The sequence below is a fragment of the Amycolatopsis sp. NPDC041971 genome (assembly GCF_055588925.1).
This window is the reverse complement of sequence record NZ_JBVJCE010000001.1, coordinates 898,790-953,665: the sequence shown is the minus strand read 5'-3', so window position 1 is coordinate 953,665 and position 54,876 is coordinate 898,790. Positions and strand designations below refer to the sequence as shown.

Annotated in this window: 56 protein-coding genes and 1 tRNA gene (1 of these 57 running past the window's edge); 28 read left to right on the top strand and 29 right to left on the bottom strand. The window is 68.9% G+C overall.

Translation table 11 applies throughout. The features are described from left to right. The 3 genes in view from ACZ6DT_RS04750 to ACZ6DT_RS04740 are tightly spaced (at most 47 nt apart) and all read right to left on the bottom strand, a layout consistent with a single transcriptional unit that may run on beyond the window. Positions 1-1,108, bottom strand: the 5' portion of a protein-coding gene (locus tag ACZ6DT_RS04750; RefSeq protein ID WP_465588594.1) for a PPE domain-containing protein. It extends 26 nt beyond the left edge of the window; the window shows 1,108 of its 1,134 coding nt (coding positions 1-1,108); the start codon lies at positions 1,106-1,108; its stop codon lies beyond the left edge, outside the window. Continuing rightward, positions 1,108-1,587, bottom strand: a complete 480-nt coding sequence (locus ACZ6DT_RS04745; RefSeq protein ID WP_465588592.1) for a hypothetical protein — start codon at positions 1,585-1,587, stop codon at positions 1,108-1,110. The genes ACZ6DT_RS04750 and ACZ6DT_RS04745 overlap by 1 nt, the downstream gene beginning before the upstream one ends. A gap of 47 nt (positions 1,588-1,634) precedes the next feature. Continuing rightward, positions 1,635-2,267 carry a dienelactone hydrolase family protein gene (locus ACZ6DT_RS04740; protein ID WP_465588589.1) on the bottom strand — a complete coding sequence of 211 codons (633 nt, stop codon included), beginning with the start codon at positions 2,265-2,267 and terminating at the stop codon, positions 1,635-1,637. 97 nt (positions 2,268-2,364) lie between these two features. On the opposite strand from ACZ6DT_RS04740, the gene hisC reads away from it, so the two are divergent. Further along, positions 2,365-3,420, top strand: coding sequence for a histidinol-phosphate transaminase (gene hisC, locus ACZ6DT_RS04735; RefSeq protein WP_465588587.1), 1,056 nt, complete (start codon positions 2,365-2,367; stop codon positions 3,418-3,420). 45 nt (positions 3,421-3,465) lie between these two features. Here hisC and ACZ6DT_RS04730 read toward each other — a convergent pair whose 3' ends face one another. Both ACZ6DT_RS04730 and ACZ6DT_RS04725 read right to left on the bottom strand, forming a co-directional pair. Further along, entirely contained in the window at positions 3,466-4,227 is a 762-nt protein-coding gene (locus tag ACZ6DT_RS04730; RefSeq protein ID WP_465588584.1) for a sulfite exporter TauE/SafE family protein, read from the bottom strand. A gap of 168 nt (positions 4,228-4,395) precedes the next feature. Then, complete coding sequence (locus ACZ6DT_RS04725) at positions 4,396-5,022, bottom strand: GNAT family N-acetyltransferase (protein ID WP_465588857.1); 627 nt, start codon at positions 5,020-5,022, stop codon at positions 4,396-4,398. Positions 5,023-5,096: 74 nt separating this feature from the next. On the opposite strand from ACZ6DT_RS04725, the gene ACZ6DT_RS04720 reads away from it, so the two are divergent. Continuing rightward, positions 5,097-5,789 (top strand): FadR/GntR family transcriptional regulator, encoded by a 693-nt coding sequence (locus ACZ6DT_RS04720; RefSeq protein WP_465588581.1) that lies wholly within the window; start codon positions 5,097-5,099, stop codon positions 5,787-5,789. A gap of 77 nt (positions 5,790-5,866) precedes the next feature. Continuing rightward, on the top strand, positions 5,867-6,682 hold the full coding sequence (locus tag ACZ6DT_RS04715) for a class I SAM-dependent methyltransferase (RefSeq protein WP_465588578.1): 816 nt from the start codon (positions 5,867-5,869) through the stop codon (positions 6,680-6,682). A gap of 142 nt (positions 6,683-6,824) precedes the next feature. On the opposite strand, the gene ACZ6DT_RS04710 is transcribed toward ACZ6DT_RS04715, so the two are convergent. After that, positions 6,825-7,325, bottom strand: a complete 501-nt coding sequence (locus tag ACZ6DT_RS04710) for an FBP domain-containing protein (RefSeq protein WP_465588575.1) — start codon at positions 7,323-7,325, stop codon at positions 6,825-6,827. Positions 7,326-7,409: 84 nt separating this feature from the next. Between ACZ6DT_RS04710 and ACZ6DT_RS04705 the strand changes: the two genes are divergently transcribed. Continuing rightward, positions 7,410-8,894 (top strand): adenylate/guanylate cyclase domain-containing protein, encoded by a 1,485-nt coding sequence (locus tag ACZ6DT_RS04705; protein WP_465588855.1) that lies wholly within the window; start codon positions 7,410-7,412, stop codon positions 8,892-8,894. Here ACZ6DT_RS04705 and ACZ6DT_RS04700 read toward each other — a convergent pair. Continuing rightward, positions 8,881-9,879: a beta-ketoacyl-ACP synthase III gene (locus tag ACZ6DT_RS04700; RefSeq protein WP_465588572.1), complete on the bottom strand. Its 999-nt coding sequence runs from the start codon at positions 9,877-9,879 to the stop codon at positions 8,881-8,883. The two genes, ACZ6DT_RS04705 and ACZ6DT_RS04700, sit on opposite strands and share 14 nt — an antisense overlap. 371 nt (positions 9,880-10,250) lie before the next feature. Here ACZ6DT_RS04700 and ACZ6DT_RS04695 point away from each other — a divergent pair, with 371 nt between their 5' ends. Both ACZ6DT_RS04695 and ACZ6DT_RS04690 read left to right on the top strand, forming a co-directional pair. Then, a complete protein-coding gene (locus ACZ6DT_RS04695; RefSeq protein WP_465588569.1) occupies positions 10,251-10,724 on the top strand; it encodes an Lrp/AsnC family transcriptional regulator in 474 nt (157 codons plus the stop codon). A gap of 211 nt (positions 10,725-10,935) precedes the next feature. Beyond that, positions 10,936-11,340, top strand: coding sequence for an SsgA family sporulation/cell division regulator (locus ACZ6DT_RS04690; protein ID WP_465588566.1), 405 nt, complete (start codon positions 10,936-10,938; stop codon positions 11,338-11,340). Between the two features lie 101 nt (positions 11,341-11,441). Here ACZ6DT_RS04690 and ACZ6DT_RS04685 read toward each other — a convergent pair whose 3' ends face one another. After that, positions 11,442-12,554, bottom strand: coding sequence for a S1 family peptidase (locus ACZ6DT_RS04685; protein WP_465588563.1), 1,113 nt, complete (start codon positions 12,552-12,554; stop codon positions 11,442-11,444). Between the two features lie 472 nt (positions 12,555-13,026). Between ACZ6DT_RS04685 and ACZ6DT_RS04680 the strand changes: the two genes are divergently transcribed. The 6 genes from ACZ6DT_RS04680 to ACZ6DT_RS04655 all read left to right on the top strand — a co-directional run bounded on the left by ACZ6DT_RS04680 (position 13,027) and on the right by ACZ6DT_RS04655 (position 20,517). Further along, positions 13,027-15,981: a helix-turn-helix transcriptional regulator gene (locus ACZ6DT_RS04680; protein ID WP_465588852.1), complete on the top strand. Its 2,955-nt coding sequence runs from the start codon at positions 13,027-13,029 to the stop codon at positions 15,979-15,981. Between the two features lie 290 nt (positions 15,982-16,271). After that, entirely contained in the window at positions 16,272-17,123 is an 852-nt protein-coding gene (locus tag ACZ6DT_RS04675; protein ID WP_465588560.1) for an ESX secretion-associated protein EspG, read from the top strand. A 30-nt stretch (positions 17,124-17,153) separates the two neighbouring features. Beyond that, a complete protein-coding gene (locus ACZ6DT_RS04670; protein ID WP_465588557.1) occupies positions 17,154-17,564 on the top strand; it encodes a hypothetical protein in 411 nt (136 codons plus the stop codon). 12 nt (positions 17,565-17,576) lie between these two features. Further along, positions 17,577-19,670 carry a hypothetical protein gene (locus ACZ6DT_RS04665; protein WP_465588554.1) on the top strand — a complete coding sequence of 698 codons (2,094 nt, stop codon included), beginning with the start codon at positions 17,577-17,579 and terminating at the stop codon, positions 19,668-19,670. Then, positions 19,667-19,996: a type VII secretion target gene (locus ACZ6DT_RS04660; protein ID WP_465588551.1), complete on the top strand. Its 330-nt coding sequence runs from the start codon at positions 19,667-19,669 to the stop codon at positions 19,994-19,996. Before ACZ6DT_RS04665 ends, ACZ6DT_RS04660 begins: the two co-directional genes overlap by 4 nt. Then, entirely contained in the window at positions 19,993-20,517 is a 525-nt protein-coding gene (locus ACZ6DT_RS04655) for a YbaB/EbfC family nucleoid-associated protein (RefSeq protein WP_465588548.1), read from the top strand. Before ACZ6DT_RS04660 ends, ACZ6DT_RS04655 begins: the two co-directional genes overlap by 4 nt. Positions 20,518-20,630: 113 nt before the next feature. On the opposite strand, the gene ACZ6DT_RS04650 is transcribed toward ACZ6DT_RS04655, so the two are convergent. The 4 genes from ACZ6DT_RS04650 to ACZ6DT_RS04635 form a co-directional block, all read right to left on the bottom strand. Continuing rightward, complete coding sequence (locus ACZ6DT_RS04650; RefSeq protein WP_465588546.1) at positions 20,631-21,806, bottom strand: GGDEF domain-containing protein; 1,176 nt, start codon at positions 21,804-21,806, stop codon at positions 20,631-20,633. A 255-nt stretch (positions 21,807-22,061) separates the two neighbouring features. Then, positions 22,062-23,324 (bottom strand): MFS transporter, encoded by a 1,263-nt coding sequence (locus ACZ6DT_RS04645; RefSeq protein WP_465588543.1) that lies wholly within the window; start codon positions 23,322-23,324, stop codon positions 22,062-22,064. Between the two features lie 161 nt (positions 23,325-23,485). Next, on the bottom strand, positions 23,486-24,124 hold the full coding sequence (locus ACZ6DT_RS04640) for a hypothetical protein (RefSeq protein ID WP_465588541.1): 639 nt from the start codon (positions 24,122-24,124) through the stop codon (positions 23,486-23,488). Between the two features lie 138 nt (positions 24,125-24,262). Beyond that, positions 24,263-25,087: an SDR family NAD(P)-dependent oxidoreductase gene (locus ACZ6DT_RS04635; RefSeq protein WP_465588538.1), complete on the bottom strand. Its 825-nt coding sequence runs from the start codon at positions 25,085-25,087 to the stop codon at positions 24,263-24,265. A 145-nt stretch (positions 25,088-25,232) separates the two neighbouring features. Here ACZ6DT_RS04635 and ACZ6DT_RS04630 point away from each other — a divergent pair, with 145 nt between their 5' ends. Both ACZ6DT_RS04630 and ACZ6DT_RS04625 read left to right on the top strand, forming a co-directional pair. After that, positions 25,233-25,985 carry a trypsin-like serine peptidase gene (locus ACZ6DT_RS04630; RefSeq protein WP_465588535.1) on the top strand — a complete coding sequence of 251 codons (753 nt, stop codon included), beginning with the start codon at positions 25,233-25,235 and terminating at the stop codon, positions 25,983-25,985. 7 nt (positions 25,986-25,992) lie between these two features. Then, a complete protein-coding gene (locus ACZ6DT_RS04625; protein ID WP_378343770.1) occupies positions 25,993-26,211 on the top strand; it encodes an RNA-binding S4 domain-containing protein in 219 nt (72 codons plus the stop codon). Here ACZ6DT_RS04625 and ACZ6DT_RS04620 read toward each other — a convergent pair. Continuing rightward, positions 26,208-27,152 (bottom strand): Ldh family oxidoreductase, encoded by a 945-nt coding sequence (locus tag ACZ6DT_RS04620; protein ID WP_465588532.1) that lies wholly within the window; start codon positions 27,150-27,152, stop codon positions 26,208-26,210. The two genes, ACZ6DT_RS04625 and ACZ6DT_RS04620, sit on opposite strands and share 4 nt — an antisense overlap. A 113-nt stretch (positions 27,153-27,265) precedes the next feature. Here ACZ6DT_RS04620 and ACZ6DT_RS04615 point away from each other — a divergent pair, with 113 nt between their 5' ends. The 3 genes from ACZ6DT_RS04615 (at position 27,266) to ACZ6DT_RS04605 (ending at position 28,134) form a co-directional block, all read left to right on the top strand. Further along, the gene (locus ACZ6DT_RS04615) at positions 27,266-27,553 is read left to right on the top strand and encodes a DUF2277 domain-containing protein (protein ID WP_465588529.1); all 288 of its coding nucleotides are present in this window, start codon (positions 27,266-27,268) and stop codon (positions 27,551-27,553) included. A gap of 23 nt (positions 27,554-27,576) precedes the next feature. Then, on the top strand, positions 27,577-27,939 hold the full coding sequence (locus tag ACZ6DT_RS04610) for a DUF4190 domain-containing protein (RefSeq protein WP_465588527.1): 363 nt from the start codon (positions 27,577-27,579) through the stop codon (positions 27,937-27,939). A gap of 106 nt (positions 27,940-28,045) precedes the next feature. Further along, positions 28,046-28,134, top strand: a tRNA-Ser gene (locus tag ACZ6DT_RS04605). 85 nt (positions 28,135-28,219) lie between these two features. Here ACZ6DT_RS04605 and ACZ6DT_RS04600 read toward each other — a convergent pair. Beyond that, positions 28,220-29,848, bottom strand: coding sequence for an RICIN domain-containing protein (locus ACZ6DT_RS04600; protein WP_465588524.1), 1,629 nt, complete (start codon positions 29,846-29,848; stop codon positions 28,220-28,222). Positions 29,849-30,265: 417 nt separating this feature from the next. Between ACZ6DT_RS04600 and ACZ6DT_RS04595 the strand changes: the two genes are divergently transcribed. Continuing rightward, positions 30,266-30,673: a YciI family protein gene (locus ACZ6DT_RS04595; RefSeq protein WP_465588521.1), complete on the top strand. Its 408-nt coding sequence runs from the start codon at positions 30,266-30,268 to the stop codon at positions 30,671-30,673. Positions 30,674-30,681: 8 nt separating this feature from the next. Further along, positions 30,682-31,824: an RNA polymerase sigma factor gene (locus ACZ6DT_RS04590; RefSeq protein ID WP_465588519.1), complete on the top strand. Its 1,143-nt coding sequence runs from the start codon at positions 30,682-30,684 to the stop codon at positions 31,822-31,824. Here the strand turns inward: ACZ6DT_RS04590 and ACZ6DT_RS04585 are convergent. Further along, a complete protein-coding gene (locus ACZ6DT_RS04585) occupies positions 31,814-32,317 on the bottom strand; it encodes a MarR family winged helix-turn-helix transcriptional regulator (protein ID WP_465588516.1) in 504 nt (167 codons plus the stop codon). The genes ACZ6DT_RS04590 and ACZ6DT_RS04585 overlap by 11 nt on opposite strands. Before the next feature lie 537 nt (positions 32,318-32,854). Here ACZ6DT_RS04585 and ypfJ point away from each other — a divergent pair. After that, positions 32,855-33,772, top strand: a complete 918-nt coding sequence (ypfJ, locus tag ACZ6DT_RS04580; RefSeq protein WP_465588513.1) for a KPN_02809 family neutral zinc metallopeptidase — start codon at positions 32,855-32,857, stop codon at positions 33,770-33,772. A gap of 204 nt (positions 33,773-33,976) precedes the next feature. Here ypfJ and ACZ6DT_RS04575 read toward each other — a convergent pair whose 3' ends face one another. Continuing rightward, positions 33,977-35,518 carry a M28 family metallopeptidase gene (locus ACZ6DT_RS04575; protein WP_465588511.1) on the bottom strand — a complete coding sequence of 514 codons (1,542 nt, stop codon included), beginning with the start codon at positions 35,516-35,518 and terminating at the stop codon, positions 33,977-33,979. A gap of 80 nt (positions 35,519-35,598) precedes the next feature. On the opposite strand from ACZ6DT_RS04575, the gene ACZ6DT_RS04570 reads away from it, so the two are divergent. Continuing rightward, entirely contained in the window at positions 35,599-36,576 is a 978-nt protein-coding gene (locus tag ACZ6DT_RS04570; RefSeq protein ID WP_465588508.1) for an NAD(P)H-quinone oxidoreductase, read from the top strand. A 52-nt stretch (positions 36,577-36,628) separates the two neighbouring features. Here the strand turns inward: ACZ6DT_RS04570 and ACZ6DT_RS04565 are convergent, their stop codons facing one another. Next, on the bottom strand, positions 36,629-37,828 hold the full coding sequence (locus ACZ6DT_RS04565; protein WP_465588505.1) for a cysteine desulfurase-like protein: 1,200 nt from the start codon (positions 37,826-37,828) through the stop codon (positions 36,629-36,631). Between the two features lie 134 nt (positions 37,829-37,962). On the opposite strand from ACZ6DT_RS04565, the gene ACZ6DT_RS04560 reads away from it, so the two are divergent. Continuing rightward, positions 37,963-38,559 (top strand): bacterial proteasome activator family protein, encoded by a 597-nt coding sequence (locus tag ACZ6DT_RS04560; protein ID WP_465588503.1) that lies wholly within the window; start codon positions 37,963-37,965, stop codon positions 38,557-38,559. Between the two features lie 68 nt (positions 38,560-38,627). Here the strand turns inward: ACZ6DT_RS04560 and ACZ6DT_RS04555 are convergent, their stop codons facing one another. The 4 genes from ACZ6DT_RS04555 to ACZ6DT_RS04540 are packed head-to-tail and all read right to left on the bottom strand — an operon-like array spanning position 38,628 to position 43,110. After that, on the bottom strand, positions 38,628-39,782 hold the full coding sequence (locus ACZ6DT_RS04555; protein WP_465588500.1) for an epoxide hydrolase family protein: 1,155 nt from the start codon (positions 39,780-39,782) through the stop codon (positions 38,628-38,630). Between the two features lie 39 nt (positions 39,783-39,821). Beyond that, on the bottom strand, positions 39,822-41,399 hold the full coding sequence (locus ACZ6DT_RS04550) for a hypothetical protein (protein WP_465588498.1): 1,578 nt from the start codon (positions 41,397-41,399) through the stop codon (positions 39,822-39,824). Further along, positions 41,396-42,367: a spore coat protein gene (locus tag ACZ6DT_RS04545; RefSeq protein ID WP_465588495.1), complete on the bottom strand. Its 972-nt coding sequence runs from the start codon at positions 42,365-42,367 to the stop codon at positions 41,396-41,398. Before ACZ6DT_RS04545 ends, ACZ6DT_RS04550 begins: the two co-directional genes overlap by 4 nt. Continuing rightward, a complete protein-coding gene (locus tag ACZ6DT_RS04540) occupies positions 42,364-43,110 on the bottom strand; it encodes a cytidylyltransferase domain-containing protein (protein WP_465588849.1) in 747 nt (248 codons plus the stop codon). Before ACZ6DT_RS04540 ends, ACZ6DT_RS04545 begins: the two co-directional genes overlap by 4 nt. Positions 43,111-43,159: 49 nt before the next feature. On the opposite strand from ACZ6DT_RS04540, the gene pseB reads away from it, so the two are divergent. Both pseB and ACZ6DT_RS04530 read left to right on the top strand, forming a co-directional pair. Next, on the top strand, positions 43,160-44,143 hold the full coding sequence (gene pseB / locus ACZ6DT_RS04535; RefSeq protein ID WP_465588493.1) for a UDP-N-acetylglucosamine 4,6-dehydratase (inverting): 984 nt from the start codon (positions 43,160-43,162) through the stop codon (positions 44,141-44,143). After that, positions 44,136-45,275, top strand: coding sequence for a DegT/DnrJ/EryC1/StrS family aminotransferase (locus ACZ6DT_RS04530; protein WP_465588491.1), 1,140 nt, complete (start codon positions 44,136-44,138; stop codon positions 45,273-45,275). Before pseB ends, ACZ6DT_RS04530 begins: the two co-directional genes overlap by 8 nt. A gap of 41 nt (positions 45,276-45,316) precedes the next feature. Here the strand turns inward: ACZ6DT_RS04530 and pseI are convergent, their stop codons facing one another. The 4 genes from pseI to ACZ6DT_RS04510 are packed head-to-tail and all read right to left on the bottom strand — an operon-like array spanning position 45,317 to position 47,966. Then, positions 45,317-46,372 (bottom strand): pseudaminic acid synthase, encoded by a 1,056-nt coding sequence (gene pseI, locus ACZ6DT_RS04525; protein WP_465588488.1) that lies wholly within the window; start codon positions 46,370-46,372, stop codon positions 45,317-45,319. 30 nt (positions 46,373-46,402) lie between these two features. Beyond that, entirely contained in the window at positions 46,403-46,855 is a 453-nt protein-coding gene (locus ACZ6DT_RS04520; protein ID WP_465588485.1) for a GNAT family N-acetyltransferase, read from the bottom strand. Between the two features lie 4 nt (positions 46,856-46,859). Continuing rightward, the gene (locus ACZ6DT_RS04515; protein WP_465588482.1) at positions 46,860-47,300 is read right to left on the bottom strand and encodes a hypothetical protein; all 441 of its coding nucleotides are present in this window, start codon (positions 47,298-47,300) and stop codon (positions 46,860-46,862) included. A gap of 36 nt (positions 47,301-47,336) precedes the next feature. Then, on the bottom strand, positions 47,337-47,966 hold the full coding sequence (locus ACZ6DT_RS04510) for a hypothetical protein (RefSeq protein ID WP_465588846.1): 630 nt from the start codon (positions 47,964-47,966) through the stop codon (positions 47,337-47,339). A 142-nt stretch (positions 47,967-48,108) separates the two neighbouring features. On the opposite strand from ACZ6DT_RS04510, the gene wzm reads away from it, so the two are divergent. Genes wzm through glfT1 form a run of 3 tightly spaced genes read left to right on the top strand, consistent with a single transcriptional unit; the run spans position 48,109 to position 50,792 of the window. Next, a complete protein-coding gene (wzm, locus tag ACZ6DT_RS04505) occupies positions 48,109-49,053 on the top strand; it encodes a galactan export ABC transporter permease subunit Wzm/RfbD (RefSeq protein ID WP_465588479.1) in 945 nt (314 codons plus the stop codon). Between the two features lie 3 nt (positions 49,054-49,056). Then, positions 49,057-49,887 carry a galactan export ABC transporter ATP-binding subunit Wzt/RfbE gene (gene wzt / locus ACZ6DT_RS04500; protein ID WP_465588476.1) on the top strand — a complete coding sequence of 277 codons (831 nt, stop codon included), beginning with the start codon at positions 49,057-49,059 and terminating at the stop codon, positions 49,885-49,887. Continuing rightward, positions 49,884-50,792 carry a galactofuranosyltransferase GlfT1 gene (glfT1, locus tag ACZ6DT_RS04495; protein WP_465588473.1) on the top strand — a complete coding sequence of 303 codons (909 nt, stop codon included), beginning with the start codon at positions 49,884-49,886 and terminating at the stop codon, positions 50,790-50,792. The genes wzt and glfT1 overlap by 4 nt, the downstream gene beginning before the upstream one ends. 50 nt (positions 50,793-50,842) lie before the next feature. Here glfT1 and ACZ6DT_RS04490 read toward each other — a convergent pair whose 3' ends face one another. The 4 genes from ACZ6DT_RS04490 to ACZ6DT_RS04475 form a co-directional block, all read right to left on the bottom strand. Continuing rightward, on the bottom strand, positions 50,843-52,300 hold the full coding sequence (locus ACZ6DT_RS04490; protein WP_465588470.1) for a hypothetical protein: 1,458 nt from the start codon (positions 52,298-52,300) through the stop codon (positions 50,843-50,845). Between the two features lie 28 nt (positions 52,301-52,328). After that, the gene (locus ACZ6DT_RS04485; protein ID WP_465588468.1) at positions 52,329-52,880 is read right to left on the bottom strand and encodes a DUF3558 domain-containing protein; all 552 of its coding nucleotides are present in this window, start codon (positions 52,878-52,880) and stop codon (positions 52,329-52,331) included. Between the two features lie 6 nt (positions 52,881-52,886). Next, on the bottom strand, positions 52,887-53,363 hold the full coding sequence (locus ACZ6DT_RS04480) for a hypothetical protein (protein ID WP_465588465.1): 477 nt from the start codon (positions 53,361-53,363) through the stop codon (positions 52,887-52,889). A gap of 139 nt (positions 53,364-53,502) precedes the next feature. After that, entirely contained in the window at positions 53,503-54,267 is a 765-nt protein-coding gene (locus ACZ6DT_RS04475) for an ESX secretion-associated protein EspG (protein WP_465588462.1), read from the bottom strand. 114 nt (positions 54,268-54,381) lie between these two features. Here ACZ6DT_RS04475 and ACZ6DT_RS04470 point away from each other — a divergent pair, with 114 nt between their 5' ends. Further along, positions 54,382-54,624 (top strand): hypothetical protein, encoded by a 243-nt coding sequence (locus ACZ6DT_RS04470; protein ID WP_016330689.1) that lies wholly within the window; start codon positions 54,382-54,384, stop codon positions 54,622-54,624. Positions 54,625-54,876 lie beyond the last annotated feature (252 nt).

Sequence of the window (54,876 nt, the reverse complement as noted above, 5' to 3'; positions counted from 1 at the left end):
CGATGACCGGTGGGGTCACGTGCCCGCTGAGGCCCCAGACGTCGGAATCCTCGACGAGGTAGTCCGGCGCCTTGTGGTCCTCCTCGCCCTGCCGTCCTTGCGAGGGCGCCATCCCCATCGGCATGCCGCCGAAGCCGCCCATACCCGCGGCCGCGGCGCGTGTCCCGGCCGGTTGGCCGGGCTGCTGCCCCGACGGCCCGAAACCGCCGACACCGGATCGGCTGCCCTGCCCGAGCTGCTCGTGGGTTCCGCCGGAGGCGCCGGGTGGCGGCGGCACGGAGGCGCCGCTGCTCGCGCCGGGCGCGCGCGGTGTCTCGACCGGCTCCCGCACCTGGATCGGGGCGGCGTCGCCGACACCACTGCTGCGCGTGGAGTCGTCCGGCGGCGGCACCGGTTCGGGTTTCGGCTCGGATTTCGGCTTCGGCTCCGGTTCTTCGGGCGTCTTGAGGATCTTCGGCTCTTTGCCGTACGAGGTGAAGGTCGGAACGTTCTCGTAGACCTCGCCGGAGCTCCGCTGCATCCGCGTCATCACGTCGGCCGCCTGCCGGTGCAGATCCTGCGAACTCTCGTCGGTGGGTTCGGCGACGATCCGGCCGGCCTCGGCGAAACCGGATCCCGACGGCGCCGACGCCGACATCGCCTGCGTCGAATCGGAGACCGGGATCGGACGGCGTTTCGGCGGCTCCGGAACCTTGGGCCGCGGGGCGTATCCCGGCGGCTCGGGCATCGTGCGCCGCGCGGTGTCGGCGATGTCGGCCTGGCGGCGCACGCAGTTCGCGACGTTCTCCGCGCGCCAGCCCGTGTCGCCCGCCCAGTCGACGAGTTTGATCGCGGCGTCACGGGCCCTGTCCGCGCCCTCGCCCGTCCAGCCGTCGGCGGTGGCGACGAGCGCCGCTCTGAGTTCGGAACCGACGTGAGCGAGGAACGCGCTGATCTTCGTCCACTGCGCGGCGACGGCCTCCGCGCTCGCGAGGTCCAGCTCGTTGTGGACCATCTCGTAGAGTTCTCGATGCGAGTAGCTCATCCAGTCGATGTCGGCGTTGAGGTGTTCGGGGCCGGGTTGCGGTTCGGGCTCCCGCGGCGGCCACGGCATGGGCAGGATGCGCATCAGTGCTCGTCCTTCCGCTCGTGGTCGACGATGTCCTCCATGTCGAACCGGCGGGCGACCCGTTCGAGCTGTTCCTGGCCTTCCTCGTCCGCGGCGACGTACATCTTCCGCGCCGCCATCACGGTGAGCTGGAAGTCTTTGAGCACAACGGCGAAGTCCTTGAGGACGGGCACAGCGGCCTCGGTCCCCTTGTTCGCGGCGCCCTGGAAGCGTTCGCTCATGGTTTGACCGACGAAGTTGTCGCCCAGCTTCAACGGCGCGTTGAACTCCGTCGAGTCCTTGATCAGCGCGTTGAGCTCATGGCGTGCTTTCAGCAGCGCGTCGACGAGCTTCTTGGCGGCGTCCTCGGAGACCTTGACGGTCCCCTTCTTGGCATCGGTCTTGGAATCCCGGATCTGACCCGCCACCGGGGCCAGCGCCGGAGCCGAAGCTCCGAACGCGGCTTGTGGCGTCGCAGGTACCTTGGGTGACTGTGGCATTCGACCCTCCCCTGTCACATCTCAGGGGAATGCTAGCGCGAATGGAGTCAGCGCAGGTGGGCGTCGAACCAATTCAACGTGCGCTGCCAGGCCTCCGCGGCCGCGTTCGGGTCGGCGTCGAAGCGGTGATTGGCGCCAGGGTAATGGACGACGTTCGTCGCGACGTTCGCCGTCGCCGCCGCGTCACGCAGCTGTTCGACCTCGGCGCTTCCGGCCTCGTCACCCGCGTCGCCGTACATGCCGAGCCACGGGCTGGTGAGCCGTCCCGCGATCTCGACGAGCACCGGTAGCCCGGTGACGCCCTGTCCGCCGACGCTCACCGCCGCGCCCAGCCTGCGGTTCGACGCCACGACCAGTGCGGCCGTCCCGCCGAGGTCGAAACCGACGACACCGACGAGATCCGCCTGGACACCGCGCTCGCCGAGCCACGAGAGCGTCGCGTCGGTGGCTTCGAGCAGATCCTGCTGTGTGAGGTCGTCCCGGTCCAGATGCGGGGTGACGGTGAGCCAGCCTTCGCCGGCGAGCCCGGCCAGCAGCAGACCCAGACCCTCTTCGACCTCTTCGGCCTCCTCGTGCAGCACCACGAGCCCGCCGCGGACGACACCATCCGGTTCGGCGAAGGTCAGGCGCAGCGTGTGGCCGTCGGCGTGCTGGTGTTCCACGGTGGTCGTGAGGGTCATTCCTCCATCAGACCACTCTTAGGTAAATATTCGGAGCTTGCCTTCGCGCGGGAGGATACGGTGTCGGAGCCGTCCCCCAGACGTAGGAGCGCCGAAGATGTCACCTGTTTCGCCGCGTGCGGATCTCGAATCGTTGCCGAAGTACGTCCCTGGCCGGACAATCCAGGGCGCGATCAAGCTGGCGAGCAATGAGGTGCCCGGCGGGCCGCTGCCGAGTGTGGCGCAGGCCATAGCCGAGACGGCGCGGGGCATCAACCGGTACCCGGACATCACCGCTTCCGCGCTCGTCGAGCGGCTGGCCCGTGAGCTGAACGAACCGGTCGAGCGGATCGCCGTCGGCTGCGGTTCGGTTTCTCTTTGCCAGCAGATGATCCAGGCCCTGTGCGGCCCGGGCGACGAGGTCGTCTTCCCGTGGCGTTCGTTCGAGGCGTACCCGATCGTCACGCAGGTGGCGAACGCCGTCGGCGTGAAGGTGCCGCTGACGGCCGGGCACGGGCTGGATCTGGACGGGATGCTCGCCGCGATCACGCCCAAGACGCGGCTGGTCTTCGTGTGCAACCCCAACAACCCGACCGGAACCGTCGTGCGGCGCGCGGAACTGGAGCGCTTCCTCGACGCCGTGCCCTCGGGCGTGCTCGTCGTGCTCGACGAGGCGTACAAGGAGTTCGTGACCGACGCCGAGGTGCCGGACGGCGTCGAACTGGCGCGCGGCAGGGACAACGTCGCGGTGCTGCGAACTTTCTCGAAGGCGTACGGCCTCGCCGGTCTTCGCGTGGGTTACGCGGTGGCGCCGGAAGCGATCACCGTCGCGCTGAAGCAGGTGTACGTCGCGTTCTCGGTGAACATGATCGCCCAGGCGGCGGCCATCGCCTCCCTCGACGCGGCCGGCGAACTGCTGGAACGCTGCGAGGAGATCGTCTCGGAACGCGCTCGCGTCCGGGATGCCTTGGTGGCCAAGGGTTACGAGGTCCCGGAGACGCAGGCGAACTTCGTCTGGCTGCCACTGGGCGAGCGGACGACCGAGTTCGCGGAGCACGCACTGGAGCGCAAGCTGATCGTGCGTCCCTTCGCGGGCGAAGGCGCGCGAGTGACCATCGGGACGCCTGAGGAGAACGACCTCTTCCTCGAAGCGGCCGGGGATTTCCCGCGCTGACCCGGCTTCGGACGGCCCGCGCTTCCTTGCGGAGTGCGGGTCTTCCTATTTGAGGAGCAACTGCACCATCGCGGCGAGGCCGATCACGACGATCACGCCGCGCAGCACCTTCGGCGAGAGTTTGCGGCCGATCTTCGCGCCGAGCTGGCCGCCGATCGTGGACCCGACCGCGAGCAGCGCGACCACGGGCCAGCTGATCGGCGCGACGAAGGCGTAGATCGCGCCGGCGATGATGTTCACGACGGCGGAGAGCGCGTTTTTGACGCCGTTGAGCCGTTGCAGCGACTCCGACATCAGCATCCCCATCACGGCCATCAACAGCACGCCCTGCGCGGCCGTGAAGTATCCGCCGTAGATGCCGATCAGGAAGATCAGGAACAGCAGGAGCGGCCCGATCTTGTGGACCGTCCCGTTCTCCTCGCGGCGCTTCGCGACCCACGCGGCCACTCGCGGCTGGACGATCACCAGCACCACCGCGAGCCCGACCAGCGCGGGCACGACGGTCTCGAAAGCGTCCTTCGGCAACGAGAGCAGCAGGATCGTCCCGCAGATCGCGCCGAAGAACGACGCTACGGCGAGCTTGGCGACCTGGGGCCAGTAGCCCTTGAGCTCTTCGCGGTAGCCGATCGCCCCGCTGACCGTGCCGGGGGCGAGGCCGATCGCGTTGGACGTCGTCGCCGTCAGCGGCGAGTAGCCGAGCGCGACCAGAACCGGGAAGGTCACCAGCGTGCCCGAGCCGACGACCGTGTTGATGGTGCCCGCCCAGAGCCCCGCGACGAAGATCACGACCGCGTGCCACCACGTCATAAAGCACTCACGTCCGCACCCTAAGCACCGTCACCTCCTTTCGCGCTGTGGATGTGTCTAGTCGAACATCCGACGAGCCCGTTATGTCTCGTTCGGGGCGAAGACGCGGAATTCGTCGCCTTCCGGGTGCTCGAGTAGGCCCCGCTCGATTTCGCCGTCCCAGTACTTTCAGTTCGCCTCCGGCAGATGAGCCGCGGTGATCTCCGCGGCGACCGTCCAGCCGAGCGCCAGGTACAGCGCCCGTCCCTCCTCCGTCGCGACCAGGACCGCGCGCTCCGCCCCGGCCGCGACCGCCACCTCGTCGAGGCGGCGCATCACGAATCTGCCCAGCCCTCGCCGCTGGTGCTCGGGCTCCGTCACGACCTGGTCGATCACCGCCGTGCCGCCGGCGATCGCGACCCGGCCGGTGGCGGCGCGGGAACCGTCGGGCGCGCGCACCACCACGTCGGTGACCACGCCGTCGCCGACCAGTTCCGCCCGGTACGGCTCGGGCGCGGCCAAGACCGGCCGCAACGCGAGCGGGGCGCTCATCAGGTACTCCGGCGGGCCGACCTCCCATTCCGGCGGCACCGTCTTGGCCACCTCGTCACGCGAGCCGCGCACCTTGAGCCACGTCCCCGGCTCGGTCAGCGAACGGGCCCGGCGCGCCACCGACGCGGCGTCCGCCAGCACATATCTCACGCGATGCCCTGGACGCCCGACGTCGAGCCGGTAACCGTCCGGTTCGGCCACCGGGATCCCGACGCCGCGGGAAAGCGCCCAGCCGTGCACCCATGCCTTGATCAGTCCTGCCACCCCGGTCATCGTTCGATGATGGCATCGGCCACCGACAGTCCCGGGCCAACGGCAGAACCTGCGAGGATGGCCCCGTGGCCGACGACGAGCGCGAACAGGTGTGGAGTGCGACCGTCGATCATCTGCGCACGATGATCGATTCGGGCAGGCTTCCCGCCGGGTCGAGGCTGCCCGCCGAACGCCCGCTCTGCGAACAGCTCGGGATCAGCCGCGGTTCGCTGCGGCAGGCGTTGCGGGTGCTGGATTCCATCGGCTACGTGCAGGTGCGGCCGGGTTCGGGCACGTATGTCCGCGAGAAGATCGACGAACAACCGCTCCGCGGCTGGTTCTCCGAGCACGAGCAACTGGTCGAGAAGCTGTTCGACCTGCGGACCACCGTCGAGCCGACGCTGGCCGAGCGGCTCGCGCTCGAACACACGCCGCGGGTCCTCGCCCGGCTGGAAAGCACCGTCGACGAGATGGACCAGGCCGCGGCCGACGGCGACATGCTGCGCGTGATCGCGGCCGACGCCGAATTCCACCGGGTGATCGCGGGCAACGCCGGGAACGACGACGTCACCGAGCTGCTGCGTTCGGTGCTCTCGCTGGTCGGCGAGGAGCGGCGCGCGGCGCTACGGCTTCCCGGGCAGATCCGGAAGGCCGTCGACGAGCATCGCGCGATCCTCGAGGCGATCCGCCGTTCGGACGCGGTGGCCGCGCGGGAGATCACCCTGCGGCATCTGCTCGACGCCAAGACCTACGTCCACGACTACACGGCCCGGGATTGACGCTTCCTTGATGGCGCGACCGGCTCCTCGCGAGTATTGTTTTCAGAAGTTTGTGAAACTTCTGACGGGGGTGTGCGGTGGAGAAGGTCCGGTTCACCGAAGAGAAGGCGACGATGCTCGCCACGCTGTACGGCCGGGCGCTCGACGCCCGCGGCGACCGGCCGATCCTCGGCGACAAGGCCGCCGACGAGGCCGTCAAGCAGATCGACTACGACTTCGGCTCGTTGGGCGTCACCGCCGACATGGGCTTGACCGTCGCGATGCGGGCCAAACCGATGGACGACTGGGCCTCGGAGTTCCTGCGGGAACATCCGGACGCGACCGTCGTCCAACTCGGCTGCGGCATGGACAGCCGCGTGTACCGCGTCGACCCGCCGCCCTCGGTGCGCTGGTTCGACGTCGACTATCCCGAGGTCGTCGACCTGCGTGCGCGGATCTACCCCGAGCGGGACGGGTACCGGACCATCGGCTCGTCCGTGACGGACTTCGGCTGGATCGACGAGATCCCGTCGGACAAACCCGGTCTGGTGATCGCGGAGGGGCTGACGATGTACCTGCGGCCGTCCGAAGGCGAGGAATTGCTGCGGCGGCTGATCGCGCGTTTCCCCCAGGGCGGCGAAATGGTCTTCGACACCTTCAGCAGGCTGGGGATCAAGCTGCAGAAACTGAATCCCGTGGTCCGCAAGGCCAAGGCGACGCTGTACTGGGGGATCGACGAGATCTCCGAACTGGAACGGCTCGGGCTGACGTTGGTCTCGAAGCTCGATTCGACGGATTACGCGACGCCCGAGGTGAAGGCCCGGATTTCCGCGTCGATGCGGGCGCAGTTGTGGATCGCGGGGCTGTTCCCGGCGTTCAAGAAGATGGGGCGGATCCTGCGCTTCCGGTTCTGAGGGGTCTCCGGCGGATCGGGAGCCCGTCAGGTTCCCGATGTCGCACTGGAGGCGCTCAGTCTCCCCGATGCGACATTGGGACGCCACCGTGCCTTATCCCTCCGCAATTAGTCCTCTGAATGCGGCCCGCACGTCAGCAGCGTCAGCGTGACTCGAGTACCCGCTCGACGAACCGGTGCAGCTTGTCCTCCAGCCGGGACACCCGCTCCTCCAGCGACAAGGACTCGAACGGCTGCGGCACGTCCGACTTCAGTTCGCCGCGGATGTACCGGCTGCACGCGAGGTTCGCGCACGCGTAGATGCCGAGCGTGTTCCCCTCGCGCCCGAGTTTCCCGGCGCGGCGGCCGGAGAACAGCGCGATGTCGGACAGCGGATGTGTCGTCGTGCACAGGCCGCACATGTTGCTCAGCAGGACACGGCCCTTCGGCCGGGGCGCGGCGCGAAGGGACAGTCCGACGGTTTCCCCGCCGTACGGCAGCACGAGATACGCCCGGGAGGCGGCCTTCGGATCGCGCCAGCCGAGGAATTCCCTGTCCTCCCAAGGGATTTCCTCGGGGCGGACGGGCAGCGTGACTCCCTTGGCCTCGCCACGCGTGCAGTTCACGAAGGACGCCCTGATCTCGTCCTGGCCCAGCGGTTCCATACCGGCACGGTAGCCATCGCACGCGAGAACTGGCGAACCGTTTTCCGCCGGAGGTCATACGATCACCGGGTGCGCGGGAAGACGATGTCGAGCCGGTTCCGGCTGGTGCTCAGGACCAGTCTGGGGTTCGCCGCGCTCGGCGTCGGGTCCAGTGTGTGCGGTGCCGGTGTCGTGGCGTTGCTGCTGCTCCTGCAAGGCCTGCCGAGCGAGGTCGGCGACCGCGGCTGGATCCTCGGGGTCACCGCGGCCGGCATCGTGGCCCTGTCGCTGGTGGTCGGCACCGTGTGGACGGCGTGGCTCCAGCGGCGTACGGCGGTCTGGTTCGTCTTCGGCCGCCCGCCCACGAAGGCCGAGGCCGACCGGGCGCTGCGGCTCCCGGTCGACATGGGGATCGTGAGCGGGACGCTCTGGCTGATCGGCACGATCGTGCTCGGCGCGCTCGCGCGGGTGCTCGGGTCCTGGATGGACGCGCTCGGAATGGCGCTGGTCATCGGGCTCGGCGGGCTGACCACGGTCGGCCTCACCTATCTCGCCGCGGAATGGGTCGCCCGTCCGGTGATGACGATCGCGCTCAAGGTGACCCCGCCGAAGGGCACGCTCCGGGTCACCGTGCGGACCAGGGTGGTCGTCACCTGGGCGCTGGCGAGCGGGGTGCCGTTCCTCGGTGTGCTGCTGGTGGCCGCCCCGCCGGACCTCGGCCAAGGTGACCACGTCGCGAGCCTGATCATGCTTTCGGCGATCGGGCTGGGTGTCGGCGCGATCGGGACGGGCGTGCTCGCGAAGGCCGTCGCGACCCCGCTGCACCGGCTGCGGATGGCGCTCGACGAGATCGCGCGCGGCAACAAGGAGATCGTGGTCGACGTCGACGACTCCAGCGAGATCGGCCTGCTGCAGTCCTCGGTCAACGACCTGGCCGCCGGGCTCCGCGAGCAGGAGCGGATGCGGGACCTGTTCGGCAGGCATGTCGGGGACGAGGTCGCGCGGCACGCGCTCGAGTACGGCGCCTCCCTCTCGGGTGACGTGCGCGAGGTGACGGCCCTGTTCGTCGACGTGGTCGATTCGACGGCCTTGGCGAGCCGCACCCCGCCGGAAGACCTGGTCAAGATGCTCAACCGGTTCTTCACCAGCGTGGTGAACGCGGTCGGGGCGCGGGGCGGGCTGGTCAACAAGTTCCAGGGTGACGCCGCGCTCTGTGTCTTCGGCGCCCCGACGCGGCTCGCCGACGCGCCGACGGCGGCGCTTTCGGCCGCGCGGGCGATCCGGGACGCCGTCCAGGAGACCGGTGAGCTGGACCTCGGCATCGGTGTCGCGAGCGGGCGGGTCTTCGCCGGCCAGCTGGGGACCAGCAGCCGGTTCGAATACACCGTCATCGGCGACGCGGTGAACGAGGCCGCGCGCCTGACCGAGTACGCGAAATCCGCCGACGGCCGGATCCTGGCGAGCGAAGCCGTGCTCAAGGCCGCGTTGGAAAGCGAGCGCTCGCACTGGGAGCCGTACGCGGAACTCGAGTTGCGCGGGCGCCAGGAACCGACGCACGCCTGGGAGGCGAGCGCGCTCAGCCCGGAATGACGTCCGGCCAGCGCAGCAGCGTCGAACCCCAGGTCAGCCCCGCGCCGAAAGCCCCCATCACGACGCGGTGCCCCGGCTGGAGCGTCCCGTCCTTGACGGAGTCGGCCAACGCGATCGGGATCGACGCGGCGCTCGTGTTGCCCACCTTCTCGATGTTGGACACCATCACGTCGCCGGCGAGGCCGAGCTGTTTCGCGCAGGTCTGCAGGATCCGGATGTTCGCCTGGTGCCCGACGAACCGGTCGATGTCGCCGACCACCCAGCCCGCGGACGCCAGTACGGCACGCGCCGATTCGGCCATCCGGGCACAGGCGTGCCGGAAGACGGTCTGGCCCCGCATCACCAGATAGTGGTCGCGCGGGTCGTCCGAGCGGCGGTTCTTCGCGCCGCCCGCCTCGACCCAGAGCAGCTCCGCGAGCTCGCCTTCGCTGTGCAGGTCGAACGGGCCGATCGCGCCGAGTTCGTCGGCGGCACCCGCGCGCAACAGGACGGCACCCGCGCCGTCGCCGAAGATCGGCACCGTGCCGCGGTCTTCGGGGTCGACGAGCGAGGTGAAGACGTCGGCGCCGATCACCAGCACCCGCCGCGCGATCCCGGCGGCGATCAGCCCGGCGCCGGTGGCGAGCCCGTAGATGAACCCGCTGCACACGGCGTTGACGTCGAACGCGGCGACGCCGTTCAGCCCGAGCTTGGTCGCGACCTGCGGCGCGCTGGCCGGGCACAGCTGGTCGGCCGTGGACGTCGCCAGCACGACCGCGTCCGCGCCGCCCTCCCCCGCCGAGGCCAGCGCCCGGCGCCCCGCCTCGACCGCGAGGTCCACAGTGGACGTTCCGGGGTCGACGACCCGGCGTTCGGCGATGCCGGTCCGCGAACGGATCCACTCATCGGAGGTGTCCAGCCGCTGGGCGATCTCCTCGTTGCCCACCACGCGCGGAGGCAGCCAAGAGCCGAGACCGGCGAGAACGGCCGCCTGAGATGAGGGCACCAAGAAATCCTTTCACGGGGAAATGAGAGGTCTGCCATTCACTTGTAAGCGCTACCATTCAGTAGACCCGCCAGTTGTGTTCCGGGTCACAATTCAAAGATTTCTCGGCTTTCCCCACCGAGCCGTGCCCGACCTGCCTCGACTGCAACCGAGCAGGCAGAGCGGGTGACCGGGCACACGGGCCACCCCTGGCGCGTCGGCACCCGACCGGGCGAATCCGGCACCGCGAACGCCACGGGCCATGGCCGTCGAACCGGCCGCCGAGTCCTTCCGGCGCCTCGAACGCGGGCATCCGGCGGCGTGATCCACACCGCGTGGCGCCACGGCCGGAGATCGGGCGCCCGGAAGAGCCCTCCGGTTAGCCTGACCTGGTGCACACACCCGACCTCGACCGCCTGGACGTCGCCATCCTCGCCTGCTTGCAGTCCGACGCCCGCATGATCGCCGAGACCATCGGCGCGAAGGTGGGCCTGTCGGCGGCCGCCGTGCAGCGGCGGATCAAACGGCTGCGCGAGACCGGGGTGATCGAACGTGAGGTGGCGGTGCTGTCGCCGCGGGCGCTCGGGCTGTCGATGACGTTCGTGGTGATGGTCGAGATGGAACGGGAGAGCCTCGCGGTGCTCGACGGGTTCCGTCGGCAGGTGCTCTCGGACGACAACGTCCAGCAGTGTTACTACGTCACCGGCAAGGCGGACTTCGTCCTCGTGGTGACCTGCCGGGACATGGCGGATTTCGAGGCGTTCACGCGGCGGATGTTCTTCGACAACCCGAACGTCCGGCACTTCACGACGTCGGTGGCGATGGACCGGGTCAAAACGGGACTGTCCCTGCCGCTGGAGCGGTGAGCTCTCCTCGTCCATAAAGGACTTTTTGGCCTCGTCACCACGGGTATCGCCCCGAACGCAAGCAGTCTGTGCCCGGCGTTACACCACTATGGACAGATGCAGCCGATAGCGTGAACGTCGTCGCAGTCGCGTCATCCGGCGTCCGCCCCGGCCTCTCCTCCCCGAGACGCAAAGTTCGCGCCGCGCGAACCACGAGCACCGAGGAGTGGCCGTGCACACCGACGCAATTCACCAGAGCCAGTTCGTTCTGCTGAACAACAGCAGCACGCCCGTTCTCTCCCGCCTGTCCTTCCACGCCGGCGAACCGTTCGCGGTCTCCGTGTCGTTCCGGACCGAGCGCGGCCGGTGGGTCGAGTGGACCTTCGCGCGGGAACTGCTCGTCATCGGCCTCACCGATCCCGCCGGGCTCGGTGACGTCCGCGTCCGCCCCGACCTCTCCGAGGACGAGGCGCTGCTGACGCTCGAAATCGAGTCACCGGACGGCTATGCGTCGTTCGAACTCGAACGCGAGGACGTCGAGACGTTCCTCGAGTCCACTTACGAGCTGGTCCCCCGCGGCTCCGAGAGCGAGTACTTCGACGTCGAGGCGCTGATCGAGGAGATCAGCAACGTCTAGAGCTTTCCCGCGGCACAAAACGAAGGGCGGCCCGAGTGCGCTGGAGGCACTCGGTCCGCCCTTCGCCGGTGTTCACGATCCTCGACGACCGGGGCCGAAGGTCAGCCGAGGACCAGGGAAGTCCCGGTCGCGGACAACGCAGGCCGGACCGGGAAGAAGTACGTCACCGAGCTGTTGCCGCCGGACAGCATGCCCTGGGCCTGGTTACCCGCGATGAACGAGCCGCCGGAGTCGCCCGCCTGCGAGCGGACGTTGGTGGCGGTCATGCCGTACACCGTGCCTTCGGCGTAGCGGACGGTCTGGTTCTTGGCGCCGACGGTGCCGCAGGTCCAGCCGGTGGTCGAGCCCGACTTGCAGACCGAGGCACCGGTGGAAGCCTCGCTCGAACCGCTCACGCGGGTGCCGTTGTTGATGACTCCGCGCGGCACCCAGTTGCTGTTGACCCGGACGTGGCCGTAGTCGTTGCCGGGGAAGCTGGCGCGGGCGAACGAGCCCATCGCGACCCGGTTGTAGCCGGTCACCGTGCCGGGACCGCAGTGCCCGGCGGTGAGGAAGCCGCCGTTGACCGAGAAGCCGATCGAGCAGCGCGAAGAATTGTTGATGTAGTAGGCGTCACCGCCGCGGACGTCGTACTTCAGGGTCGGCACCGCGGTGGTCTCGACCACCGCGACGGCGGCCTTGTCCACCTTGGTCTTCTCCAGATACGAGTCGACGACGCCGCTCTTGCCCGGCAGGACGTTCACCGTCACGCGGTTGGTCTTGGTGTCGACGCCCCAGCCGGTGATCGCGCCGTCCGCCGCGCGCTCACCCGCGTTCAGTTTGTCCACAGTGGAATCCAGCTGGGCGGCCGAGAAACGCACCAGTTCCGCTTCCGCGCCGCCGGCGAGGACCTGGCCCACCTTCGCCGCGTCCGTGACGCCGACGCGGAGCTTGCCCGTGGCCTCGTTGTAGCTGGCGCCGCCGAAGCTGCCGGCGAGCGCCGAGGCGAGCGACTGTTCGAGCGCGCCGGCGGCGGTCTCGCTCTGGATCCTGGCGAGTGCCTGGTCGGCGGTCAGGCCGAGGTCCCGTTGCAGGGCGGGAACCAGCTCGGCGTTGAGCAGAGTTTCCGAGGACGCTGAGGACGCTGAGGACGCTGCCGCGGGGGTACCCGTGACGAGCGCGCCGGTGGCCAGTGCTGCCGTGGCGGCCACACCGAGGAGCTTCGTGATCTTCATGCTTCTCCCTCGTCATCACGCACGGCTCCGGTTCGCCATGCGATGGCCCTCCCCTGATGGGTGAGAGTTCTGGACTCCGGCGAAGCCCGCAATCCGGGTCGGCGCGGGATAGGTATACCCATTCTTCGGGACCCGGATCCCCTGCTCCACGGGCGGACACCTAGCGCGGGCACCCGGACGGACACGTCCGTAAGTAGGGTTTCGAGCGAATACCTTCCGTAGTCGTCACCATCCCCGGAACGTGGGATGACTCGCCGAATCGGGTTCATCGCCGATGTTTCGGGTGTCCGGTGATTTTCCAACCGACGATCCGTCAGGCAACCGGTGACAGTGTGTTCTCGAACGGCCTCACAGGGTGCCCTTGGTGTCCGTGTTGGGTGGTTTACGACCAGGTAGGCAGTGCTTAGGCTCCGCAGGACAACGCACAAGATCGTGTCGGGCTCAGCGGGAACTCCACACCGAGGAGCGCATGATGTGGCTTGCCACCCCTCGCCCGACCTCGGTTTCGGTCCGCGCCGGATCGACGGCACTCGTGGGCCGCGACGTCGAGGTCTCGGCGATCGTGAAGATCCTGCTGCGCCGTCCCGCCGCCGTGCTGATCGAAGGCGAACCCGGGATGGGCCGCAGCAGGCTGCTCGAAGAGCTGGCCGGACGCCGCGAGTTCGCGTCCGCCCGGGTGCTTTCGGGTGCCTGCCAGCCGATGCGCGAGCCGTTCCCGTTCGGACCGGTGCTCGAAGCGCTGCGTTCGGCCGGTGACCGGCCGCTCGGTCCGCTCAGCCCGGTCGCCGGGGTGTTGAGACCCTTGCTGCCCGAACTCGCGGAAAGCCTTCCGCCCCAGCCGGAACCCCTCGCCGACCCGTGCGCCGAACGGCATCGCCAGTTCCGCGCGGTCCGGGAGCTCCTGATCGCCTGCGGGCCCGCGCTCGTCCTGATCGACGACCTCCAGTGGGCCGACGAAGACACCCGTGACCTCATGCGGTTCCTCACCGCGGCCATGCCCGCCGAACTGGCCGTCGTGGCGGCCTACCGGACCGGTTCCCCCTCCGGACACGGTGCCGGCATCCCGTTCCGCACGCGGGCGAACGTCCAGACCGCCCGCGTGACGCTGGGCCCGCTCGACGTCGAGGCGGTCGGGAAACTGGCGGAAGAACTGCTGGACCTGCCGAGGGTTTCCGCGCCGTTCACCGCGAAACTCCACGAAAGCACCGCCGGGATCCCGTTCGTGGTCGAGGAGACCCTGCGGGCGCTGCGGGACGCCGCCGGGCGGCTGCCGATCGGCGAAGTGCTCTCGGACCGGTTGCTGGAAAGCCTCGAAGTCCCGATCTCCCTGCGCGAAGCCATCACCGAGCGGCTAGAAGCGCTCCCCGAACCCGCTGCCCGGCTGGCCTGCGCGGCGGCGGTGCTGGCCGTCCCGTCCGAACCGGCGGTGATCGGCGAACTCGCCTGCCTCGACGGCGACGCGCTCCGCTCGGCACTGCTGTCCACTTTGGACGGTGGCGTCCTCGGCGAACTCGGCGGCGACCGCTACGGCTTCCGGCATCCATTGGCCCGCAAGGCCGTCTACGACACGATAAGCGGTCCGGAGCGGACGCTGCTGCATTCCCGCGCGATCCAGGTGCTCGCCGGTCAGCCGGTGCCACCGCTGACCCTGCTGGCGAACCACTCGCGTGCGGCGGGGCGGACCGAACAATGGCGCCACTTCGCCGAAGCCGCCGCCGACGAGGCCATCGCCCACGGCGACACGTCACGCGCGATCGACCTGCTCCAGTCCGTACTGGCCGAGGCGGGCCTCGGCGAGGACGACATCGCCCGGCTGGCCACGAAACTCAGTCAGGTCGCGCTGCGCGGCTTCCGCCCGGACGTCATCGAGACACTGGAACGGATCCTCGAAGATCTCACCGATCTGCGGCCCAGCGTGCGCGGGACGATCCGGCTCAGCCTCGGGATGCTGCTCGTCCGCACGATCGGACGACTCGCCCGGGGGCGGGTCGAGGTGGAGAAGGCGATCACCGAACTGGTCGACGAGCCGGAACTGGCCGCCCGCGGGATCAACCTGCTCGCCCAGCCGATCGACGGGCTGACCCCGTTGTCCTGGCACGAGGTCTGGATGCACCGGGCCCGCGAGATGTTCGACCGGATCGAAGACCCGGAACTACGGCTCGCGCTCCTCGGCGACCGGATCTCCACCCAGGCGCACATCGGTGACGGGTCGGCCTGGATCGAGTTCACCGAGCTGCCGGGTCAGGGCAATGTGGTCGACGGGGTCGCCGAACGGGTCCAGCTGGCGCGGCTGTGGTGCAACCTCGCCGACGCGCAATCCTGGGCCGGACATCTGGACAGGGCGGAAAAGCTGGTCACGGAGGGGATCCGCCGCGCGACCGACGCCGGCGCGCTCTACGCCGCCGGGCTCGCGCAGGGCACCCGGGTCCGGCTCGACTGGGTGCGCGGTGCCTGGTCCGGGCTCACGGAGACCACCGAACAGCTCCGCGACACCTACCCCGACCTCGGCCCGATCGTCATGGAGTGCTCGCTCGTCCTCGGTGGGCTGGCCGCCGTCCGCGGGGAATTCGCCGCCGCGCAACGACATCTGACCGCGGCGAGCGTGCACGCCCCGGAACACGGGCCGATCCCCGTCGTCCTTTCGGCGGCCGGGGTCCTCATCCGCGTGCTCCTCGCGACGGACGACGTCGACGGCGCTTGCGCGGCGGCCGACAACGCCGTCACGGCGGCCCGGCGCAAGGGGGTCTGGGTGTGGGCGGCGGCGCTGGTGCCCGCCGCGGCCGAGGCCTACACGCGGGCCGGACGCTGGTCGGAGGCGGACGCCGTGGTCGAGGAATTCGCCCGCGGCATCGAAGACAAGGACTCGCCGGTCTCCCGGGTCGCGCTGCTCGCGGGCCAGGCGATCCTGCTCGACGCGCGCGGCAAACATCCCGCCGCGGCAACGGTTTTCGACGAAGCGGCGGCCGGCTACGAGGCACTGCCGATGCCGTACCAGGCCATCGGCGCCCGGGAGCGGGCGGCGCTGTGCCGCCTCAACACGGGTCATCTCAACGCGGGCCAGCTCACCCCGACCGCGGGGGACCGCAAGGCGATCGAGGAGCTCACCGCGGCCGCGGAGGCCTACGAGCGGCTCGGCGCGACCAGGGACGCCGGCCGCTGCCGCCACCAGCTGCGGGAACACGGCGCGTGGGCGCCCTCACAGCGCGGGCGGCGCGGCTACGGCCAGGAACTCTCGCCTCGCGAACTCGAGGTCGCGCGCATGCTTTCCGACGGGCGCACGAACCGGGAGATCGCGGACGGTTTGTTCCTTTCGCCGCGTACTGTGGAACAGCACGTCGCCAAGGTGCTGCGGAAACTCGGCGCCCGTTCGCGGACGGATGTGGCCCGCCGGATGACGACTTACGCACCCGCGACGGCTGGCCGCTGACGTCGGCCGAAGGTGTCGCGAAAGCCACTTTCGCAACGTTGAAGGTGGGGAAAGTGGCTTTCGCAGCACTGTTGGCCCGGCCGGACCGCCCCGCCGAGACCCGCCGCACCGACCGGTCACCGAGCCCGCTATTCCTTTAGGGGCAAGAAAAGTGCCCGATCGGGCACTGTGATCCATTCCATCGGGTTCAGCGGTGTTCGTATGGTTCCGTACAGTCATGCGCTGTGCTAGTTTGTTTTCGCCATTAACAAAGTCGGGGCCCGGCGCCCGCGAGGGAGTAGCGCAGAAGCATGGCTGAACGAGCCGATTTCGCGCTGGGGACGGTTGAGGCGACCGTGGTCGGACAGGCGCTGGGCGTCGATGTCCGCTTGTTTCCTTTACGCGTCCGCAACACTTCGATCGACCCGGAGCGGTACGCCGCCGTCATCCGGAAGGTCTACGCCGACCTCGAACAGCGCCGCCTGTCGGTCAACGGCGAGCTGAACCAGTCCATCCGCACCGCGTTCGCGCTGCTCGGAAACCACCGGATCAGCGTTTCGGTCAACGGCGTCGACGGTCTCGGCCAGGACATCGCGGTCCTCACCATCACCGACGGCAGGCAGGCGCTCGGGGTCACCCAGGCCCACGGGGAAGACCTCCTGCAGTTCGCGCTGTTCGCGGACGAAGAGCTGGTCGAGGTCCTCGCCGGGGTCCTGCCGCGGATGCGGCCCGCGTCGACGGGCCGCCGCACCCTCGTGCGGAAGGAAGAGCGCGCCGTCTCCGCGATGGCCGCGCGCCGTCAGGCGGAGGCGGAATTCGACGAAGAGGAGACCGACGCGTTCGGCAACCTCCAGTTCACCGGCGTCGTCCGCGCCCGGCCGGAATCGCCTTCCCCTGACAACGACGAGAGCGACGTCGCCGTCCTCGAGAAGGTGCTTTCCGGAGTGCGTCTCGGCGGCGGGCACATCATCGTGAGCGGGATCGGCCGCCGCGGCGAACGGCTCCGGTCGACGCCGCTGAGCTGGCTGGACACCGAGGACGGCCGGTACCTGGTGTGGACGGAGACCGACGAAGCCTCCGGCGCCGTGATCGGTCACTACGACCCGGCGAGTCAGTCGGGCGTGGCGAACGCGATCCGGACGGCCATCGCTGACATCTACTGACCCTCCTGAACCCGGCGAGAGGATCCTCCGTTGACCGAGGAAGCACAAGAACTGGAGCCGGCGGCATGGGCCCCGGTGAAGATGCTCGCGGGCGCGCAGCTGAAGGCCATGGCGAAACAGGGCGGTTTCGCCGTCGACGAGAGCACCGGCGCGGAGATGATCCGATCACTTCAAGGAGTGATCGACAGTCTCGAAGAGCGCTGGAGCGCGCTGACCAAACTGCAGAAGACGCCACCGATGAGCTCCACCGCGACCGCGCGCTGGGTGTCCGAGCACATGCACGGCACCGCGACGGACGCGCAGGGCCTGCTCACCCAGCTCGAGGCCGCCCGCGCCGAATTCCCGACCTACGTCGAGGCGATCGAACTCGCCAAGCGGAACTACCGGGAACGCGACGACCAGAACCAGCGCGACCTGACGCGGATCGACACCGAGATCTAAGAGGAGAGACCCGTGACCGAAGCCGCGGAGAAGACCACGAAGGTCTCCGATCCCCAATCCGAGCACTACAACCCGGACGACCCGTTCTACGACATCACGGCGGACTCGTCGTCCCCGTACTACGTCGGGCCGCTGGCCGACAAGGCCGCCTCCGGTGACGAGATCCGGGCCGGGGCCGCGGTCGGGACCGACATCCTGTTCAACATCCTCGGCTGGGGTGACACGGCGCTCAACGGCTTCAAGGACGTCTTCACACAGAAGATGTACGAAGGTCAGCTGGACAAGGCGCGCGAGGGTCTCGACAAGGACCTGGACATCCGCAAGCCCGGCAGCCCGCCGTCCACGGTCTGGGCCAACGCCACCCACGAGCAGATGCAGGCCGCGATCGCGGACAACGCGGATCCGGCCGCGGTGGGTGAGACCTCCGAAGAATGGATCCGGGCGGGCAACGACCTGGCCACGCACCAGCGCAACCTGGCGAAGGCGATCAACGCGAGCACTGCCAACTGGGAGGGCGAAGGCGGCGACGCGGCCCGCGAGCACCTAGCCGGTGTCGGCAAATGGCTCGGCTCGACCGCGAACGGCGCGACGCTGGCCGGGCGGCAGCAGCAGATCCACTCGCAGACCCTCAACGAGACGCAGAAGCTGATGGCGGCGAACCCGCCGGTGGCGTTCAGCGTGCAGGAGGCCAACGCCAACCTGCAGACGATCACCGACCCGCATCTGTACATGGCGCAGCTCGGGAAGGACCTCTCGACCTTCAAGAAGCAGCAGGACGCGCGGGATCAGGCCGCGAAGGTGATGACCGACTTCGACAGCACGGTCGGCTCGGCGATCGCCACCCCGGCGTTCCCCGCCCCGCCGAAGCTGCCGACGGCGCAGGCGGCCAGGCAGTTGAAGGGCACCCCCGCCGGCGGCGGAGCAGGCTCGCCCGCCCACGCGCTTCGCGATCCCAACTCGCCCGAAGGCGCCGACGGCACGCAGCGGCCCAGCCCGTTCAACGTGGGCTCCGACGGGACGATCGCCGCTTCGGTGGACGGGACCACCCAGGGTGGAACCGGTGGACCCGGCAGCGTGTCACCGTTCAACGCGCCGAACGGCGGGCCGGGCGGTAGCGGCCCTGGCGGTAGCGGTCCCGGTGGCAGCGGCCCGGGCGGTGGCTTCCCCGGCGGCGGTGGTCCCGGTAGCGGCTTCCCCGGCGGCGGTGGTCCCGGTGGCTTCCCCGGCGGTGGCGGACCCGGTGGCGGACCCGGCTTCAAGCCGGCCATGCCCAACATCGCCATCCCGAACGGCCCCAGCGGCGGCGAGACCTACAAACCCGCGGCTTCGGCGGGCCCCAACCTCCCGAACCTGCCCAAGTTCGACGACGGCACGCACACCACGGGCTACAAACCGCCGTCCGTCACGCCGCCGTCGTTCACCCCGCCGAACATCCCCATTCCCGAAAGCGGCGGCCCCCGCCCCGGTGGCGGTCTCCCGTTCACCCCGCCGAACATCCCGATCCCGAACGGGCCCACCGGTGGCGGACCCAACAGCGGCGGGCCGAAGCCGGTCATGCCGAACATCCCGCCGATGCCGCGTCCCGGTGGCATCGGCGAGCGGCTCGGCGGTCCCACGTTCCCGGACGGCAACTCGTACAAGGGCACGCCGTACAACCCGCCCAAACTCGGTATGCCGAACATCCCGAGTGGTGGCACCAGCGGTCTCGGCGGCAGCACCGGCGGCTTCGGCGGCGGCGGGACCGGCGCGGGCGGTACCGGTGCCGGCGGCGGTCTCGGCGGTGTCGGCGGTACCGGTGCCGGCGGCGGTCTCGGCGGTGCCGGAAGGGCGACGGGTTCGCTCGGCATGGGCGGCGCCGTCGGCGCGGGCGCGCTGGACGCCGAGGCGGCCGCGGCCCGTGCGGCCGGTTCCGGCGGCAAACCGGGTACCCCCGGCGGCATGCCGATGGGCGGGATGGCGCCCGGCGCCGGCAAGGGGCAGGCCGAGGAGGACAAGGAGCACAAGGTCGCCGACTACGTCGAATCCGACGACCCGTCCTTCTTCGCCGCCGACGAGATCGTGGCCCCGCCGGTGATCGGTGACTGGAAGAACAAGGACTGGAAGTGACGGCTTCGTTCGAGGTCGACCCGGACGACCTGACCGCGCACGCGAGCCATCTCGAAGGACTCGTGGACCGGCTGAACACCGCGCACGGCGCGAGCGGTTCGGCGATGTCGTCGGACGCGTACGGCCTGCTGTGCGCCTTCCTGCCGCCGATCGTCAACCCGGCCGGCGAACGCGCGGCGGAGACGATCAAGGCGGCCGCGGAAGGCATACAGTCGACGGCGGACAACGTCCGCACCGCCGCGAAGTCCTATGTAGACGGTGACACGACCAACGCGGAACCGTTCAAGGCGGATTTCACGGCCTTGGATATCGGAGGGAAGAAGTGACCGGCGGGAACGAGCTCGGCGAGCTCATGCTGGACCCCGACGAGGCCCAGCGCAAAATGGACCGTTGGGCGGCGGGGCTGGAAGAAAAGGCCCAGCGCTACGCGGCCGCCCAGGAGCGGACGGAGCAGCTGCGGCTGACCGCGTCCAGCTCCGACGGTGCCGTCAAGATCACCGTCGGGGCGGACGGTGGGGTGACGGATCTCGAATTCGGGAACAAGGCCAGGACGTATCCGCTGGAGGAACTGTCGCGGCAGATCCTCCAGACCATGCACGAGGCGCAAGCCGGCATCGCGGGCCAGGTCGCCGAGGTCATGCAGGAATCGCTCGGCGACGAGGACCAGGAGACCAGGGCGCTGATGATCGGCACCCTGCGCAGCCGCTTCCCCGAGATCGAAGAGGAAGAGCCTCCGGCTCCGCCCGTTCCCCCGGCGTCGTCGTCCGCCGACACTCCGCCTCCGCCGCAGGCACCTCGCGACAAGCGCCACGAAGCGCCGGAAGACGAAGAAAACTCACCCTGGTAGAACTCCGCTCACGCGTGTCCCCAGCCGGATCTCACGTGATTGAAGGCGGAACACACGTGTTCGCCCTCTGATCACGCGAGTTCCGGCTTCAAGCACGCGAGTTCGGTGTGGCGTCAGGCGGCGGCGAGCGAGACGACGCGGTTCCGGCCGCTGTTCTTCGCCTGGTAGAGCGCGGAGTCGGCGACGTGCAGCAGCCGCTCCAGCACCGTCCCGCCCGACGGGTAGACCGCGACGCCGATCGACACCGAAAGCCCCCGTACGACCCGCGGCCCCGAAGCGGTCGCGACCTCGACCTCGATCGCCATCACCGCCTGCCGGACCCGCTCGGCCACGGGGATCACCTCGGTCTCCGTGGCGCCGGGAAGCAGCACGACGAACTCTTCGCCGCCGAAGCGCCCGACGGAGTCGTAGTCGCGTACGTGCGCGGAGATCGTGTCCGCGACGACCTTGAGGACCACGTCGCCCGCGAGATGCCCGTAGACGTCGTTGACCTGTTTGAAGTGGTCGAGGTCGAGCATCAGCACCCCGAGTTTGCTCTTCGCCCTGGCCGCCGACGAAAGCTCCCGTTCGCCGAGCACATGCCACGCGTGCGCGTTCAGCACGCCGGTCTTGCCGTCGATGTTCGCCGCGATCTCCAGTTGCCGCACCAGCACACTCCGATGCAGCACCAGCACGGGCAGCAGGACGAACGGGACGAGCGCGGGCGCGTGCACGATGCCCAGCGCGGTCGAGGTCCCGAGCACCAGGGTGGTGACCTCCAGCAGGTTGTCGTCGCCGGTGCCGAACAGCGAACGCGGCGACCGGCCTCCGGTGTGCAGGTACACCGAAAGCGCCACGACGAACGCGTTGGCCGCGGTGAACACGGCCGCCGCCTCGACGATCTTCAGCGAACCGGCGAATCCGACGGGCAGACCGTTCCATCCGGAGACGATGGCGCCCGAAGCCAGGCAGGAGAGCACGATCGCCGCCGCGCAGTACACGACGCGGTAGGCCGGACGGTGGCTCATCCCCCGCCACACCCGGAGCCAAAGGTGCAGGTAGATGAGCAACCCGAGGGCGAGCGCGAGCCCCGACGGCAGGACGAGCACCCCCGCGAACGTCCACACCGAAGTCATGTTGATGTGCGGCCGGTCACAAAGTGTGCGCCGCAACCGTTCCACCGAACGCGAAAGCTCGGCCTGCAGGAAAGCAAGGCCGAGCAGTGATCCAAATCGGACGAACTCCGTAGTCTCGTAGTTCGATCGGAGCAGGGCGACTACGGCGACTGCCGCCGCAAGTCCTTCCACCACAAGAAAAACCGGCGGAACGCCCCGTGGTCCGGACCATAAGTCCCAGTTTCGGACCCAGGCTCTCAACCGGGTTCCTGCCCCTTTTCCGACGAGTTCCGCATCCCCCATAATCATCGTCACCGGTCCCCCTTCCGTGCGTATTTCAATGTATCCGAGGTAGTACTGAGGGTGGCCCGAGTCAATTCCGGAACACACAGATGGAGCAGTGGGAGGGAGGACCATCATGAACGGTCGCGAGGACTGATCCCACCGATTTCAGCCGGTTCGGCTCCCGGCCGGGAGCCATACCTCGGGTCCGGTGGCGATGGTGCGTTTCCACGCCATCGCCATCGGGCCCGCCGAGGCGACGGCGACCGTCGCGGCCACCCCGACGGCCACGAACGGGTCGGTCAGCTGGGCGAGACCGCCCGCGAGCATGATCCCGATTCCTTGTACGGTCACCAAACTCGTGGAGGTCAGGCCCATCACCTGCGCCCGGACGCCGTCCGGCACCGCACGCGCCATCAGCGCCACGGCTTGGAGGTGGTACGGCGCCGCGAACGCGCCGCTGAGCCCGATCAACGCGAGACAGACCGGTAGTGACGGATGAAAGAAGACAAAGACCAAGGGAACGACGGATGCGATGGCGAGAATGCCGACCATTCGCGTTTTCCGTCGCGCCGGAACCCATTTCGTGAAGATCCACGATCCTATTACCGAACCCACCGGATCCGCCGCGAGAATAAGACCGACCGCGAAACTCCCCGCCCCGAGCCCGACGGCGAGCGGCGCCGCGAGCCCTTCCGGCGCGATGGCGAACCCGGCGAGCATCTTCAGTCCGAAGAGCACTCGGATTCCCTTGCCTTGCCACAGTTCCCTGACGCCTTCACCACTGAAAGCCCGCGCTACCCGGCTTTTCACCGATGATTCCGTGGCTGCGGGCCTTCGGCGACGGACCCCTGTGGACACGAGCAGCGCCGAGACCACAAAGGTCGCCGCGTCGATCACCAGTCCCCAGTGGGGCGTCACGAGCCCGATCACCAGTCCGCCACCGCCGAATCCGGCCAGCTGTGCCGTTTGGATGGTGATCGTGCGGACCGCGAGCCCGGCGAGGTACCGCTCGCCTTCGAGGACGTCCGGGAGCAACGCCAGCTGCGCCGCCCGGAACGGACCGCCCGCCATCGTCAGGATCACCAGCAGTCCGGCCAGCACCACCAAGGGCGTCCCCGGGACCGCCATCAGCGCCGCGATCGCCGCGCGCAGCAGGTCGCAGACGATCATCACCGTCCGCCGTGCGTACCGGTCCGCCAGTCCGGCGAACAGGGTGCCGCCGATCAGCGTCGGCAGGTACGTCAGCCCGTAGGTCAGTCCCGTCAGCCCCGCCGACGCCGTTCTTTCCCACACCAGTACCGACAACGCGACCCTGGCCAGCTGATCACCGGCCTGCGAAAACGCTTCGGCCGCCCACAACGCGCGGAACTCGCCGACCGCGAAAGCGGCCTTGAACGCGGTGCTCCGAGCGGAATCCCCCTCCTCCATGAGCCCCTCCCCTTGGCTCACGGTAGTCGACCAATTCCACTGTGTCAGCGGCCATCCGGCCCACGACCGCCGTCGACGTCCACTGTGGACGGACAGATTCGCATGGTCCACGCACACCGAACTCGTGCGCGGCGACCCGGCGAGGGCTCCGCGCCGACGGGTCAGCGGCCGTAACTGATCATTCCCTGTGCCATCTGCATCGCCAGCGAACTCGCCACGACGGGATCCAGCATGCTCCGGAGGTCCTCCGTGGCCTTGTCGCGCGATCCGAGGTCGGCGCGCGGCTGCTCCGGCGGCTTGGTTTCGGCGGGCGGCAGGGCAACGACCTGGTCCTTGACGGGCTTCTTCTTCGTCGCGGGCGCCTGCTGTTTCACGGTGACCGGGACGTAAACGGTCACCGGGGCGGCCTGCGGTGCGGGCTGCGCGGCGGGCGGCTGCTGCTGGGTCGCCACGGCGGGCAGCGGCGGCTCGGGCAAGGCGGTGTCGTCGACGGGCCCGAAGGTGAACGTGCCGGCGAACCAGCCGATCGCGAGCAGCGCCACCCCCGCTCCGCCGACCAGCCAGGACCGGGCGCGACGGTGGATGACGACGGCCTTGGGCCGGAGATCCTTGTCCACGACCGGTTCGCAGACCGGGGGGCGCACCGGCATCGGCTCGGGCTCGGGCTCGTTCTCCGGGCTGCGCCGCCGCTTCGGCAGGCTCGCCGCGATGATCCCGGTCCGGTCCAGCAGTTCAACGGTCTCGACGGGCGCGGAGAAAGCGGCGCCGGTCGACGGACGGCGCTGGGCGGCGCGCGGCATGGGGACCTCCGGAAGGGGAATCACGAACTTGAGCATTGTGGTGCATTTCCGACGCCGCCGTAAGTAACGCACCCCGATCGAGTTATGCCGAGCCGTCCGGACCACGGAGGGTTACTCCGTTCAGTGGCTTCCCCTTTCTCAGAGATTCCGCATTCCCCAGCGCCCGAGCAAGGCGAGAGGCCGCTGGTAAAAGGAGCCGAACACGCGGGGAATCGCGTCGATGGCGTACGCGTCCGGACCGATCAGGATGCGCGCCGTCCCCCGTTCGATACCACGCACGATGGTCTGCGCGGCCTTCTCCGGCGTCGTCCTCGCGATCTTTTCGAATCCCTCGGCGGCCTTGTCGATGTCCCGCTCGACGCCGCCCCGCGCGTCACGGGCGATATTCGTCTTGATGCCACCGGGATGCACACAGCTGACCTTGACCGGATGGCGGGCGATCAGCATTTCCTGCCGCAGCGCCTCGGTGAACCCCCGCACCGCGAATTTCGCCGCGTTGTAAGCACTCTGCGTGGGCACGCCGATGAAGCCGAACACACTCGAAAGGTTGACGATGTGCCCGTCACCCGAAGCGATCACCTGCGGCAGAAAGGCTTTCGTACCGTTGACCACGCCGCCGAGATTGATCCCCATCAGCCAGTCGTAGTCTTCCCAGGTCATTTCCTCGACCGTGGCCCCGAGCGCGACTCCGGCGTTGTTCACCACGACGTTGGCGCCCCCGAAATCGACGGCGACCTCCTCTGCGTGCGCGAGGACGGCGTCACGGTCGGCGACGTCGAGCGCGTACGCCTTCGCGGTCGCGCCCGTCTTCTCGCACTCCGCGACGGTGCCCGCCGCACGAACGGCGTCGACGTCGGAAAGCGCCAGCCTGGCCCCTCGTCCCGCCAGCTCGATCGCGAGTGCCTTGCCGATTCCCGAGCCCGCGCCCGTGATCACCACGACCTTGTCCGTGAACGACCTCATACCCGCTCCAACCCGCTCGACTGTTACCGGAGGTAACACATACTACGGCTGTGAGCTTGCTGTGCGTTGATCGATTCGGGCCGTGTTCGTGCACCGCTTATGGTGATCTGTGACCGGACGGCCGTGGACGAGCGAAAGGAAGGCGATGCGCCGCGCCCTGTTGTTCGTGCTCTGTGTCGTTCTGTCCGGTTGCTCCGCCGCTTCGGCTCCCGCCGGGAACGACGCGGGCGACACCGCCGCGACGGTGGCCGCCACGCCGCGGACCAGCCCGGCGATCGGCGCGCTCTTCATCGACGGGTCGCATTTCTGCACGGCCAGCGTCGTCCACAGTGCCCCCGGCGACCTCCTGCTCACGGCGGCGCATTGCCTCCACGACGGCGAAGGCGGCGAATACGCGACGGGGATCTCGTTCGCGCCCGGCTATCACGACGGCATCGCGCCGTACGGCTATTGGGACGTCTCCGACCCGCAGGTCCCCGAGGGGTGGGTCGATTCGTCCGATCCGGACCTGGATGTCGGCTTCGCGACGGCACACCAGGCGGGGAACACGAAGACCCTCGAAAGCGTCACCGGCGCCAACACCCTCGTGACCGGCGGCGGGTTCGCCCACTCGATCACGCTGACCGGGTATCCCGACGAACGGGAGGCGCCGCTCGTCTGCCACGGCACCAGCAGCCAGGCCGACACCTACCAGATGCGCGTCGGCTGCCCCGGCTTCACGACCGGCACCAGCGGCGGCCCGTGGGTGGTCGGCCGCGACCCGGTGACCGAACTCGGCACCGTCGTCGGCGTGATCGGCGGCTACCTGTACGGCGGGGACGATCCGGACACCTCCTACAGCAGCTACTTCGACACCGACGTCGCCACCTTGTACCGGAAGATGGACGCACGGGGATGATCTCCCCATGAGCATCCACGACGTCCCGATCACCGGCGAGCCGATCCGCCTCGGCCAGTTCCTCAAGCTGGCCAACCTGGCCGAAGACGGCTCGCACGCCAAAGACCTCCTCGACGCCGAAGAGGTCACCGTCAACGGCGAGGTGGAGGTCCGGCGCGGCCGTCAGCTGACGAACGGCGACGTCGTGGAGGTCGGCGGCGAAGGCGGCCGCGTCGTCCTGACCTAGCGCCCCTGCAACGGCGCCAGGCGCAACGCCCGCGCGAGGTCTTCGAGCTCGCGGTGCACCGGCTCGTTCAGCGGGACGCCCAGCGCCTGGCACTGTTCGAGGTACTGCGCCTCACGCCAGCCCGGATACCGGACCGGCGTGCCGCCCTCCCAGCCCAGCAGGCTGCCGAACAACGCGCTCGCGGCCTTGTAGAAACCGTCGGCGCTGCGCAGCGTCGTCGGCGCGATGGCCATCACCATGAGACCGGTGTCGTGATCGTGGTCGCCGACGCCCGAAAGGACCCCGGCGAAGATCTCCACCAGCAGGGCGAAGGCGGAAATCGAGGCGCCGGCAGCGTCCGTCAGCGTGTCCAGGTCGAGGACGAACTCCGGGTACGCGCCCGCGGGGGCGGCCATCCCGAGCGGGTTCGCGGCCTTCCCGAGCTCACCGCCCGCCGCCATGACGAGCCCGATCATGGTGTGCGGCAACGCTCTCGCGGCATGGTGCCCGGCGCGGCCGAACGGCCCGACGCCGCGGACCGACATGAGCCCGACGCCGTACCGGCCCGCCCGGGTCACCGCGCGGTCCATCGCGTCGCCGACGGCCCACAGCCCCGGCGCGCGGCGGTAGTCGATCAGGGCGGCGGCACCGCGGTCGGCGATCATCAGCGGTTCGGCCCTCGGCCGCACCATGCCGTTGACCAGCATCGGCAGATGCAGCCGGGCCAGTTCGGCGACACCGGACTCCGGTGTTCCGGTGAGGTCGCCGTGGCACACCGCCTCGGCGGCCATCCTGGCGCGCGACCACGGCAGATCGTGGGCGGTGAAGATCTCGGTGACCAGGTCGATCAGGGCGTCGATCGGGACGCGCTGCCAGACCTGTTCCGGTATCGGGGAGGACTCGGCCGGTTCGGGGATCGGCTCGACGGGCGGGCGGCGAAGAGAGCGGGGTCTGAGGGGCACTCCGCCGAGACTGCCCAAACGCGTTTTTCGGCGTCAACGAACCGGGGCAGCTTCTAACCGACTGTGTGATCGAAGCACTCGAAAACGTCGGTGGGCGGACGTACGATCGAGGCATGTGCCGGAACATCACCACGCTTCGAGGCCTGGAGCCGGCGGCGACGCCGGACGAGATCGAGGCCGCCGCCCGCCAATACGTCCGCAAGGTGTCCGGGGTGCAGAGCCTGTCCGACGCCACCCGTGAGCCGTTCGAGGCCGCCGTCGCCGAGATCACCGAGATCACCAGGCGGCTGCTGGCCGAACTGCCCGCTCGCCGTCAGCCGCCGACGACGGTGCCGCCGTTGCGCCGTCCCGAAGTCCAGGCGCGAATCGCGGCGAAGGACGCGAAGAGTCAAGTTTCCTGAAGTCCGGCGGTTACGGTGAGCGGGTGACATACCCGCAGGATCCCTACGGTCAACAGCAGCCCTACGGTCAGCAACCTCCGTACGGGCAGCCGTACCAGCAGCCGGGTCACGGCTACGGTCCACCGCAACCGCCGCAGGAACAGGGTCTGGCGATCGCGGCGCTGGTCGTGTCGATCGCCAGCCTCGTCGCGTGCAGCGGGTTGCCGTCGATCGCGGGCGTCATCATGGGGCATATCGCGCATTCCAAGGCCAAACGCGGGGAAGCGGGCGGTCAGGGTATGGCGCTGGCGGCGATCATCATCGGCTACATCGGCGTCGCGATCATCGTGCTCCTCTTGGCGGGCTTCATCTTCGTGGGGATCCTGACCGACTGGGACTTCGATTAGGACACGGCCCAGTCCATCCATGCCCCGCCACCACCCTCGACGGAAAGCTGCGCTTCGATCAGATCCGAAGCATCCCCACCAAGCCTCGTCAGATATCCTCGACAGCGGTAGCGTGTCCGAGCGGCCGAAGGAACATGTCTTGAAAACATGCGAGGGCTCTGTCCTCCGTGGGTTCGAATCCCACCGCTACCGCCAGTCTTGAAGACAAAGCTCCCCAGGTCCATGGATCCGACGAATCCGACCGAATCCGAGGAATCCACAGCCCTGGGAAGCTTCGCGTTTACGCGGGCACGAGAGCCCAGACGGTCTCGTCGCTACGGCCACCCACGAAGGGCCGTTGCTCGAGGATCGAAGCCGTGCCGTCGTTCACCTGCCGCACCGCCAGCTGGCTCGCCCGGTTCACCAGGCCGTAGCGCATGTCGGCGCTCCGCAGCAGCTTCCACTGCTGATTGGTCGCCGAGCCGCAGTGCGTCTGTTCGAGGAGCGCGCCGTCCGCGGTACTGCCGGAGACCGGCCGCAGGCACAGGCCGCTCCGCTCGTTGGAGATCCTCCAGTATCCGCCACCCACGTCGGTGAGCTTCCACTTCTGGCCGTTGTCGTTCTGCCTGGCCACGTGGGTGATCTTCGCGCCGGAAGACGACGAGCCGCCGACCACGGCCGCGCTGTTGCCGTTGGTCGCGACGGTGAGGTAGTACTTCGTGCTCGCCTTCGGACCGGGGTCCGCGACGGGGTTCAGGGTCCACTGCTGGTTGGCCGCCCCGGTGTAGGGCTGCTGGACGAGAGACGCCGGATACGCGCCTCCCTCGGTGATCGCGTACCCCGTCAGGTAGTTGAAGATCGCCACGCGGCCGTTGCCGAGCGGCTGGAACGCCCACCGCATGCCGTTCTGGCCGGCGCAGTTGTACTGGAGGATGTGCGTGCCGGGCGCCGTCCCGCTCTGGGCGCTGTCCGCGCACAGCTGGCTGTTGGCGTTGACGAGTTGCAGACCGGTGTTGTAGCCCAGGATCCACTTCTGGCTCTGGGAATCCGTGCGGGCCCGGTGACTGAGTTCGACGAGGCCACCGGTCGACGAACCCACGACGTCGATGGCGTTGCCACTGGCGCCGGTGATGACGTACGTCTTACCGCCCCGCGCGTGGCCGTCGTCGTTGTCCGGGGTGTCCTTCTTGATCAAGAAGGCGCTGTTGGCGACGTTCCAATGGGTGGCGAGCCAGCTGCCGGGTGTGGGATTCGTGCTGAAGTAGTCGTCGTTGCCGCAGTCCAGCAGCCGATCGAAATCGCGCTCCGTGCAGTCGAAGGACTGGGTGTCGCCGTAACACATCAGGTCCCATTCCTGGGAGCAGTGCCCGCCGCCCTGGTAGTGCGGGGCACCCGGCAGGACGGCGCCGAGCATGTGGCCGAGTTCGTGGGCCGCGCCGTTGACACCCCAGCAGGGGACGGCGATCTCCGTGTAGTGCCTGCCGTTGTTGAAGGCGTTGGCGGGACCGGGTTGATCGTCGCTGTCGCCCCACGTACCGGCACAGGTGTGGGGATTGTCGGAGAACAGCATGTAGTCGCGGTCCACGTGGTGGAAACCGGCGTTGATGGCGGCGTCGCGGATCGCCCCGGAGGTGTACGTGCCGTCGGGCACCACGAGGTTGCCGACGGCGACCTGGCAGCCGGTGCCCGCGGTCGTCACGTACCGGAGATGCCTGCTGGCGCCCGTGGCCGCGGCGCTGTCGTTGAACGAGTCGTCGATCCCGGACGCGTAGGCGCGCAGGGACGGCACGACGGTCGCGTACCGGTCGGGCTGACCGGCTTCACGGACGTAAACCAGCTCGACGCGTTTGCCGGAGACCCCGTCACCCTCGCAGACCACCGGGTTGGCGGCGATCTGCGCCTGAGCGACGGAAGCGGCGAGCGGGGCCACCGGGGCCGCGCCGGGCCGGCAGCGGCCGGCTGTGGTCCTTGACGGCGGGTGCCGCCTGGTTGTCGGAGGCCACGGCCCCCGCGGTCTCACCCACGAACAAGCCGCAGATGAGACCGGCGGTCACCAGAAGGCCGGCGGATCGCCGTTTTGCCTTGGACAAGGGCTCTTCCTTTCGCGATGGGAATCTGCCGCGATAAGAAGGTTAGAGATCGGATGTATAGACCACCAGACGCCATTGAGACCAGTTTCTTTTCCGATTAATCGAGACGAGGTCGGATGACATCGTGGTCGCCTAAAGATTCCCGGCCATCGGGCAGCATTACTGTTCCCGACGATGTCGAGAACCCGTACCCGGCTCCGTCCCTGGCGATGAAAGCGGCCGAACCCCGGCCGCGCCACCACCGAGGAGAACCAGTCATGGCGAAGTATCTGCTGCTCAAGCACTACCGCGGCGCTCCGGCGGCGGTCAACGACGTGCCGATGGACCACTGGGCGCCGGGCGAGGTCACCGCGCACATCGAGTACATGCGGGACTTCGCGCTCCGGCTCCAGGAGACCGGCGAGTTCGTCGGGGAACAGGCCCTGGCTCCCGAAGGCACGTTCGTCCGGTACGACGGCGAAGGCAAGCCACCGGTCACCGACGGCCCCTTCGCCGAGACCAAGGACCTCATCGCGGGTTGGATGATGATCGACGTCGACAGCTACGAGCGCGCGCTCGAACTGGCGGGCGAGCTGTCGGCCGCTCCGGGAGCGGGCGGGAAGCCGATCCACGAATGGCTCGAACTGCGTCCGGTGTGGGGCGAGCCCCTGGTCATCACGGAGTGAACACCGAGATGGACGAGGCTCTGCTTCGCGGTCTCACCCCGAACGTCCTCGGAATCCTCGTCCGCCGCGGAGCCGACTTCGCGGCGGCCGAGGACGCCGTGCAGGAAGCGCTGATCGAAGCCGTCCGCGTCTGGCCCGGTGACCGGCCGAAGGACCCGAAGGGCTGGCTCGTCACCGTCGCCTGGCGCAAATTCCTCGACATGACCCGATCGGACGCCGCCCGTCGCCGTCGCGAGGACCTCGTCGAAGAGGAACCGGAACCCGGGCCCGCTCCCGCGGTGGACGACACGCTGCAGCTCTACTTCCTGTGCGCCCATCCGTCCTTGACGCCGTCTTCGGCGGTCGCGCTCACCCTGCGTGCCGTCGGCGGGCTGACCACCCGGCAGATCGCCGAGGCCTACCTGGTGCCCGAGGCGACCATGGCGCAGCGCATCAGCCGGGCCAAACGCACCGTCTCCGGGGTGCGTTTCGAGCAGACGGGTGACGTCGCCACCGTGCTCCGCGTGCTCTACCTGGTGTTCAACGAGGGCTACTCCGGCGACATCGACCTCGCCGCCGAAGCCATCCGGCTCACCCGGCGGCTCTCGGCCTCGATCGACCATCCCGAAGTGCGGGGGCTGCTCGCCCTCATGCTGCTCCACCACGCCCGGCGCGCGGCCCGGACGACTCCCGGCGGCGACCTGGTGCCGCTCGCCGGACAGGATCGCGGCAAGTGGGACACGCGCCTGATCGCCGAGGGCGTCGAAATCCTGCAAGCGGCGCTGGCCCGCGACAGGCTGGGCGAATTCCAGGCGCAGGCCGCCATCGCGGCACTCCACGCCGACGCGCTCGCCGCCGAGGAGACCGACTGGGTGCAGATCGTCGAGTGGTACGACGAACTCGCGCGGCTGACCGGCAGCCCGGTCGTCCGGCTCAACCGCGCGGTGGCCGTCGGCGAGGCGGACGGACCGCGCGCGGGCCTGGCCGCGCTGGCGGAACTGGACGACTCATTGCCCCGGTACACAGCGGTGGCGGCGTACCTCCACGAGCGCGACGGTGACCTGGCGACGGCGGCGCGGCTGTACAGCGAGGCCGCCGAAAAGGCGGCCAACCTGGCCGAGCACGCCCACCTGACGCGTCAAGCCGCGCGGCTCAACGCCCTCAAGAGGTGACCGGCGGCAGCCGCGGGAGACCGTCGATCTCCGACAGGTGCTCCAGCACCCGCCCGAAAGCCCGCCCCAGCACCTGCTGCTCTTCGGGGCTCAGCAGGTCTATCAAGTGCTCCCGGACGCCCTCGACGTGTGTCGGCGCGGCACCATCCAGCAGTTCCGCGCCGTGGCCGGTCATCTCCGCGACGACGCCGCGTTTGTCCGCCGGGTCACGGGTGCGGCGGATGAGCCCCTCGGCCTCCAGCCGGACCATCTGGTGCGACAGCCTGCTCTTGGTCGAGCCGAGCATGCTCGCCAGCTCCGTCATCCGCATCCGGTGGTCGGGCTGGAGCGAAAGGCAGACCAGGACCTCGTAGTCGGCGAGTGTGACGTCGTGACGCTCCGAGAGTTCACGATGCAGGCGCTGCCGCAGGCGCATGGTGGCGACGATGTACGAGCGCCAAGCGACCATCTCCGACTCGGACAGCCAGCGCACTTCCTTCTGCTCCACCGCCATCCACGCAGCGTAGAGCGTTGATCGCACAAGGCGCATACCCGCCGGTCACTTTCGGTCGGTGAAAGATCCGGCGGACATTCGCCCGAAGGAGGGTCACGAAAAGGTTGAGACTCGGCGCGAAAAGGCGCATTCTTCTTGTCAGCGGATGGTCGGGCAGGTAACGGGCGATCTCCACGGACGATCGCCGGACTCGCTCCCCAGCCGGGAAGGGTCAGGTGGTGGTATGGCGGGTGATCCTCGCGGTTGACCGCCTGCTGTGTCCCCGCGACCGGAACGGAAGGAACCGGGTCGGTCGCGACTGCGAACAGCGATGAGCGCGGGCATCTCAGATGCGCACGATAATTCTCGCGCATTCGGCGTCACTCCGGCCTGCTTCGGGTTCGCGGCCTCTTCGACCGCCTCGGCAGTGCCCAGCGCCGGCCCGGTGATCGCGGCCAACCGGCGATCAGTAACAAGACAACCTCGGTAGTTCTGGGTGCGGCCGCGTTGCGTGGCCGCACCCAGGCATATCCGGGCTCTTCCGGTTACGCTTTCCCCGTGCGATTCGACGAAGGCGCGGGCCTGGACACCTCCGAAGTCGAGGACCTGCGCGGCAGTGGCGGCGGTGGTATCGGCGGCCGGGTGGCGCTCGGCGGCGGCGGGCTCGGCGTGGTCGGCCTCGTCATCTACTTCCTCATGTCCCAGTTCGGCGGCGTGAGCATGGACCCGTCCTCGGTCGGCGGCCTCGGCGGCCTTGGCTCCGGACAGCAGGTGGACAACACGTCGCTGTCGCAGCAGTGCAAGACCGGTGCGGACGCGAACCGCGACCACGACTGCGCGATCGTCGCCACCATCAACTCGATCCAGGACTACTGGGGGCAGGAGTTCCAGCGGTCCGGGTCGACGTATCGCAAGGCCGTCACCAACTTCTTCAACGGTGGCGTGAACACGCCCTGCGGCAGCGCGACTTCGGACGTCGGGCCGTTCTACTGCCCAGGTGACTCCGAGGTCTACATCGATCTCGGCTTCTTCAACGAACTTCGCACCCGGTTCGGCGCGCAGGGCGGGCCGTTCGCGGAGGCGTACGTGCTGGCCCACGAATACGGCCACCACGTGCAGAACCTCACCGGAGTGTCCAAAAAGGGCACCGGAAGCGGGCCGACGTCGGGTTCGGTGCGGCTCGAACTCCAGGCCGACTGCTACGCCGGCGTCTGGGCGAACCACGCCACGACCACACCGACCGAGACGGGGCGGCCGTTGCTCACCGAGATCAGCCAGCAGGACATCACCTCCGCGCTGGACACCGCTTCGCGGATCGGCGACGACTACATCCAGTCCAAACTCGGCGGCGGCCGGGTCGACGAGTCGCAGTTCAGCCACGGCACTTCGGCGCAGCGGGAGAAGTGGTTCACCACCGGCTTCGAGACCGGCCAGCCGGCGCGGTGCGACACCTTCGCGACCAACAGCCTGGGCTGAGCTCCTTAGTACGCGCTCGGTGCGTTCGGCTGCGCCCGCTGTGGCATGGGGACGTCGAGCCTCACCAATGACACCGATGACACCTTGGGAGCACCGGTCTCCCGCTGTCCGAGCACCTGAGTAACGCCTCCAGCGATGCTAGGAACGGACCGTTCCTTGCAAATTTTGCAAGGAACGGTCCGTTCCTAGCACTTGAGAGAGCTACTACGCGGCGACGTGGTGGTCGTCAGCGTGGACGGAAGCCGTCATGCTCCGCTGCTGGGACCGCTCCGCCGCGCGAAGGGCCTTCGCCTTCGCGGCCGAGGCACCCGAAACACCGTTGATGTTCGCGGTGCTGGTCGCGTACACGCCCAGCGCCCAGGCGACGGCGTCCGAGTTGCGCTCGAGCGCGACGCGGTCGACGTTGCCGAGGTTGTCGCAGGCCTGGTGGTAGCACTTGTCGTAGGGAACGTTGGCGCTGCCGCCCCACTTCGCGGCCTGTGCGGCGGTCTTCACGCCTTCGGCGCCGGTGAACAGGCCACCGGCCGGGATGCCGACCGCGATGAACTGGCCGTAGTCGGAACGACCGGTGAAGTCCGTGCCTTCGACCGGGACACCCTTGCCCTGCTGGAGGTAGTCCACGAGGGTCTTCTCGAGCTGTGCGGAACCGTACGGGCCCGCGCCCGCGCCGTCACCGTCGGAGTTGTCACCGTCGTAGGCGAAGTACGCCGCGTTCGGCGAGCCGATCATGTCGTAGTTGTAGTACAGCGCGACGTTGAGCTGCTCTTCGAAGCTCAGCGAGTTGACGTAGTGGGTCGAGCCGACGAGCCCGAACTCCTCGGCGCTCCACCAGCCGAAGCGGACGGCGTTGTTGGCCTTGGGCTTGCTGCCCAGCTGCAACGCGGTCTCCAGCAGCGCGGCGGAACCGGTGCCGTTGTCGTTGATGCCGGGGCCCTCGGTGACGCTGTCGAGGTGGGCGCCGAGCATCACGACGTTGTCCTTGCGCCCGGTCTTGGTCTCGGCGAGGACGTTGTAGCTGGTCCGCTCCTCCTGCAAGGCACGCAGGTCGAGGGTGACCGAGGCGCCGGCCTTGCCGGCGAGTGCCTGGCCGTCGGCCTGGGTGATGCCGCCGGTCGGGATCTTGCCCGCGGCCGGGTCGCCCAGGGTGCCGTTGACCGGGCCCGGGACGTTGTTGTAGACGATCGCGCCGACGGCGCCCGCCTCGGCGGCGGTCGCCTGCTTCTGCGCGAAGGAACAGCCACCGCGCTGGATCAGCGCGATCTTGCCGGTGACCCCACCGGCGTAGTCCGCGGCCTCACAGCCGCTGGTGTCGTCGACCGGGACCACGGCGAGCGGGGCGGTGATTCCGCCCGCCGGCGTCGAGGGGCTGTAGGACATGATGATGATCGGGACGTCGGCGCCCGCGACCGTCAGCTCCTCCGCGAGGGTCTCCGCGTAGGTGAACGGGAACTCCTGCCGCGTGACCGTGAAGCCCGCCTGCTCCAGCTTCGTGGCGACGTATTCCGCGGACTTCTTGTGCCCTTCGGTGCTGGCGGCGCGGCGGCCGCCGTTCGCGTCCGAGATCCGCTGCAGCGCGATCAGGTGCCGGTTGACGTTGCCGACGTCGACCTTCTTGACGAGCTGCTTGGCCAGCGCGGGGCCGTCGGGCCCGGTCGTGGCCGTCGCAGCGGGAGCCATTCCGACCGTGAGCGCGGCGGTGGCCGCCACCACGATCGAGGGAACGATGCTTCTTCGCGAATATGACATGAGCGTCACCCTGATGTGGTTCGCGCCACAGGTCAACCGACGTTCGGCGGACTTTACGACACCGGGATAAGGTCGTTTGTATGTACGCGATCACCATCCGTGAGCCCGGCGATCCCGATGTTCTCGAATGGACCGAGGTCCCCGATCCGGTAGCGGGTGCGGGCGAAGTCGTCCTCGAGGTCGCCGCCAGCGCCGTCAACCGTGCTGACCTGCTGCAACGCCAGGGCAACTATCCTCCCCCGCCGGGTGCGAGCGAAATTCTCGGGCTCGAATGTTCGGGCACGATCGCCGAAATCGGCGAAGGTGTCGAGGGATGGCGAATCGGCGACGAAGTTTGTGCTTTGCTCGCCGGTGGCGGCTATGGGGAAAAGGTCGCCGTCCCGGCCGGACAACTGCTCCCGCTTCCCGCCGAGGTCGAATTGCTCGCGGCAGCCGGACTGCCCGAAGTCGCGTGCACGGTATGGGCGAATGTGGTGATGCACGCCAAGCTGTCCGAAGGCGAGGTCCTGCTCGTCCACGGCGGAGCGGGCGGCATCGGCACGCACGCGATCCAGGTCGCCAAGGCACTCGGCGCGACGGTCGCGGTGACCGCGGGTTCGGAAGACCGGCTGGAGAGCTGCCGCCAGCTCGGCGCCGACATCGCGATCGACTACAAGGAACAGGATTTCGTCGAGGTCCTGCGCGCCGAGACCGGCGGCGCGAACGTCATCCTCGACAACATGGGTGCCAAGTACCTCGACCGTAACGTCGACGCGCTGGCCATGGACGGTCGGCTCGTAATCATCGGTATGCAGGGCGGGGTCAAGGGCGAGCTGAACATCGGCAAGCTGCTGGGCAAACGCGTCAGCGTGTACGCCGCCGGGCTGCGATCGCGGCCGCTGGAGCAGAAGGCGGCGATCGTCGCCGACGTCCGCGAACGGCTGTGGCCGTTGGTGGAGCAGGGTTCGGTGAAGCCGATCGTGGGCCAGGTCCTCCCGATGGCGGAGGCCGCGTCCGCGCACCGCGCTTTGGAGGAGGGCACGGTCTTCGGCAAGGTTTTGCTCGCCGCCAAGTCCTGACGAGTCGGGCGCAGCCTGTCCGTCGAGGGTGGCGGCGGGGCGGGAGCCCGGGCTAGCGGATTTCGTCCAGCACCCGGACGAGCTGATTGACCTCGAAGACGTTCGAGTAATGCGCGAGACCGATGCGGACGGCACCGCCGACTTCGGCGGCACCGAGCGACCCGAAGACACCGCTCGTACCGTCGTCGGCGAAGGCGCAGAGCCCCTGGGACGCCAGGTATTCGGCGACCTCGGGCGCCTTCTTTCCCGCCACGGCGAAGGCCAGCGCGGGGATCCGGCGCATGGCGTCGCCGATGACCATGACGTGCCGCAGCGACCGCAGATCGGTGGACACCTGCGCCAGAAGTCCCGCGTGGTATGACTTCGCCGAACCCAGCGACGTCACCAGCTTCTCGCGCCGCGAGCCCATCGCCGCGTCGTCCAATCCGGCCAGGTAGTCGATCGACGCGATCAATCCGGCCAGCAACGGATACGCGTGCGGCCCGAGTTCCATCCGGGCCGGACCGCGTGCGGCCGGGTCGAGCGAGACCGACGGCAGGCGTTCGAGCAGTTCGGGATCGCGGAACACCAGCGCCCCCACCGAAGGCCCACCCCAGGCTTGCGCCGAAACCACCATCACGTCGGCGCCGAGCGCGTTGAGGTCCAGCGGCACGAACGGCGCCGCGTACGTCGCGTCGACGACGACCAGCGCGCCGACGCGTTTGGCGAACTCGATCACCGTCGGGACGTCGGGGCGGGTGCCGACCGAACCGGACGCCAGCGTGACCGCGACGACCTTGGTGCGCGCGGAGACGAGGTTCTCGTACTGCCACGCGGGCAGCTCGCAGGTCTCGATGTCGATCTCGCCCCAGCGCACGACCGCGCCGACCCGTTTCGCCGCGCGGCGCCACGGCGCGAGGTTGGCCTCTTCGTCGAGCCGGGACACGACGACCTCGTCGCCGATCGTCCAGCGATCGGCCATCGCGTCGACGAGACGGCGGATGAGGTCGGGCGCGTTGGGCCCGAGCACGACTCCGGCCGGATCGGCGCCGACCAGGTCGGCGACCGCCCGGCGAGCGGCCGTGACGATACTTTCCGCGCGCTGGGAGGCCGGAAACGCGCCGCCCGGCCCGGACACCGGAGCGCGCATGGCCGTTGATACGGCCGAAGCGACCTGTTCGGGTACGAGCATTCCGGCGGCGCCGTCGAAGTGAATCCAGCCGTCACCCAGCGCGGGAAACAACCCACGGATACGAGCGACGTCGAACGCCATGGGGACACCGTACGGACGTGCGGTTCGGCGCTTTACCCGGGGTTGGGTGCCCGAACACGGGGTGCGACGATTCCCGCTACGCTCGGAGACGGCGCCGAAAACCACACTGCGCTTCGCGCCCGACGTAAGCCAGGATGGAGCACATGACCGACCCAGTTTCCCGCGAATCGAACATCCCCGGTGACGGCGGAGACTCCTCGCCCCACGTGGTGGTCGTCGGGCCCGACGGCACTCCGGTCGGCACCGCGCGCGTCGCCTCCGCCGGTGAACAGGGCGAGGGCGAGCAGGAGTCGCTCGGCGACCTCGTCGAAGAACCCGCCAAGGTGATGCGCATCGGCACGATGATCAAACAGCTGCTGGAGGAGGTCCGCGCCGCACCGCTGGACGACGCGAGCCGCACGCGCGTGCGCGAGATCCACCAGACCTCGATCCGCGAGCTGGAACAGGCGCTGGCGCCGGAGCTGCAGGACGAGCTGGAGCGGCTGGTGCGGCCGTTCACCGAGGACTCGACGCCGTCCGATGCCGAGCTGCGGATCGCGCAGGCCCAGCTGGTCGGCTGGCTGGAAGGGCTGTTCAGCGGCATCCAGACCGCGCTGTTCGCGCAGCAGATGGCCGCGCGGGTGCAGCTGGAGCAGATGCGGCGCGGGCTTCCGGCCGGTCCTTCCGCGGGCGGTGCCCTGGGCGGACACGGGGCCGGCGGCGAGACGCACGGGCCCGGTCAATACCTCTGACGCGCCATGAACGGTCCGTTACTTGCAAATTTCGCAAGTAACGGACCGTTCATGGCAGCCGGCGGGGGTCAGCGCAGCGGGCGGAAGAACGTCCGCAGGTCGCCGATGAGCAGGTCCGGCACCTCCAGCCCCGGGAAGTGACCCCCGCGGTCCGGAGTGGACCAGTGCACGATGTTGTCGGTGCGCTCGGCGAGATGCCGGATCGGGAGGCCGGTGTCCTTCGGGAACACGGCCACCCCGGTGGGCACCGTGGACGCCGTCGGCTCCTCGCCCCAAGCCGGGCCCAGCGCGGCGTAGATCCGCGAAGACGAGTTCGCGGTCCCGGTGAGCCAGTAGAGCATCACGCTGGTGAGCAGGTCGTCGCGGTCGATGGCGTCTTCCGGGACCTCGCGGGAGTCCGAATAGGACTTGAACTTCTCCACCAGCCACCCGAGTTGTCCGGCCGGCGAGTCGGTGAGCCCGTAGGCAAGCGTTTGCGGTTTGGTCGCCTGGATCATCGCGTACCCCAGCTCGCCGGTCTGGAAGTCCCGCCCGCGAGCCAGCGCAGCCTCGCCCCGCGCGAGTTCGTCGCCGGTGAGCCCCGCGAGATCGTCCTCGGATTCCGGTACCGCGTGCGGCAGCATCGTCAGATGCGCGCCGATCACCCGCTCCGGGCACCGGACGCCCACCTGACGCGACACGATCGCGCCCCAGTCGCCGCCGTGCAGCCCGAACCGCTCGTACCCGAGGCGTGACATCAGCACTCCCCAGGCATCGGCGATCCGGCCGGTGCCCCAGTTCGCCTCGGTCGTCGGCCCGGAAAAGCCGAACCCCGGCAGCGACGGCACGACGACGTGGAACGCGTCCCCGGGATCGCCACCGTACGCGCGCGGGTCCGAGAGGGGGCCGGCGACGTCGAGGAACTCCACGATGGACCCCGGCCAGCCGTGCGTGAGCACCAGCGGGATCGCGTCCGGCTCCGGTGACCGCGCGTGCAGGAAGTGGACGTTCGCGCCGTCGATGTTCGTCAGGAAACCGGGGAAACCGTTGAGGCGTTCCTCGTGGGCGCGCCAGTCGTAGCGCAGTCGCCAGTACTCGGCGAGCTCCTGGAGGTACCCGAGCGGTGTCCCGAGCCCCCAGCCGACGCCGTCGATCTCGTCCGGCCAGCGCGTGTTCGCCAGGCGGGTGGCGAGGTCGTCGAGGTCACGCTGGGGGACGGCGATCGTGAAGGGCGAGATGGTCACGCGGACGACGGTAGGGAGGATCGAGGACAGTCACGGTCCTCAAGCTCCCGGCAGTTGAGCACGCAGGCGATCGAGCCAGCGATCGATGGTGTCCTCGTACCGGCCGGGGTCGTTCCGGCGCTGCGCCTCGTCGACGGACGCCGCCACCGCCGCCCGGATCGGCGCGGCGTGTTCGGGCAGCGCGAAGACCTCCTGGTAGTAGCCGTCGCGCATCTGCACGTCCGCCACCAGCTGGTAGTCCCGGGCCGCGTCGGGGACGACGAGACCGTAGGCCCAGCCGGGGGTCTGCCCCGGGCCGCGGGTGGTGACCACGATGACCGTGGGGCGCGCGGCCTTGACGACGTCGGTCGGCGGGGCACCGTGGGCGATGGCCTCGTCGTTCAGTCCGATGTAGTCGATCGACTTCCAGCCGCTGTAGTACGGGATCGCCCCCGCGTCGGAGACCGCGAGACTGCGCGCGGCCTCGGGCACCTGGGCGTTCGCGAGGCCCTTCCCGATAGCGACGTGGGCGCGTTGCAGGTCGGGACCGTAGTTGGCGATCACCGGCAGATCCGCCGATTCCGCGCCGGTGACGGTGACCCAGCCGACCGCGACCGCGCCGGTCAGCGCGGCGATCCACCGGCGGCCGAGCTGTGCCATGGCCAGCCCCGCGCCGAGACACAGCACCGGGAACGCGTGGAAGGCGAACCGGTGCAGGTAGTCCATGGTCGGTCCGGACACCGCGTAGGTCATCCCCGTCAGGAGGACGACCGAGCACAGCACCAGGCCCGCTCCCCGGCTCACCTTCCGGAACAGCAGGAAAGCGGTCAGCACGAGCAACGGTGCGACCAGCCAGGCGGTGGTCTCCAGCCACACCGAACCGGAGTCGAGGTTGCCGAACTTGACGTAGAAGGTGTTCGGGAACGGGTGCCCGAAGTAGCTCCACCGCCAGCCGAAGTACGCGCCGCCGACGACGGCCACACCGGCCACCAGCGCCCACGTCCGGCCGCTCTTGCGACCGAGCCAGCACCAGACGAGGAAGGCCGGGACGGTCGCGAGCACGCCTTCTGGCCGGATCATGCCGGCGAGGAGCAGCAGCACCGGTGGCTCCCACACCCGCACCGGGTGGCCTTGGACCAGGTTCACCCCGACGATCGCGGCACGCAGCACGACGGCGGCGAACGCGATGGTCTCCAGACCCGCGGTGACGTGGAAGTAGGTCGGTACGAAGAGCACCAGCGCGCCGCCCGCCACGAGCGCGCCGACCAGGCCGGCGCCCCGGTGGCCGGCCCGGACCAGCAGCACGAGGATGCCGATGCCCAGGACGAGCGACGTCACCTTCGCGACGGTCTCCAGCGGCACTCCGATGAGCGCGAAGGGAACGTGCCAGAGCATCCAGAGGAAGTTCGTGAAGCCTTCGATCGGGTCTTCGCCGACGTTCCACACCGGACCGTGGCCGTCGGCCATGTTCGCCGAATACCGGAAGGTGATGAACGCGTCGTCGATGGTGAGGAACCACGCCGCCCAGCAGCCGGCGAGGAAGAGCGCTCCGAATCCGAGCAGGACGACGAGGGGGCCTCGGCGCGGTTTCGGTTCCGGGACGGCGTCGGCCTCGGTTCGCTCCGCCGTGGTCGTCATCGCGCCACCCTCGTCTTCTCCAGTCGGTCCAGCACCCGGTCCACTCCCCGGCCGTCCACAAGAGCCATCGAAGTCTTGGAGAGACCGTTACGCGCCTTGTGATCCGACAGCAGTCCCCTGAGCGTCTCGGTGGCCTCGCTGTCGAGCGCGTCCGCACCGCCCAGCCCGGCCGCCAGCCCGAGGCCGAGTGCCGCTCGGTAGCCCGCGTCCTGGTTCGGGACAAGGCGGACGACGGCGATGGGCACACCGAGACAGCACAGTTCGAGGAGTGTCACCCCGGCCGCGCTGATCGCGAGGTCCGTTTCCACCAGCAGGTCGAGCAACCCCGGCCCGGGCGGCGCGACCCGGAACTCCTGACCGGGCAGCGGTTCGGGCACGACCGGTTCACCGCGTACGAGCACGTCGGCTTCGAAAGGCAACCGAGTGTCACGAAGGGCGCGTAAGAGCGCGCTGACCGTTTCGGTCCATTCCGCGCCGCCGCCGAGCACCACGGTGATCCGCGGCCGTTCGCCGCCGGTTCGTCGCTCGGAACGCTTTTCCCTCGCCTTCACGACGGCTTCGCGCAGCGGCGCGTAGGCCACGCCCCTGAGCAACTCCCCCGATCCGTCGTCCGGCCTCGGCCCTGGCTCGAAGGCGCAGTCGACGACGAGGTCCGCCGCACGCCTGCCGAACACGTCGTCCTCGATGGACACCAGGAGCGCGCCCGCGGCGTTGACCTCTTCGCGCAACTCGCCGAGACCGTAGTGATCGACGACCACCGCGTCGAAACCCTCGAAGGGCACGGACGGGACCACCGGAACCGACAGCTCGCCGAACCGGGCGGCGAGCCATTCGGCGTTGTCCACGCGGCCCGAGAACACGACCTCCCAGCCGCGCGCGACGGCACGTTCGGCATAGGCGACCATGCGCGAGACGTGGCCGGCGCCGATCGACGGCGAGGCTTCGGCCCGGAGCAGGAGCCGGGTCATCGGGCGACCTTCTTCTGCTCCACGTGCGCGTTGAGCTTCGCCAAGTCGGGCCGTGCGCGCAGTACGGCGACCACCTCGCGCCAGTCGCCGACCCGGTCGCCCAGTTCGGCCACGATCCCTTCGAGGACAGCCCAGTCCTCGGGGGTGTCCAAGGTCACGCGCAGGTCGTCGGCGGGCGGGCTGACGACGATCCCGGCGCACGAATACCGCTCCGGCTTCGTGTAGATGCCCGAAGTCACATGCTCGCGATCGGCGCCGCGGGCGGTTTCGACCTGTTCGGCGAGCACCCCGGCGCGCACGAGTTCGGCGTCGAAGCCACGCGGCAGGGTGCGCACCAGCACGGTGCTCAGGTAGTCCAGCGACGGCTGAGCGCGCCACTGCGCCACGAGCTGCCCGATGAGCCCGGGGTCCAGCAGCGGGCAATCCGCGGTGAGCCGGACCACGGCGTCGGCCGGGTGCGACTCGAGAGCTGCCGCGAAGCGCGCGAGGACGTCGTCGAGGGGTCCTCTGGCGACCAGGGCGCCGTGCCGGCCGGCTTCTTCGGCCACCGCGTCGTCGTCGGCCTCCGTCGAGGTCGCGACCACGACGTCGTCGATCCCCGGTGAAGCCGCCGCCGCGCGGATGACCCAGCCGAGCACACTCCGGCCCGCCAGCGGGCGGAGGACTTTGCCAGGTAGCCGGGTGGACGACGCGCGTGCCTGGATGACGGCGTTGACCACGTGGGCCCCGGCGGCTGGATCCATGGGTGACATGATGTCGTGCGGCAGTAGCACCGAAACGCGGAGGTCGACGATGTCCGAGCTGGATGGCTCCAGCATCCTGCTCACCGGCGGGACCGGTTCGTTCGGCAAGGCGTTCATCACCTACGCCCTGGCCGAGCTGAACCCGCGACGGCTGGTCGTGCTCTCCCGCGACGAGCTCAAGCAGTACGAAGCCCGGCAGCAGTTCGACAACGACCCGAGGCTGCGCTGGTTCATCGGCGACATCCGGGACCGCCGCCGCCTCGAGCGCGCCATGCACGGCGTCGACTACGTGGTGCACGCCGCGGCGCTCAAGCAGGTCGACACGGGTGAGTACAACCCGTTCGAATTCGTGCAGACCAACGTCGTCGGCTCGCAGAACGTCATCGAGGCCGCGATCGACACGGGCGTCAAGAAGGTCGTCGCGCTGTCGACGGACAAGGCGTCCAGCCCGATCAACCTCTACGGCGCCACGAAACTGTGCGCCGACCGGATGTTCATCAGCGCGAACCACTACGCCGCGACGCATCCGACCAGGTTCTCCGTGGTCCGCTACGGCAACGTGATGGGCTCCCGCGGCAGCGTGATCCCGTTCTTCCGCGCGCTCGCGGCCAAGGGCGAATCGCTGCCGATCACGCACAAGGAGATGACCCGCTTCTGGATCACGCTCCCGCAGGCCGTGCAGTTCGTGATCGATTCCTTCGACCAGATGAACGGCGGCGAGCTGTACGTGCCGCGTATCCCGAGCATGCGGCTGGTCGACCTCGCGCAGGCGATCGCGCCCGGTTCACCGATGCACGAGGTCGGCATCCGGCCCGGCGAGAAGCTGCACGAAGAGATGATCGCCCCCGACGACGCCCGCCGGACCGTGCGGCTGAGCGACCGGTACGTCGTGCAGCCGCATATCGCGGGCTGGGGCTACGAGCCGCCTTCGGGCGGTGAGGCCGTGCCGGAGAACTTCGCCTACCGCTCCGACACCAACGACCTGTGGCTCGACGCGGACGAGCTGCGCGACCTGGTCGAGCAGTATGGGTGACTTCCTTCCCTACGGCCGTCAGTCCGTTTCGGACGAGGACATCGCCGCCGTCACCGAGGTGCTGCGCGGCGACTGGCTGACCACCGGTCCCGCCGTCACGCGTTTCGAATCCGACCTCGCCGAACACACCGGCGGGATGCCCGCGGTGGCCGTCACTTCGGGTACGGCCGCGCTGCACGTCGCGTACGCGGCGGCCGGGATCGGCCCCGGTGACGAGGTCGTCACCTCGCCGATGACGTTCGTCGCCACCGCCGCGACAGCGGTGCTGCTGGGTGGCAAGGTCGTTTTCGCCGACGTCGAGGCGGACACCGGCAACCTCGACCCGGCCGCGGCTTCGGCCGCCGTCACCCCGCGGACCAAGGTCGTCGCGGCCGTGGACTACGCCGGACACCCGGCGGAACTGGACGAACTCGGCCGCATCGCCCGCGACAACGGCGCGCTGCTGCTGGAGGACGCCGCGCATTCCGTCGGCGGAAGCTGGCAGGGCAGGCCGGTCGGTTCACTCGCCGACCTCACCACGTTCTCCTTCTTCCCCACCAAGAACCTCACCACGGCCGAAGGCGGCGCGGTCGTCGCCGCTTCGGACGAGCTGCTCGCGCGGGCCCGCGGTTTCCGTAACCACGGGCTGGTGCGCGACAAGGCGGCGCAGCGTCATCCGGACGAGGGTGCGTGGCATCAGGAGGTGCACGAGTTCGGCTTGAACTATCGGCTGCCGGATGTGTTGTGCGCCTTGGGAAGCAGCCAGTTGCGCAGGCTCGCCGAGTTCAAGGGGCGCCGCGCGGAGATCCACGCGCGGTACACCGCCGCACTGTCCTCTTTGGACGGCGTCCTGACTCCCGCGGTGCGCGAAGGCGCGGACCCGGCGTGGCACCTGTACCCGCTGCGAGTCCTCGAAGGACGCCGCCGCGCGATGTTCGATCACTTGCGCGGCAAGGGCATCGGCGTGCAGGTCAACTACCTCCCCGCGTACTGGCATCCGGTGTTCGAGGACCTCGGGTACCGGCGCGGGATGTGCCCGAACGCGGAGCTGTACTACAGCCAGGAGCTTTCGCTGCCGCTGTTCCCGGCGCTGACCGACGCCGATGTGGACCGCGTGATCGACGAGGTCCACGGCTTCTTCGGCCGGAGCTGAAGGGGACCATAGCCGCATGTGACGCGATGAAGGGCCCCTCCCTAGATCAGGCCCCAGGTGAGCGCGGTGCCCTTCGGGACGTCCGAGGCGAAAGTGCGGCCGAGCACGTTCACGATCTCGGCGGGCGCCAGCCCACCGGCGGGCCGGATCGAGCGCACGTTCTCCCGCGTCACCGTGTCCCCGGCGCGAACGTCCTCGACGACGTAAAGGGAACGCCGCAACCGCAGGCCTTCCTTCTCGCTCTCGCGCGGCCCGATCACCGCCGCGCCCAGCGCTTCCCAGGCGCGGTGCGATTCGGTGACCAGCGCGGCCAGTTCGGCGGGCTCCAGGGAGAACTCCGCGTCGACACCGCCGTCACTCCTGGCCAGCGTCACGTGCTTTTCGATGGCGACGGCGCCGAGCGCGACGGCCGCCAACGGGGCGCCGATGCCGGGCGTGTGGTCGGACAGGCCGACGAGCGTCCCGGTCACGCCTGCCAGGACCGGCAGGCCACGCAGGTTGCTCTCGCTGGGCGACGCCGGGTAACTGGCGGTGCAGCCGAGCACGATCAGCTGGTCGTTGCCCGCCTCACGCGCTGTCCGGACCGCCGCGTCGATCTCGGCGACACTGGCCATCCCGGTCGAGATGATCAGCGGCTTGCCGGTCTTCGCGCACAGTTCGATCAGCGGCAGGTCGACGATCTCCGACGACGCGATCTTGTACGCGGGCGCGTCCAGCGACTCCAGCAGCTCGACAGCGGTGGGGTCGAACGGGCTGGAGAAGATTTCGAGACCATGGGCGCGGGCGCGCTCGAACAGCGGCTCGTGCCATTCCCATGGCGTGTGGGCGCGCTCGTAGAGCTTGTAGAGGTTCTCGCCGCCCCACAGCGAATGCGAGTCGCTGACGCGGAAAGCGGGGGCGTCGACGTCGATGGTGATCGTGTCCGGCCGGTAGGTCTGGAGTTTGACCGCCTGCGCGCCGGTTTCGGCGATCGCGTCGACGATTTCGAGCGCCCGCTCCAGCTCGCCGTTGTGGTTACCGGACATTTCGGCGATGACGAACGGTGGATGCCCGGCCCCGATGCGGTGCGCCCCGATCCGGACTTCCTGTGCTGACATGGACGAAACGCCTCCCTGACAACGGTCTGGTCAGGACACAGTCTTACGCAGCGTCCGGAAACCGTCGACGGCAGGCGCGGTCTCGGCGTACCCCGCCCGGTCGAAGAGCGCGGCCGACGCCGCGTTGTCCCGGTGCACCGCGGCCACGATGACCCGCACGGGATGACTCGCGGTCACGGCCCGTTCGCCTTCCGCCAGCACCGCACCCGACAGGCCACGCCCCCGGCTTTCCGGCGCGAGGGTGATGCTGACCTCCCAGACACCCTCATCCTCGCGGTCGAACCGGACGGTGCCGACCGGGATGCCGTCGAATTCGACGACGTACAGCTCCCTGTCCGGTGCCGCCAGCACCCCGCGCAGCCAGGCGGAATGCTCCTCGAGCGTGATCACGCCGGGCGAACGGGACGCCTGACGGGTGCGAGGGTCGTTCCGCCAGGCGAGCAACAGCCCCGCGTCGGCTTCCGTCGCCGTTCGGGCCGGCACGGGGTTACTGAGCCTGCTCGATGGTGTCGCGCTGACGGTCTTCGATACGGCGCAGCCGGTCCTCGTACCGGGCGATCCCGGCGAGCCGGACGCGGATCTGCGCGTGCTGGCGCTGGATCTCCTGGATCAGGCTGCGCGCCTCGGCCAGCTCGGCCTTGTCGGCGTGCGCCGGCAACGACAGTGACTCGCGCAGATCCTCCAGCTGGGCCTCCTGTGCCGCGACGCTGGGGATGAGGCGGTCGAGCTCGGCGCGGGTCCAGCGCAGGTCGCCAAGCGCGTGTTCGAGGCCGCTCTCGGCGCCGTCGAGCCGCCGCCGGTGGTCCGCGGTGGCGTGTTCGAGGTCGTTGACGCGCCCGTTGAGGTCGCGGAGCCGCTCGTCGATCCGGAAGTCGATGAGCCGGGCGATCCGGCCGATCACGCCGCTGCGGAGTTTCTGCACTGCCATGGGGTGGTTCCTTCTGGGAGTGGGCTGGCTGGGAGTTCAGCGCAGGAGTTCGGTTTCGCCGGTCTTCGTCCAGGAGTCCAGCAGCCTGCCTTCGGCGGCGATCTGGTGTTCGGGACCGACGATGCAGGAGTCGCCCGCGGCGTGCTCCCAGTGTGTCTGATCGGGATTGTCGATGAACGAGAACCCGGACAGGATCAGGTTGGCGTGCGGGAACGACGTCCGCGCGATCCAGGCGGCCAGCGTCCCGGTGGTCGACCACAGGCCCTGTTCGCGGCTCGGCAGGCCGAGCGCGTCGGAAAGCGGCAGGACGACCTCACGGTTCGGCACCGGCACGTAACCGAGGTCCGCGGGCCACCAGCCAGGGATGGCTTCGGGCTCCCAGTGCATCCGGCCCGGCTCGACCAGCAGATAGAGCCGCTTGCGGTAGTCACGGAAGACGTGCTTGGTGGCGCGGACGGCGCGGTTGAACACGACGACGTGCACCCGGCTGCCGACGGTCTCGGGGCCACCCTGCTCGTCCACGACGAAGCCGTTGACGCGGATCACGAGGTCACAGGCGTCGATCGCCTTCGCCCGTCGGGGGTCGGGCGGCAGCGGCTGATTCCCGACCACGGCCACCGAACGAGGCTCCGGCCGGTCGGCGTAGGCGGCGAGCAGATTGACCATCAGGCTCGCCTCGCCGGGTGCAGCAGTCATGAGGGCAGAAAGTACCAGCACACGCCCCGCGTTCAAGTCGGAAGCCCGGTAGCTTTCCGTGGTCGGGCGGGGCGGCCCAGACAGCACCGGCTCCATCGGTACCCTCGTTCCCGTGCATGCCACCAGCACGGTTCACGCCGCCGACGGTGCTGCGCCGACCTCGGTTCCGCCGATTTCGGACAGCAAGACCTTTTCGCGCGCGTTCGCCGACATCAAGACCGGTTTCGCCGCCAAAGAGCTGTGGGGACACCTCGGCTGGCAGGACATCAAGCAGCGCTATCGCCGCTCGGTGATCGGCCCGTTCTGGATCACCATCAGCCAAGGTGTCATCGCGCTGGGCCTCGGACTGCTGTACTCACAGTTGTTCAACCTGCCGACGGCGACGTTCCTGCCCTACATCAGCACCGGGTTCATCATCTGGGGCTTCATCAGCGGCTGCCTGTCCGAGGGCATGGAGACCTTCATCTCCAACGAGGGACTGATCAAACAGCTCCCGGCGCCACTTTCGGTTTACGTGCTGCGGACGGTCTGGCGCCAGACGCTGATGCTGGCGCACAACCTGATCGTCTACGTGATCGTGGTCGCGATCTTCTTCACCAGCCTGGACCAGCAGTACGCGATGAGCGGCGCCTGCGTCGAGGGCGCGCTGTGCCACCCCGGGCTCGGCTGGTACTCGCTGAGCGCGATCCCCGGCATCCTGGTGCTCGCGCTGAACGCCGGCTGGGTCACCCTGCTGCTGGGCATCATCTCGACCCGCTACCGCGACATCCCGCAGGTGATCAACTCGCTGATCCAGCTGCTCTTCTACATGACGCCGATCGTCTGGCCGATCGACCAGCTGATGGCGGGTGGCGTCCGTGACGGCGTTTCGTGGGCTTTGCCGTACGTCTACGGCAACCCGCTCTTCCACTTCATCCAGATCGTGCGCGCGCCGCTGATCGGGCAGGCCGTCAGCCTCAACAGCTGGTACGTGGTGCTCGGCATCACCGTCGTCGGCTGGGGTCTCGCGCTGGTCGCGATGCGCAATTACCGTTCCCGCGTCTCTTATTGGGTGTGACAGATGGTCAGCATTGATGTGCACAACGCCTACGTCGACTTTCCCATTTTCGACGCGAAAACCCGCTCCATGAAGAAAAAGGTGCTGGGCAAGGTCGGCGGCAAGATCGGCACCGAAAGCAAGGTGCCGATCATCGAAGCCCTCCACGACGTGAACCTCCAGCTCCGCGAAGGCGACCGGGTCGGCCTCGTCGGCCACAACGGCGCCGGGAAGTCGACGCTGCTGCGCCTCCTGTCCGGCATCTACGAGCCCACCCGCGGCTCGGCGAGGATCACCGGCAAGATCGCGCCGGTCTTCGACCTCGGCATCGGCATGGACCCGGAGATCTCCGGGATGGAGAACATCCTCATCCGCGGCCTGTTCCTCGGGATGACCGCGAAGCAGATGGAAGCGCGCGTCGACGACATCGCGGAGTTCACCGAACTCGGCGACTACCTCCAGATGCCGCTGCGGACCTACTCGACCGGTATGCGGGTGCGCCTGGCGCTGGGTGTGGTCACCTCGATCGACCCGGAGATCCTGATCCTCGACGAGGGCATCGGGGCGGTCGACGCGGCGTTCCTCAACAAGGCGAGGGACCGGCTCAAGGACCTCGTCAAGCGGTCGGGCATCCTGGTGTTCGCCAGCCACTCGGACGAGTTCCTCTTCGAGCTCTGCGACTCCGCCATCTGGATGGACGAGGGACACGTCAAGCAGCGCGGTTCGCTGCGCGAGGTGCTCACCGGCTACAAGGGGCGCGACCCGTTCGAGAACATGAGCAAGGAGACACTGGAACGGTTCGGCGTCGAGTCCGACCCGGAGCCCGTGTCGCTGACGAACGGTGGCCAAGGATGACCAGCGAGACCCGGCAGTTGCCCGAAGGCGCCGTCGTCGGCGTCGTCGTCACGCGCCATCGGCGGGAACTGCTCGCGGATTCGCTCAAGGTGATCGCCGCGCAGACGCGGCCGATCGACCATCTCGTCGTGGTCGACAACGGACCGGACAAGTCGGCGAGGGACGTCGTCGAGAACTATCCGCTTCCCTTCACGTACCTGCCTTCGCACCGCAATCTCGGCGGCGCGGGCGGGTTCGCGCTCGGCATGCTGCACGCGCTTTCCCTCGGCGCGGACTGGATCTGGCTGGCCGACGACGACGGCCGTCCCGCCGACGAGAACGTCCTCGCGATCCTGCTGGACGAGGCCGAAAAGCGGGATCTGGCCGAGATCTCCCCGATGGTGACCAACATCGACGCGCCGGACAAGCTCGCCTTCCCGTTGCGGCGCGGGCTGACCTGGAAGCGTTCGTCGTCGGAACTGGGCACCGACTTCCTGCCAGGCATCGCCTCGCTGATGAACGGCGCGTTGTTCCGCGCGTCCACTTTGGACGTCGTCGGGGTGCCCGATCTGCGGCTGTTCTTCCGCGGTGACGAGGTCGAACTGCACCGGCGCCTGGTCCGTTCGGGGCTGCCGTTCGGCACCTCGCTCAAGACCGCGTACCTGCACCCGGACGGCTCGGACGAGTTCAAGCCGATGCTGGGCGGCCGGTTCCACGCGCAGGATCCGGAGAACGAGGTCAAGCGCTACTACACCTACCGCAACCGCGGATACCTGCTGTCGCAGCCGGGTATGCGCAAGATCGGCGCGCTCGAAGTGGTGCGGTTCGGGCTGTACTTCATCGGGGTGAAGCGGGACCCGAAGGCGTTCCTGCAGTGGCTCAAACTGGTGCGCCAGGGCCGCCAGGAGAAGTTCTACCGCTACTGAGCCTCACGGAAAAGGGCCCCTCGCTCGCGCGAGGGGCCCTTTTCGTCCGTCTATTCGCCGATGACCGGCGGCGCGGTGCGCATGTCGGTCCCGAAGACCTCGTCCGGGTCGCCCTCGACGAGGTACGTCGGACGCTGGTGCTCGGTGTCCTCGTCCCCGTCCGCCTGCTGACCGCGGCCACCCATGCCGCCGCCCATACCGGGCGCGCCACGACCGGCGGCGCCACCGCCGAGACCGCCCATACCGCGTCCTGCCGCCGCTTCGGCGGCGCCCACACCACCGGGGCGGGCCGCGCCGGACGCGGAACCCGAACCGGGCGTGGAACCCGCGCCGCTACCGGGACCGAACCCGCTTCCGCCGCCACCACGGCCGCTTCGGCTGTTGTACTCCGAGTCGCCCATGCCGCCGCCCATCATGGGCGACATCGGCATGGGGCCCATCGGCATCGCGTTCATGTTGCTGTTGGGGCCGGGCGAGGTGATCGGCGCCGGCCCGCCCTGGAGGCCGGACGGCGTCGTGCCCGCGGGAATGCTGCCGGATCCCGTGCTGCTGCCGGGGCCGGGAATGGTCGAGCCGTAGCCACCACCACCGCCCCCGCCACCACCACCGTTGCCCCCGCCGCCACTGCCGGGCGGGAGGTAGGTGTTGCCGGGGTTGTTGGAACCGGGGTTGTTCGAACCGGGGTTGTCGGAGCCGGGCGGCACCTGATAGGGCAGCGGCCTGTTCGGGGGCTCTTCGATACCGCCGCCACCGCCCACGCCGAACTTCGGCGGCTCGGCGAACACCGGCTGCTTCGACGCGGCCTCGTACAAGGACTTGTCGTAGCTGTTCATGGCGGAGGCCGCCTGAGTGTGGGCCTCCTGGCTGTCCTTCTGCTTCTGGATGGACTTGTCGATGTTCTCGCCGAGATTGAACGGGTTCGACGTCATCCACCCCCCGACCTCGTCCTTCCAGTTGAAGGGGATCGGTTTGGGCATCGTGTTCTTCACGGTGGAAGCCGCGCTGCCCTGGTCGTAGATCGTTTCGGAGGCGAGCTTCGCGTTCTGGGAGTTCGTCTCCGACCACTTGCTGAGGCTCTTGAAATAGCCCTGCGCGTTGCCCGCCGCGTCACCTTCCCAAGTGCCCTTCGACGCGGTGACGGCCTGGTCCATCGTCCGCGAGAAGGTGTCGAAGGCCTGGTGGATCTCGTGGTACGCGTTCGAGACTTCGGAGACCTGTTCGACGTTCAGGTTGCTGTTGACGAACTGTTCGAGCTTTTGGTGGTCGTAGCCGAGGTAGTCGCCGTTCGGCGGCTCGAGCCCCTCGACGAACTTGACGTCCTTGTTCTTGGTCAGCTCGTCGACGGTCTTGTTCCCGACCTCTTCGGACTGCTGCTGAGCCTTGCCCTGGGCGATCAACCGCTGGAAGATCGCGAACGGACCGTCGCCGGCCTCACCGCTCGCCTTGTCCCGGTAGTACTGGTCCCGGGCTTGGGGCGAGAGACCCGCGACGTAGTCCTGCTCGGTCATAGACCTGTTCGAGGTCATTCTGTTCCCCCTAGCCCTTTGGAAGCTTCGGTTCGACGATGTCGGCGATCTTCTCCGCCATCCCGCACGACTTCTCCGGATCCGTGCTGACGACCACGAGGTCGACCCGCGCCGAGGCACTGATTTCGAGCGCCATCAGACAGCTGGCGGGAGGTTTCGGGACGAGCACCGCTTTGCGTCCGTTGACGTTGCCGGTGGTCTTGCCGTTCCCGCCGTCGACGACACTGTCGACACCCTGCTTGTCACGAACGCCGACGCTGAGGGTGACGCTGTCGGCCGCCGTCTGGGAGTCCTTGGTGAACTCGCAGCCGCGGGCACCGCCCACGTTCTCGGGGACGGGTGGTTCGAAAGTGCCGAACGACGCGAGATCGGCCGCGCCGAGGAGCGAACACGGATCAATCGACGCGGGATCGGCACCACCGGTGGCCGTCGTCGGGACGGTGGACTCGCCGCCTTGCGCGGGCGACGACGGCGCCGCGGAGGGGGTGCCCGGCTTTTCGGTGGAACAGGCCGCGAGCACGAACGCGACCGCGGTCAGCGGTACGAGGAGCAGCTTCTTCATTCCGCCTCAGCTCTTGAGCCGATCGAGCGCCTCGACCGTGTCTTGTTCCTTCTTCTTGTACTGCCCTGAAGCCCGCAACAGCGCTTCTTCGGTGTCCAGGACCACCTGCCGGAACTGACCGATCACCGCACTCGCCGAATTGGCCGACTGGGCGGCACCCTTGTGGTCGTGGGCGGCGACGGCCCTGCCGTACGGGTGGTCGCCGAGTTGCGGCGCTTGGGAAAGGTGGACCGTCTTGCTTTCCAGGCTGTTGAGCTCCTTCGCCATGTCGCGCACCGCCTGGAGGAGCGGCTTGACGCCTTCCTCGGTGATCTTGAAGCCGCCGCTCTTGGCGGCCGAGACCAGCTTCTGGGTCTCCGCGCTGACCTGGGCGATGGCGGCCTGGTTCAGGCCGCCCATCGCGACGTAGTTGGCCGCCGCGCCCATGGCGGAGCCGATCGAGAAGTCCGGTGCCGCCTGTCCGCCGTCCGCTTCGAAAGCCATCGCCCGCCCCACTGCATCGTCTGCTCGCCCGTATCGCCCGGCAGTCTACTAGCCGAGCACTCAGCGCAACGGCGATTCACCGATCGCCGAAGATCTCCGGAACTGTGACGAAACGGGCGCCGACCCGGTTCCCCACGGCTCAGAACTGGCCTTCGAGCTGGGCATACAGCTGCTGGGCGATCCTCGCGTTGTCGGCGGGGGCGTAGGTCAGCCAGCTTTGCCCGTCGGCCGCCTGGCGCGAGGTCATCATGAACCGGCCGGCTTCGGTGTCGAACCACGCCAGCGGCGGGAACACCTGGCCGCCGCGGATGAACACGCTGAACTGGCCCACTCGCTTCATCGGCTTCTCGAAGATCCGCTCCACCTGCCGCTGCTGCGGATTCGACCCGTGGGAACGGGGACCGCTGACCTGGGCGAAGGGGTCGTACGCGTCGTCGTTCCGAGGACGTTTCGGCGCACTGGCCGGCTTCGCGATGGTGACCGACTGGCCCGGGCCCGCCGGAGTGAGCGGCAGCAGGTCGACGATCGACGCGACGATGGCGGTCGGCCTGGTCTCCTCGAAGACGAGCAGGTTCTCGTCCTGGCGCACGACGACCGCGAACTGCCCGTTCGTCGCCGCCCTCGCGAACAGTTGCTTGTCCTTGTCCATCCGCGCGACCGTCCAGACGGCCAGCTGCGGGTTGACGAAAGTGGCGAGCGCGAGTTCGACGTCGGCGTCGAGCCTGCCGCCGCGCATCAGGCCGCGGCCTTCTAGATCACGGAAGACGGCCTCGCGCACCATCGCGCGCTGATCGGTCGTCGTGCCCATATGCGGGACTTCGAAGGGGGCGGGCGCCGTCCCCAACCGGCCGTATTCGAGCAGGATGTCCACCGCCGCCAGCGACAGCGAGAACGAATGCGGCATCGCGATTTCCCCCCGCGGGTGTCTTGTCCGTCGGGATGAACGTAGTCCACGCGCCCGATACGCCCGCAGCGAACCCGCTTGCCCGGCCGTGATCAAGGCTGGTGCGATGGATTCATGGCAGACCAGAAACCCGCGCTCGTTCTCCATCTCGCCACCGGCGGGGAGCCGCTGCTCTTCGCGCTCACGACGGAAGAAACCGAACGGCTGACCAAGGATCTCTCGCATTTCGTCCGCACCGGTTCGGTGCAGACGATCCAGACGAGGGACGACTCCGAGGTGGCGATCAACTTCTCCCACGTCGCCGCCGCCTACATCGACGACCTGAACCGCAAGACCCGCGTGTTCGGTCTCCACTAGTTCCGGGAGAAAAGCTCCAGCAGACCGGTTTGATCTCCGGTCGGCTGGCGGCGACCAGCAGGAAGTTGGCTTCCCGGACGAGCCACTGGGGGTGTCGTCCGGCGAGTACCGACGTGCTGCCGTTGGCCGGGCTGATGTGGCGACCGGCAGCGGGGGGGGGGGGGGGGGGGGGGGGGGGGGGGGGGGGGGGGGGGGGGGGGGGGGGAGAGAAAAAGAAGGAGGATCGAGGAAAAGAACGAGGCGCGACACCTC

Excerpts from the sequence above, each read along its gene's own strand:
- ACZ6DT_RS04470 (WP_016330689.1), top strand. The coding sequence starts at position 54,382 with ATGGCAGACCAGAAACCCGCGCTCGTTCTCCATCTCGCCACCGGCGGG.
- wzt (WP_465588476.1), top strand. The coding sequence starts at position 49,057 with ATGGTCAGCATTGATGTGCACAACGCCTACGTCGACTTTCCCATTTTC.
- ACZ6DT_RS04550 (WP_465588498.1), bottom strand. The coding sequence starts at position 41,399 with ATGACGACCACGGCGGAGCGAACCGAGGCCGACGCCGTCCCGGAACCG.
- ACZ6DT_RS04680 (WP_465588852.1), top strand. The coding sequence starts at position 13,027 with ATGTGGCTTGCCACCCCTCGCCCGACCTCGGTTTCGGTCCGCGCCGGA.
- ACZ6DT_RS04585 (WP_465588516.1), bottom strand. The coding sequence starts at position 32,317 with ATGGCGGTGGAGCAGAAGGAAGTGCGCTGGCTGTCCGAGTCGGAGATG.
- ACZ6DT_RS04480 (WP_465588465.1), bottom strand. The coding sequence starts at position 53,363 with ATGGCTTTCGAAGCGGACGGCGGACAGGCGGCACCGGACTTCTCGATC.
- ACZ6DT_RS04475 (WP_465588462.1), bottom strand. The coding sequence starts at position 54,267 with ATGCCGCATTCGTTCTCGCTGTCGCTGGCGGCGGTGGACATCCTGCTC.
- ACZ6DT_RS04485 (WP_465588468.1), bottom strand. The coding sequence starts at position 52,880 with ATGAAGAAGCTGCTCCTCGTACCGCTGACCGCGGTCGCGTTCGTGCTC.
- ACZ6DT_RS04675 (WP_465588560.1), top strand. The coding sequence starts at position 16,272 with ATGGCTGAACGAGCCGATTTCGCGCTGGGGACGGTTGAGGCGACCGTG.
- ACZ6DT_RS04730 (WP_465588584.1), bottom strand. The coding sequence starts at position 4,227 with ATGACGTGGTGGCACGCGGTCGTGATCTTCGTCGCGGGGCTCTGGGCG.
- hisC (WP_465588587.1), top strand. The coding sequence starts at position 2,365 with ATGTCACCTGTTTCGCCGCGTGCGGATCTCGAATCGTTGCCGAAGTAC.
- ACZ6DT_RS04745 (WP_465588592.1), bottom strand. The coding sequence starts at position 1,587 with ATGCCACAGTCACCCAAGGTACCTGCGACGCCACAAGCCGCGTTCGGA.
- ACZ6DT_RS04625 (WP_378343770.1), top strand. The coding sequence starts at position 25,993 with ATGAGCATCCACGACGTCCCGATCACCGGCGAGCCGATCCGCCTCGGC.
- ACZ6DT_RS04640 (WP_465588541.1), bottom strand. The coding sequence starts at position 24,124 with ATGCCGCGCGCCGCCCAGCGCCGTCCGTCGACCGGCGCCGCTTTCTCC.
- ACZ6DT_RS04705 (WP_465588855.1), top strand. The coding sequence starts at position 7,410 with ATGTCGAGCCGGTTCCGGCTGGTGCTCAGGACCAGTCTGGGGTTCGCC.
- ACZ6DT_RS04530 (WP_465588491.1), top strand. The coding sequence starts at position 44,136 with ATGGGTGACTTCCTTCCCTACGGCCGTCAGTCCGTTTCGGACGAGGAC.
- pseI (WP_465588488.1), bottom strand. The coding sequence starts at position 46,372 with ATGTCAGCACAGGAAGTCCGGATCGGGGCGCACCGCATCGGGGCCGGG.
- ACZ6DT_RS04630 (WP_465588535.1), top strand. The coding sequence starts at position 25,233 with ATGCGCCGCGCCCTGTTGTTCGTGCTCTGTGTCGTTCTGTCCGGTTGC.
- ACZ6DT_RS04590 (WP_465588519.1), top strand. The coding sequence starts at position 30,682 with ATGGACGAGGCTCTGCTTCGCGGTCTCACCCCGAACGTCCTCGGAATC.
- glfT1 (WP_465588473.1), top strand. The coding sequence starts at position 49,884 with ATGACCAGCGAGACCCGGCAGTTGCCCGAAGGCGCCGTCGTCGGCGTC.
- ACZ6DT_RS04490 (WP_465588470.1), bottom strand. The coding sequence starts at position 52,300 with ATGACCGAGCAGGACTACGTCGCGGGTCTCTCGCCCCAAGCCCGGGAC.
- ACZ6DT_RS04560 (WP_465588503.1), top strand. The coding sequence starts at position 37,963 with ATGGAGCACATGACCGACCCAGTTTCCCGCGAATCGAACATCCCCGGT.
- ACZ6DT_RS04740 (WP_465588589.1), bottom strand. The coding sequence starts at position 2,267 with ATGACCCTCACGACCACCGTGGAACACCAGCACGCCGACGGCCACACG.
- ACZ6DT_RS04615 (WP_465588529.1), top strand. The coding sequence starts at position 27,266 with ATGTGCCGGAACATCACCACGCTTCGAGGCCTGGAGCCGGCGGCGACG.
- ACZ6DT_RS04565 (WP_465588505.1), bottom strand. The coding sequence starts at position 37,828 with ATGGCGTTCGACGTCGCTCGTATCCGTGGGTTGTTTCCCGCGCTGGGT.
- ACZ6DT_RS04545 (WP_465588495.1), bottom strand. The coding sequence starts at position 42,367 with ATGACCCGGCTCCTGCTCCGGGCCGAAGCCTCGCCGTCGATCGGCGCC.
- ACZ6DT_RS04595 (WP_465588521.1), top strand. The coding sequence starts at position 30,266 with ATGGCGAAGTATCTGCTGCTCAAGCACTACCGCGGCGCTCCGGCGGCG.
- ACZ6DT_RS04685 (WP_465588563.1), bottom strand. The coding sequence starts at position 12,554 with ATGAAGATCACGAAGCTCCTCGGTGTGGCCGCCACGGCAGCACTGGCC.
- ACZ6DT_RS04570 (WP_465588508.1), top strand. The coding sequence starts at position 35,599 with ATGTACGCGATCACCATCCGTGAGCCCGGCGATCCCGATGTTCTCGAA.
- ACZ6DT_RS04575 (WP_465588511.1), bottom strand. The coding sequence starts at position 35,518 with ATGTCATATTCGCGAAGAAGCATCGTTCCCTCGATCGTGGTGGCGGCC.
- ACZ6DT_RS04710 (WP_465588575.1), bottom strand. The coding sequence starts at position 7,325 with ATGGAACCGCTGGGCCAGGACGAGATCAGGGCGTCCTTCGTGAACTGC.
- ACZ6DT_RS04635 (WP_465588538.1), bottom strand. The coding sequence starts at position 25,087 with ATGAGGTCGTTCACGGACAAGGTCGTGGTGATCACGGGCGCGGGCTCG.
- ACZ6DT_RS04540 (WP_465588849.1), bottom strand. The coding sequence starts at position 43,110 with ATGGATCCAGCCGCCGGGGCCCACGTGGTCAACGCCGTCATCCAGGCA.
- pseB (WP_465588493.1), top strand. The coding sequence starts at position 43,160 with ATGTCCGAGCTGGATGGCTCCAGCATCCTGCTCACCGGCGGGACCGGT.
- ACZ6DT_RS04645 (WP_465588543.1), bottom strand. The coding sequence starts at position 23,324 with ATGGAGGAGGGGGATTCCGCTCGGAGCACCGCGTTCAAGGCCGCTTTC.
- ACZ6DT_RS04510 (WP_465588846.1), bottom strand. The coding sequence starts at position 47,966 with ATGGTCAATCTGCTCGCCGCCTACGCCGACCGGCCGGAGCCTCGTTCG.
- ACZ6DT_RS04515 (WP_465588482.1), bottom strand. The coding sequence starts at position 47,300 with ATGGCAGTGCAGAAACTCCGCAGCGGCGTGATCGGCCGGATCGCCCGG.